Source organism: Actinoplanes sp. NPDC049316 (assembly GCF_040677315.1).
Classification (GTDB): Bacteria; Actinomycetota; Actinomycetes; order Mycobacteriales; family Micromonosporaceae; genus Actinoplanes.
Genome location: NZ_JBFAQM010000010.1, coordinates 167,469 through 224,101, shown reverse-complemented (window position 1 = coordinate 224,101; position 56,633 = coordinate 167,469). Strand labels below are relative to the sequence as shown.

The window sequence follows — 56,633 nt, the reverse complement described above, 5'->3', positions numbered from 1 at the left end:
GCTGACGACCTCCACGACCGTGTGCAGATCCACGTCGGCCCCCTCGCGCGCCACACGCCTGACCAGGACCAACGGTACGGTACGCGGGCTGTGTTCCGGGCACGTGAACGAATGCGGGCCTAGGGTGGGTACGGCACGTGCTTGCCGAAGCGCCCCCCGGTTACAGGACCTAAGTCCCTGACCGGCGGCTCCGAGCGACCATAGGATTCCGATCATGACGACGGTTTCGCAGGACCTGACCAGCCTCGGCCGACTCGACGACACGGAGGTGGCAAGCCTCGACGCCTGGTGGCGCGCCAACAACTACCTGACCATCGGGCAGATCTACCTGCAGGGGAACCCGCTGCTGCGCCGCCCGCTCGCGCCCGAGGACATCAAGCCGCGGCTGCTCGGGCACTGGGGCACGAGCCCCGGGCTCTCGCTGATCTACGCGCACGTCTCGCGACTCATCAAGCACACCGGGCAGCAGGCGATCTACCTCGCCGGCCCCGGACACGGCGGCCCCGCGCTGGTGGCCGCCGGATATCTCGAGGGCACCTACAGCGAGGTGTACCCGGAGGTGACCCAGGACGAGCCGGGCATGCTGCGCCTGTTCCGCCAGTTCTCCGCGCCCGGCGGCATCCCCAGCCACGTGTCCGTGACGACGCCCGGCTCCATCCACGAGGGTGGCGAGCTCGGCTACGTGCTCGTGCACGCGTTCGGGTCTGTGATGGACAACCCGGACCTGCTGACGATCGCGGTGGTGGGTGACGGCGAGGCCGAGACCGGCCCGCTCGAGGGCTCCTGGAAGGGCGTCTCGTTCATCAACCCGGTCCGGGACGGCGCCGTGCTGCCGATCCTGCACCTCAACGGCGCCAAGATCGCCGGACCGACCGTGCTGGCGCGCAAGGACCGCGACGAGGTGCGCTCGCTGCTGCGCGGCCACGGGTACGAGGTCATCGAGGTCGAGGGCGACGACCTGCCCGGCATGCACCACCGGTTCGCCGCGGCCCTCGCCGACGCGTACGCCGAGATCCGCGCGATCCAGCAGTCCGCGCGCGGCGGTGACTGGGACGGCACCCGGCCGCGCTGGCCGTTGATCATCCTGCGCTCGCCGAAGGGCTGGACCGGCCCGGAGAAGGTGGACGGGGTCAAGGTGACCGGCTCGTGGCGCTCGCACCAGGTGCCGCTGTCGGGCGTCAAGGACAACCCGGAGCACCTGGCGATCCTGGAGCGCTGGCTGCGGTCGTACCGTCCGGAGGAGCTGTTCGACGACAACGGCGCGCCCACCGCGATCGTGCGGGAGCTGGCGCCCGAAGGGGCGCTGCGGATGAGCGCCAGCCCGCACGCCAACGGCGGCGTGCTCACCCGCGACCTGGACCTGCCCGACTTCCGCGACTACGCGGTCGACGTGCCGAAGCCGGCCGCCCTGCGCGCCGAGTCGACCCGCAAGCTGGGCGAGTTCATGCGCGACATCTACTCGCGCAACGACGACCGCTTCCGGCTGTTCTGCCCCGACGAGACCAACAGCAACCGGCTGGGTGCGGTCTTCGAGGTCTCCGACCGCGGCTTCATGGAGCACGTCACGCCCGAGGACACCGCGATCTCGCGCGACGGGCGGGTCATGGAGGTGCTCTCCGAGCACAACTGCCACGGCTGGCTGGAGGGCTACAACCTCACCGGCCGGCACGGCATGTTCGCCACGTACGAGGCGTTCGCCATGGTCAGCGCCTCGCAGACGGTCCAGCACGGCAAGTGGCTGCAGGAGGCCAAGCACCTGCCGTGGCGGGCGAAGGTGCCGAGCCTCAACGTCCTGCTCACCTCCACGGCGTGGCGCAACGACCACAACGGCTTCTCGCACCAGGGCCCGGGCCTCATCCAGGTCGTGCTCACCCAGCGCGGCGACGTGTCCCGCATCTACCTGCCGCCGGACGCCAACACGCTGCTCTCGGTCGCCGACCACTGCTTCCGGTCGCGGTCGTACGTCAACCTCATCGTCATCGACAAGCAGCCGCAGCTGCAGTGGCTGACGATGGACGAGGCGGTGGAGCACGCCGCGCGCGGCGCGGGCATCTGGGACTGGGCCGGCACCGACGACGGCACCAGCGACCCGGACATCGTGCTGGCCTGCGCCGGTGACGTGGTGACCATGGAGACCGTGGCGGCGGCGCAGATCCTCAAGGAGAAGCTGCCCGGGTTCAAGGTCCGGGTGGTCAACGTGGTGGACCTGATGACGCTGCCCCGGCCCAAGGACCACCCGCACGGCATGAGCGAGACGATGTTCACCGAGCTGTTCACCGACACGGTGGACGTGGTGTTCTCGTTCCACGGCTACCCGGGCGCGATCCACCAGCTCGTGCACGGCCGCCCGGACGCCGACCGGTTCCGGGTCCGCGGCTTCATCGAGCAGGGCACGACCACGACCCCGTTCGACATGACCGTACGCAACAAGGCGTCGCGCTACCACCTGGTCATGGACGCGATCAACAACGCCAAGCGGCTCCCGCGCGGCGCGTCCGACCTCAAGGCGTGGTGCCAGAGCCAGCTCGACCGGCACGAGCGGTACGTGGTGGAGCACCTCGAGGACATGCCGGAGGTGCGCGACTGGTCGCTGGGCGACTGGGCGCAGCGCGGCTGACCTGCGCTTCGCGGCGGCGGGGACGGCATCGTCCCCGCCGTTTCGCGTACGGGCGGCGCGCCGGCGACTGAACCGAGCGGGGTGTGCGTTCCGTACCAGAGCCCATGAGCGTGCAGCTGGTGACGGGCGGTCCGGTACCCCGGTACGGCCCGATGACGATCGACCCCGGGGACCGGCAGGTGCGGGTGCACGGCATCCCGGTCCCGCTCAGCCCGAAGGAACACGGCCTGCTCCTGCTCCTCGCCGAGGAACCGGGCGCGGTGGTGACCCGGCGCCGCATCCTCGACGAGGTGTGGGGCCCGGACTTCGAGGGGCCGAGCAAGACGCTGGACTTCCACGTGGCGAGCCTGCGGCGCAAGCTGGGCGACCCGGCGTGGATCGAGAACCGCCGCGGCGTGGGCTTCCGGCTGGCCGTGCCGGCGTGACCGCCGGGGGGCACGGGCTTCCGGCCGGTCGTGCCGGCGTAACCGCCGGGGGCACGGGCTTCCGGCCGGTCGTGCCGGCGTGTCCAGCGCGGCCCGGTTGCGGCAGGTCGTGCCCCGTTACCAGGGCAGCACGTCGGCCGTCGCGCCCGTCGTCCAGCCGTCCTCCAAAACGGCGAGGGCGTCGGACAGGCCCGCGCCGGACAGGCTCGCGGGCCGTGACCCGGGCACGACCACCGCGCGGTCCCCGTCGAGCGTCACGGGCACCAGGCGGGTGATGCCCGGCGCGGGCCGGACGTCGCCGTGGACCGGGAGCCGCCACGGGCGGGCCGGCGGGAGCCCGGTGAGGCCCCGCAGCAGCGGCTGCAGCAGCGTCACGCCCGCGACGAGGCCGGCGAACGGGTTGCCCGGCAGGCCGACGAGCCAGCGCCCGCCCGGCAGGGCCGCCAGCAGCTGCGGATGCCCGGGGCGGCAGGCGACCTGGTCCACGAGCGGGCGGCCGCCGATCTTGTCGAGGACGGCGCGCAGGTGGTCGGCGCGGCCCGCCGACGAGGAGCCGCTGACCGCCACGACCTCGGCGTCCGGCGCGAGCAGCGCGTCGGTGAGCGGGCCGGGGTCGTCGCACAGCAGCCGCCGGTCGTGCAGCACGCCGCCCGCCGCGGTGATCAGGGCGGGGGCCATCGGGCCGAACACGTCGCGGACCTGGCCGGGCGCCGGCACGCCGGCGGCGATCACCTCGTCGCCGGTGACCAGCAGACGGACCCGCGGGCGTGCCCGGACCTCGACGACGTCGGCGCCGGCCTGGGCGAGCAGCCCGGCGACCGCGGGGGTCACCAGGCGGCCGGCGGGCAGCATCGGATCGCCGGCCCGGGCGTCCTCCCCGGCGCGGCGGATGTGGGCCCGCGGGCCGAGGGGCCCGGTCACGGTGCCGTCCGCGGCGGCGGTGGTGTGCTCGTACGGCACCACGGCCACCGCGCCGGCCGGCACGGTCGCGCCGGTCATGATCTCGACGGCCTGACCGGGGCCGAGGTGGCCGGGCCAGGGTGCGCCGCCGGCGAGCAACCGGGCGGTCACCGTCCACGGTCCCGGGCCGGCGACCGCGTACCCGTCCATGGCGGCGGTGTCGGTCCCGGGCAGGTCGGCCCGGGCGGCGACGGGCGCGGCGAGGACGCGTCCCGGCGCCCCGGCGAGCGGCACGATCTCGGGTGGCAGCGGTGCGGCCGCGCGGGCGGCGACGGCGACCGCCTCGCGCCAGGGCAGGGCCGTGTGGTGTCCGGGCATCCCGCTGAGTGTCACATCCGCGCCGGCAGCACGCCGGGCGGGGCCGGGGTGTGTCGCGGCGGGCCGGGAGGCGACGTGCAGGCGACGCTCCGCGGAACAGTCGGCGCAGCCGTGGCGGGCGCGCTCCGGGACCGGCGAGAATCCCCCGGTGCACCGGGCCAACGACTACTACGGCCACTCCCACGTCCTGGCGCGCTACTGCGGCGTCGCCGCCGATCCGCCCCCGCGGATGCACGGATACCTGCAGCACGGGTGGAACATCGGCGACGGGATGGCCGGTGATCACGAGTACGTGGCCGGCGTGCCGCTGTTCCTGTGGTCCGAGCGCACCCGGCGCCGGGCCTGGTCGCTGGGCCGCCGCGGCACGTACGTCGTCGGGGCGCCGTGGGCGTACCTGCTGCGGCTGGACCCGGAGCCCGCGGACGCGGGCCCGCGCGAGGGCACGATCTGGTACCCGTTCCACGGCTGGGAGGGCCAGCACGTGACCGGCGATCACGCGCGGCTCATCGCGCAGATCCGCGCCACCGAGCCCGGGCCGGTCACCGTCTGCCTCTACTGGCAGGAATTCCTGACCCCTGCGGTACACCGCCGCTACGAGCGTGCCGGGTTCCGCGTGGTGTGCCACGGCTACCGCGGCGACGCCCGCCGGCCGGGCGATCCCGGCTTCCTCGACCGGCAGCTCACCGAGCTGCGCCGGCACCGCCGGGTCGCCTCCAACCGGCTCAGCAGCGCCGTCTGGTACGGCATCCTCGCCGGCTGCGAACCCGCCGTGTACGGCGACCCGATGACCCTGGCCGGCGAGGACCCCCGGCACGGCGGCCAGGCCCGGATCCGCCGCCAGTGGGCGCAGCTGCACGGCGAACAGGTGGATGCCGGGGTCGCGTACGCGACCGCGGTCGAGGAACTGGGCGCGGACCGGCTCGCACCGGCGGCCGAGCTGCGCCACGTCCTGCGCTGGGACAGAGGAGGGGAGCCGCGATGACGTACCGGCTGATCGGCGGCGAGATGCTCGTCTGGTCGGACCTCGACGGCGCCCACGGCCCGGGGCCCGTCCGAGGAGCGGCGCTCGCACCGTTCCTCGCCGCCGCCCGCGGCCGTACGCTCGTCGCCGGCCCGCACGATTCCGCCCTGCTGACCGGGCTGACCGGTGCGACCGTGCTCGTGCGCGGCGTCCCCGACGCGGAGCGGCTCGCCGGCCGGCCCGGCCGCACCGTGCTCTGCGGCAGCGTCGCGAAGCTCGCGGCCGAGGGGCCGTTCGACACCGTGATCGCCCTGGACGGCCTGGAACGCCTCGGTACCGCCGAGCACGACGAGCTGAGCTGGGCGCAGAAGCTCGACGTGCTGCGCGGGGTCCTGGCGCCGGGCGGCGTCCTGATGCTGGGTCTGGAGAACCCGCTGGGGGTGCACCGGCTCGTCGCGCCGCCCGGGCCGCTGTCCGACTCCGACTGGACCCCGGCCTGGGACGAGACCCGGCCGGCCGGGCCGGGCCCGCTCACCGGCGCCCTCGGCGGGGCGTCGCGGGTGTACGCCCTCTACCCGGATCCCGTCCGCCCGCGTGTCGTCCTGGAGACCACGCGCGACGACGGGGCCGCTGAGGCCGCGGTGGCGGGAGCCTTCGACGAGGACGCGGACGTGCTCACCGATCCGGTGCCGCCGGCGTTGGCGAGCCTGCGGCAGGGCCACGTGCTGGCTCCCGCCTTCATCGTCGTCGCCGCGCGCGCCGAGGCCGACCTGGTGGCGCCGGCCACGGCACCGGCGCTCGCCCCGGGAACCCGTACCCTGCTCAGTCGCATAGCCGGCGCCGCCGCCCGGCGTGACCTGCCCGCCGTGCGCGACCTGCTCCGGGCGTGGCTCGACGGCCCGGCGGCCGGCGTCCCGGCCGGCCAGGTTCTCACCGGCCCGGACGGCACGTCGACCGCCCTGGCGCCGGCGGGGGAGGTCGCCGCGGCCCTGCGCGACCTGGCGGACCGGCTGTTGCGCGCCGGCCACGCCCTGCCGTGGCCGGGTGTCACCGGCGTCGCGGACCTGGCCCGGACGCTGGCGGGCATGGCGGGTCGCGAGCCGGCGGTCGGCGAGGAGCCGGAGCGGCGCGTGTTGCCCTTCGCCGAGCTGCGCGCGGATCGCGACCGGCTCACCCGGGAGCTGGCCGAGGCCCGTGCGCAGGCCGCCTTCCTGGAGGGCGAGCTGACCGCTCGCGAGGCCGACCTGCGCCTGGCCCGGCGCACGGTCGAGCTGCTCAGCGGTACGGGTCCCGCTCGGGCGGGGCAGGCGTTCGTGGGCGGGGTACGCGCGGCCCGCCGGCTGCTGCGGCGCCCCGGATGACGGCGTCGTAGAGGTCCTCGAGGCGCCGGGTCTGCCCGGCCAGGTCGAACCGCTCCCGGACGTGCTCGCGGGCCCGGCGCCCGAGGCGGTCGCGCAGCCCGGCGTCGGTCAGCAGCAGCCGCAGGTGCGCCGCCAGCGCCACCCGGTCGCCCTCCGCGCCGAGCAGCCCGGTCTCACCGTGCACGACGGCCTCGGGGATGCCGCTGTGCCGGGTCGACACGACCGGCACGCCGCGCGCCGCGGCCTCCAGGATCGTGGTGGGCAGGCCTTCGCTGTCGCCGTCGGGCGCGGTCACCGACGGCGAGGCGAACACCTTCGCCGACGCCATGGCCCGTTCGGCGGCGGCGTGACCGAGCGCGCCCGGGAAGGTGGCGTCGACGCCCAGCTCGGCCGCGCGGGAACGGATCGCCGGCAGCAGGGGACCGTCGCCGGCCAGCAGAACCCGCGGCGCGAGGTCGGACAGCGTGCCGAGCGCCGCGACCAGGTCGTCCAGTCCCTTCTTGGCGACGAAGCGGCCGACGAAGACGACGTCCCACTCCTTCGGCCGCTCCGGCGCGTCCGCGGGGACCGGGACGCCGGTGTGGTGCACGCGGACCTTCGCGGGGTCGGCGCCGTGCGCGATCGCAGCGTCCCGGATCGGCTCGGAGACCGCGAGGATCAGCGCCGCGCGCCGGAACACCGTCCGCAGGTTGCGGCGGTAGCGCACGCCCTTGAGCCCGCGGGCCAGCGGCTGGCGGGTCACGTCGTGGCCGTGCACGGTCACCACCAGCGGTACGCCCAGCTCCGCCGCCGCCGCGCTGACCAGCCAGCCGTCCCCGCCGAAGTGCGCGTGCACCAGGTCGGGCCCCAGCCCGGCCAGGATCCGGCGCAGCCGCGGCGAGCGCCCGGTCAGCCGCAGCCGCAGGAACCCCAGCGGGAAGGCGATGACGTCGGACTCCTCGGCCAGCGGCGAGCCGACCTTGACGGCGCCGAGGAACCGGGCCTGCCAGCGGGTCAGCGCGCGGGCCTGGGCCCGGACGAACGTCTCGGAGCCGGACAGCATGGCGCTGCGCCAGACGACGACCCGGCTCACCGGCGCCCCAGCACCTTGTCGCGCAGCACGTGCCGCAGGTGCGGCGGGATCGCCCAGATCTGCAGGTGGGTCAGGTAGTCGATGGCGGCGGGGCGGCCGTGCGTACGGGCCTCACGCAGCAGCTCGCGGAAGACCGTGGCGCTGCGCGTCGGCGCGGCCATCGAGCTGAGCACGCTCATCGTGAAGGCCGCGTACGCGCGGGGGGTGAACAGCTCCCGGCTGCGCCGCAGCCACGCCAGCTGCGACTCCCAGGGCGTCTCGTGGCTGATCCGGTCCCGGTCCTCGTCCTGGTGCCACACCACCAGCGGCTCGTCGGCCATCACCAGCCCGGCGCCCTCGGCCCGGATCGCGCGCAACGTCCAGTCCAGCTCCTGCTGGCGGCGCAGGCCGACCGTGAACGGCACCGCCCGCAGCAGCTCCGTCGGGGCCAGGATCGTCGACGTCTGGATGAAGCCCTCGCCGTGGAACAGCCCTCGCCGCACGGTGAAGTACTCGCTGAGGTGCTCACCCTCGGCGGGCAGCCGCCGCGGCATGACGAACTCCGCCCGGGGCGTACGGTTCAGCAGCCGGCTCGCCACCACCGGCCGGCGGTGGTCCGACCGGCGGGCCAGCTCCAGCTGGACGGCGAGCTTGTGCGGCAGCCACTCGTCGTCGTCGTCCAGCAGCGCGGTCCACGGCGCGCGGGCATCGCGGATCCCGGTGTTGCGGGCGTTCGGGGCGCCGCCCTTGACCGGCAGGGCGATCAGGCGCACCCGGGGGTCGCCGATGTCCGCCAGGGCCTTCGGCGTCGTCTCGTCGGGACCGTCGGCCACGACGACGACCTCGAGCGCGGCGGCGGTCTGTGCCAGCACACTGCGTACCGCGCGGGCCAGCAGCTCGGGACGGTTGCGGGTCGGGATGACCACGCTGACCTCGGGGGTGGTGTCCATGACGCCCGAAGGCTAGGGGCCGTTCACGTCCGCTTCCTGAACGCGAGGTGGCCTCGCGCCGACAGCGGGGGGCCGGGGCGGGGACGGCCGGGATCGACGCCGGTAAGGTCCCGTCCATGCCCGCGCGAATCGTTCTCATGGCGCTGCTCGCCGCCCTGCTCGGCGCGGCGCTGCAGCCGGTGGCCCCGGCGGCGGCCGCCCCGCGGCCCGCGCCCGCCGTTCTCGCCGAGCCCACGGACCCGGTGAAGTGGTACCGGGTGCGCCCCAGCTTCAACGGCCAGGACGAGTACCTGTACGAGATCGCCGAGCGGTTCCTGGGCGACGGCGACCGTAACAACGAGATCTTCGCGCTCAACAAGGGCCGCCTGCAGCCCGGCGGGGAACGGCTCACCGAGCCCGACACGATCTCGCCCGGCTGGATCCTGCAGCTGCCGCCGGACGCGCAGGGGCCGGGCGTCGAGTTCTCCCCGCTGCCGGTGGCCGAGGCGTCCGCCGCCCCCTCGTCCGCCGTGGCCCCGTCGGCCACCAGCGGCAGCTCCTCGGCGGCCGCCCCGGCGGGCGGCGGGCTGTCCTGGCCGGCCGTGGCGCTGGCGCTGGGGGTGCTGCTCGTGGCCGCCGGCGCGGTGCTGCTCGTGCTGCTCCTGCGCCGCCGCCGCAGCGCACCGGCCACGGCGGCCGCCCTGGGCATCCCGCGGCAGCGCACCGGCCCACCGGCCCACCTGTTCGACACCGCCGCATCCTGGACCGTCGACCGCGCGCTGCGGGTGCTCACGACGGCGTGGGGCCCGGACATCCCCGCGATCTACGGGGTGGCGGTCGACGAGGCGTGGCTCAAACTGCGCCTGGTCGTGCCGCACGAGCCGGCGCCGGCGCCCTGGCAGGCCCAGGACGGCGGCCGGCTGTGGGTGGCCTCGCTGCGGGACCTGCAGTTCCTGCCGGTCGACCCGGACGCCGCCGCGCCGTGCCCGCGCCTGGTCACGCTCGGCTCCCTGTACGGCACCCGCGAGCTGTTCGATCTGGGCCAGGCGCCCGGCGTCATCGGGCTGCAGGGCGATGACGCCGCGACCGCCGCGCTCGCGGCGGCCTGGGCGACGGAGCTGACCAGCAGCCCGTGGTCGGGCGGGGTCCGGGTGGTCGCCGGCGGCCTGAGCCGCCACATCGCGCCCGGCGCGCAGGTGACGTCGGCGCAGACCGTCGAGGAGGCGATCGCCGCCGCCGAGGCGCAGCCGCCGGGCGTGGGTGTGCTGCTGCTGGGCGCCGCCCCGCCGGTCCGCGACCTGCACCGGGTCCGGGCGCTGGCGGTCCGCGGGGAGGCGGCGTGGGCGGTGGTGGTGCTCGGCGCGACGACCGAGGACCGGTGGCGCTTCCGGCTGCAGGCCGACGGCCGGCTCGACACCGGCTCGCTGGGCGTCATGGTCTACGCACCGGGTACGCCCGCCCCGGCCTGACGCCGGCGGATCTCGCCGATTCCAGCCGACGATCCGCGACACCATAAGCCGAGCCGCTGCTCACCGAGATGGGGACGGACCTGGCCGAGCTCGACGCCGCGGAGACCGCCGACGCGCACCGCAACTCCGACGCGGCGCGGGACACGTACGCCGTCAGCCGCACGCTGTCGCTGATCGTTCTCGTCATCGGCCTCGTCCTGGCCCTGCGGCTCGGCCTGCTGGCGGCGCGCCGCATCGTCACGTCGCTCGGCCGGGTCAAGGCCGTCTGCGACGCGCTGGCGGCCAACGACCTGGTCGCGGCCTTCCGGGTGTGAGCTGCTCAGGCCCGCAGCGCGTCGTCGAGGCTGGGGTGGATGCTCAGATAGCGGCCCAGGTTGGTGGCCTCCAGCACGTGACGGACCGCATCTCCCGGCGCCGCCAGGTGGAAGGCGCCGTTGCGGGCCTGAGCGCGGCGGTGCGCCTCGACGAAGAGGCTCAGCCCCGCCGAGTCGCAGAACGTGACCAGCGTCAGGTCCACCACCACGTGGTCGCGGCCGTCCGTCCACGCCGCCTCGACGGCGTCGCGCAGCACGAGGACGCTGTCATGGTCCAGTTCGCCGGCCGCCGCCACCACCCGGGCGCCGCCGGCCGTGTCGCGCGTGGTGACGCTGAGGATCTCCGTGCTCATCCCGCCTCTGGGTTCTCTCGTGAGGTCGACGGCACGGTCCGCTGCGCCGCGCTCGCCGACCATTCCACCAGCAGCAGCGTCAGGTCGTCGGCCGCAGGGCCGTCCTGGTGGCCGAGCACCGCGTGGGCCAGCCGGCGCAGTCCCTCCGGCAGCGGCACGCCGGTGGCGGAGTGGCGTTCGGTCAGCTCGGCGAGGCGCCGGGTGCCGAACTGCTCGCCGGCGGCGTCGCGGGCCTCGGTGACGCCGTCGGTGTAGAGCACCAGCCGGTCGCCCGGGCGCAGCGTCACCTCGCCGTACGCCGCCTGCGGGTCCGGTATGCCCAGCGGCATGCGGCGGCCGGCGGTGAGTGTCTCGACGATCCTGCCCTCGCGCATCACCAGCGGCGGCGGGTGCCCGGCGTTGAGGTAGCGCAGGACGCCGGTGTCGAGATCGAGCTCGGCCAGCACGGCCGTGGCGAAGCGCGCATCCGGGAACTGCTGCAGCAGCTCGGCGTCGGCAGCCTCGGCCTGGGCGAGCAGGTCGCCGCCCGAGCGGCGGCTCGCCCGGATGCTCGACAGGACCACCGCGGCTGCCAGGCCGGCCCGTAGCCGGCGCCCGGCCGCGTCGAGCACTGCGGGCGGCGGTCGTCGACCACGTAGTCGTACGCGTCCCCGCCGACGTCGTACGCCGGTTCGAGGACGGCCGCCACGGCGAAGTCACCGACGCTGACGGTCAGCGGCGGCAGCAGCTGCCAGAGCAGCTCGGCACCGGGCGTCATGGGCCGGGAGCGCTGGGCCAGCCGCAGCCGGTCGCCGCGGGGCTGGGTGGTGGTGATCAGATGACCGACGAGGCCGGCGACGAGCTCGCAGCGCCGGACCGACTCCGCGCCGGCCGGGCCGGGCAGCCGGTAGCCGATGACGCCGAGGCGGTCCGTCCCGTTGACCATCGGCGACCACAGCCGGTCGCCGTCCGGGACCGACTCCACGCCGGTGAACGCCGACCCGCCGGGGGTGCCGTCCACGGCCAGCGGCTCCGGCAGCGCCCGGCCGGGCACGTCCAGTGGGCGCAGGAACCGCTGCTCGTGGTCGATCACGTAGACGGTCGCGGCCAGGCCCAGCCGGCCCGCGGCGCGATCGACCACGCCGGCCAGGTCCTCCGGACGCCACAGGTGCGAGCGGTCCAGGATCTCCTGGACGAGCCCGTGCCACGCGGAGTCCTCGGCGCTCATGGGCCCACCCTACGGGGTGCGCTGCCCCGGGATGATCAGGGCTGGAAACAGGGTGAGCTGCTGCGGAGGTAGACGTCCTCGGTCCCGTTGTCGCGGTGGCTGATCAGGTAGCCGATGCGGAAACCGTCGTCCTCCTTCTCGACCACGAGCTCCGGGTGGGTGGTGTCGTCGCGGTCGTCGCGCACGGCCTTGTAGCCGTGGCTGTCCCAGTACGCGCTGATGGTGGCCATGGTCTGGTCGACCGGCCAGCCCTGCGGATAGACGACCTGGTAGGTGGTCTCCACGAACACCGCGCCGTCGCGGTCCTGGTCGTTGCAGGCCAGGTCGGGCGTGTGCAGGGTCTGCTTGAGCGTCGCCCCGGGCGGCAGCTGCTGCAGCGCCTCCTGGGCGCGCGCGGCGACCCGCTGGACGGCTTCCTCTTCGGTCACGGTGGACTCCTGGGTGCTGTCGCAGCCGGCGAGCAGGGCGCCGGCGGCGAGGAGGGCGAGGACGGTACGCCGCGTGGACGACATCAGCTGACCTTGTCTCCCTGTCCGGTGACGACGAGGGCGATGTTCTTCCGGGACGGGTTTGCCTGGTCCCAGTATTGCGAGTGGGTGTCGATCGGATGCCAGAAGGACCCGTCGGCGCTGGTGAACTGCCGGCCGCCGAAGCCGGGGTTGTCGGGGTTCTCGCCGTGGACCATGGTGTCGTCCAGGCCGGCGCCGGAGATGATGTCGTTCTTGGCGGTGCTGGCGTAGACGTGCTGCGAGTCGCCGTCGAAGCGCAGCTCGCTCGCGGAGTCCACGCCGACGCCGGGGCTGCCGACGAAGATGAGGTCGTCGGCGGCCAGGTGACCGTCCTTCGCGGCGTACCCGACGGTGGTGCTGCCGTAGCTGTGCCCGATGATCGTGTTGTGCGACGGCGTGCCGTCGTGGGTGGCGCGCAGCCCTTCCTGGAACGAGCGCAGGGCCGGGGCGCCGTCCTGGGCGTAGTCCTTGGAGACGGCGTTCGGGATCGCGTCGGGCGCGTCGTAGCCGAGCCACACGATGGAGGCGGTGCTGCCGCCGGTGCCGTACATGTCGGCGTCGGCGCGCATGACGTCGGCCCGCTGGAGGTCGGTGCCGAACCCGGGCAGGTCCGCGGTGGTGCCGGGGACGTACGTCACCACGTTGTCCGCGGTGTCGGGGTCGCCGATGGACACGACGGCCCTGCCGTCGCCGGCCGGGTCGAAGCCGAGCAGCAGCGCCGGCGGCTTGCCGGTGTCGCCGAGCCGGTCGTGGATGGCGGCCGGGCCCTTGAGCTGGTTGTCGAGATCCTTGCGCTGCTTCTCGAGCCGGTCCATCTCGGCGAGATAGCTGCCGACCGGGTTCAGCGACTCGGGGTAGACCTCGGCGAGACGGCCCTGCTCGGCCATGGCCTTCAGATAGTCCTCACGGGAGGTCACCGACGTGTGGCGCGAGTTCAGGTCGGCCAGGGTGCGGTCCAGCGTGATCCGGTTGGCCACGTCGCGGTCGGACGACGGTACGCCGTCGAGCCACCCGACCAGCTCCGGGTAGTCCTGAACGGCCTGTTCCTGCTGCTCCGGGGTGAGCGAGTCCCACCAGGCCCGCACGTCCTTCGGCGGGCGGCCCTTCTGCGACTCGAGGTCCTGCTTGCTCACCGGGCCCAGGCTCAGCGAACCGAAGCCGGAGCGCGGGTCGGGCAGGTTGGCCGCGATGACGCCGGCGCAGCGCTCGTCGGACTCCGCCGCCCGGTCGAGCACCCCCTGCAGCTGCCCGACGTACGCGCTGACCTGCTGCGCGACGGTGTGCGGGGCGGTGGTCTCGTCGTACATGCGCTGCGGGGCGGTGACCGTGCCGGTGGCGATGTCCACGTCGAGACCCGCCCGGGCCGCCGAGGTGGTGATGCCGCGCAGCTGCTCCTGCAGGGCCCGTACGGTGTCCGCGTGCTCGCGCAGCGCCTGCCCGATCCGGCGGCAGGGGTGGTACGCGTTGCTCACCTCGGCCCGCAGCTCCGCCGCCCGCTTCCACGCGGCCTCGGCGGCGGGTCCGGACGGCCACACGTCCTCGATGTCGCGGCTGCCGCGGATGACCTCCTCGGCGGCGTCGTCGATGTCCTGCGCCATGTCGGTCCAGGCGGCGGCGCGCGTGGCGATCGCCTCCGGGCTGGTGTCCCACAGCAGCTTGAGGGTGAGGCTCATCGGGGAGCGCCACCGCCGCGGTACACGCCGGCGGCCGCCGCCTCGTCCGCGGCCTGGTAGTCCTTCGCCGACTGGGTGAGGCCGGCGGCGTACGCGTGCAGCTCGTCCTCGAGCCGGGTCATGAACGCCGACCAGCCGTCGTTCGCGGTGGCGAGGGCGGCGCCGGCCGCCCAGCCGGTCAGCGCGTCACCCGGCGGCAGCTGCTCGGCGTGGGTGCTGTGCGCCTTGCCCCAGGTGACCGAGGCGGCCTCGACGGCGCTGCCCACCCGGCTCAGCCCGGGTATGTCGACTTGCGGCACCGGCTCGTACATCCGTTCCCCCGTGGACGCGACGTCGCTGTGTGACCGGCACCGTACCGCATGTCGTCACGTCTCGATGTCCCGTGCCGGCGGGGTTTCGATCTCCGTCCGGCGGGCAAGGGGCCCGCCGTGGATGTTCGTTACCAGCTGCGCGACCGGATCGGCGTGGGCGGCATGTCGGTCGTCTGGCGCGCTCACGACGAGGTGCTCGGCCGCGACGTCGCCGTCAAGGTGCTCTCCGCGACGGCCGCGCCGGACCCTGCCCAGCTCGGCCGGATCCGGCTCGAGGCACGCGCGGCCGCCGGGCTGCGGCACCCCAACATCGTCGAGGTGTACGACTACGGAGAGTCGTCGGGCGGCCCGTACGTCGTCATGGAACTGGTCGAGGGCGAGACGCTGGCGGACGTGCTCGCCCGGGAGGCGCTGCCCTGGCGCACGGCGGTGCTGGTCTGTGCCCAGGTCGCCGCCGCGCTCGCCGCCGCCCATGCGCGCGGGGTGGTGCACCGCGACGTCAAGCCCGGCAACGTGATGGTGACGGCCGCCGGGGTGAAGCTGCTCGACTTCGGCATCTCGGCCGCCGCGGGTGCCGTGGACGAGACCGACGGGGAGGTGCTGGGCACGCCCGCGTACCTCGCGCCGGAGCGGCTCGACGGCGGCCCGGTGCGTCCCGCCAGCGACGTGTACGGCCTCGGCCTGCTGCTGCACCGCGCGCTGGCCGGTCGGATGCCGTGGCGGGCGTCGACCGTGACCGAGATGGTGCGCGCCCACGTGTACACCGAGCCGGCCCCGCTGCCGCGCATCGACGGGCTGCCGCCCGAGGTGGCCGACCTCGCCCGGCGCTGCCTGGCCAAGCGTCCGGAGGACCGGCCGGACGCGGCGGAGGCGGCGCGCGTGCTGGGGACGGCCGCCGGGCTCGCGCCGCTCCTGCCGGCACCCGGCCCGGCTACCGGGGAGGACGTCGCCACGGTGGCGGTACGCCCGCCGTTGACGCGCCGCCGCCGGGCGGCTCTGCTGGCCGCGGCCGTCGTGGTGCCCGCGGTGGCTGCCGCGTCGGCGATGTGGCCGTCGGAGAGCCCCGTTCCGGTACGCGCGGAGGCAGCTGCTCCCGCGACCTCCGCCGCCGGCCCCGTCGCGCCGAAGTGCGCCGTACGCAGCTCGTGCACGTCACAGGCGGCCCCCTCGCCGGCGCCGAAGCGGACTCAGCGAGATGTCCGGGCTGTCACCCCGGTCATCCGGACCGCCGCGGTGGTGAAGCCGGCGAAACCCCCGCAGGCTCACGAACCGGCCAAGAAGCCGAAGAAGCCGAAAGAGCCGAAGAAGCCCAAGAAGCCCAAGAAGGCGGGCGGCGCGAAGAAGCGCTGAGCCGGACTTTCGTACGGTCTCGGGGAAAGTTTCTTCGGCACGCGGAGAAGTTTCTCAATATCGAGGGTTTCCTTTGTCCCGGGCGCTGGGTTAGCGTCGCTTCACGTAACACGGGTGATACATCGTGTTATCGCTGAGCGCGCCTCTGTCCGCACGGGAGGGATGCTGCATGCGTACCGGAATCTGGTTGATGGGCGCACGCGGCTCCGTGGCCGTGACCGCCCTGGTGGGAGCGGCGGCCCTGCGGGCCCGGCTGGCCGGGCCGACCGGCTGCGTCACCGAGCTCCCCGAGCTGCGCAGCCCGGTGCTGCCCGGCTGGCCCGACCTGGTGCTCGGCGGCCACGACGTGGTGACCCTGCCCGTGCTGAAGAAGGCCGAGTCGCTCGCGGCAGCCGGGGTGCTGCCCGGCCGGCTCGTGACGGCGCTCGCCGACGAGCTGGTCCGCGCCGAGAACGACCTGCGCCCGCTGCCCGCGGCGGCCACGCAGGCGGAGACAGCCGGGCGGATCAGCGCCGACCTGCGCGATTTCCGGGACCGGCACGACCTCGAACGCGTCGTGATGGTCAACGTCGCCACCACCGAGCCGGTCACCGCGCCGCACCCCGCCCACGGGTCGCTCGCCGCGCTGGAGGAAGCCCTGCGCACCGGGGACACCGTGCTGCCGCCCAGCGCGGTCGCCGCGTACGCCGCCTTCCGCGCCGGCTGCTCCTTCGTGGACTTCACCCCGTCGACCGGCGCCCGCCTGCCCGCGCTGGCCGAGCTGGCCGCCCGGGAGGGCCTGCCGTACGCCGGCAACGACGGCAAGACCGGCGAGACGCTGGTCAAGTCCGTCCTCGCGCCGATGTTCGCGCTGCGCCATCTGCGGGTCACCAGCTGGTCCGGGCTGAACCTGCTCGGCGGCGGCGACGGCGCCAACCTCGCCGACCCCGCTGCCAACGCCGCCAAGGTCGCCAGCAAGCAGCGGGTCCTCGGCGACGCGCTGGGCTACGAGCCGGAGGGGACCAGCCGCATCGACTACGTCGCCGAGATCGGTGACTTCAAGACCGCCTGGGACCTCATCACGTTCTCCGGTTTCCTCGGGACCGGCATGCGCATGGAGTTCACCTGGCACGGCTGCGACTCGGCGCTGGCCGCGCCGCTCGTGCTGGACCTCGCCCGGCTCACCGCCGCCGCGCACCGCGCCGGGCACGCCGGGCAGCTGCCGCAGCTCGGCTTCTTCTTCAAGGACCCGCTCGGCGACGGCCCGTCCGCCCTGGCCGAGCAGTGGGCGGCCCTCACCGGCTTCGTCGCCGGGCTGGGCCGATGAAGACGCCGCTGCGTACCCTCGCCGAGCTGGTCCGCGCGCCCGCCGCGCTGTCGGTGCCCGGCGACGTCGTGGCCGGTGCGGCCGCGGCCGGCACGCTGGGCGCGCGCAGCGCCGGGCTCGCCGGCGCCTCCGTGTGCCTGTACTGGGCCGGGATGGCCGCCAACGACTGGGCCGACCGGGACCTGGACGCCGTGGAACGCCCCGAACGGCCGATCCCGTCCGGCCGGATCTCCGCCCCGGCCGCGCTCGGCGTCGCCGCCGGGCTCACCGCGGCGGGCCTCGCGCTGGCCGGCCGGGCCGGAGGCGCGCGGGCGATGGCGGTCGCCGTGCCGCTCGCCGCCGCCGTGTGGGCCTACGACCTCAGGCTGAAGAACACGGCGGCCGGTCCCGCCGGCATGGCGGCGTGCCGCGCCCTCGACGTGTTGCTGGGGGCGAGCGCCGGCAACCCGGCCCGCGCCCTGCCGGCCGCCGCCGCGGTCGCCGCGCACACGTGGACGGTCACCGAGCTGTCCCGGCACGAGGTCGCGGGCAGCCCCGGCGCCCGGCTGCCCGCCGCGACGCTGGCCACCACGGCCGCGATCGCCGGCGCCGTCGCCGCCCGGGCCACCGCGCCGGTCACGCTGCTCGCCGGGCAGTACGCGGCCGGCTACGGCCGGGCCCAGGCGAAGCTGCTCACCGAGCCGTCCGCGCCGCACGTCCGCGCCGCCGTCGGGGCGGGCATCACCGTCCTGCCGGCCCTGCAGGGCGCGCTCACCGCCCGCGCCGGACGCACCCTCACCGGCCTCGCCGTCGCGGCTGCCGCCCCGCTCGCCCGCCTCCTCGCCCGCAAGGTGTCGCCGACATGACCACGCTGCGGTACGGCTACGGCACCAACGGCTTCGCCAACCACCGCCTGCACGAGGCGATCGCGGTCATCGCCGACCTCGGTTACTGCGGGGTCGCGCTCACCCTCGACCACGACCACCTCGACCCGTACGCCCCGGGACTGGCCCGGCACGTCGCGGCGGTCGCCGACCAGCTGCGCGACCGCCACCTCGGCGTGGTGATCGAGACCGGCGCCCGCTACCTGCTCGACCCGTGGCGCAAGCACGCGCCGACGCTGCTGCACGACGACCGCAAGACGCGCCTGGACTTCCTGCGCCGGGCCGTGGCGATCGGTGCGGACCTGGGCGCCGAGGCGGTGTCGTTCTGGGCCGGCGTACGCCCGCCGGAGGTCGACGAACGCACCGCCTGGTCCCGGCTGGTCGAGGGCTGCGCCGAGATCACCGAGGCCGCCACCCGCGCCGGGGTGCCCGTCGGCTTCGAGCCGGAACCCGGGATGCTCGTCGAGGACCTCGCGGGCTGGCACCGGCTGCGCGCCGACCTGGGCGCTCCCGCGGGCTTCGGGCTGACCCTCGACATCGGCCACGTGCGCTGCCTCGAGCCGGATCCCGTGCCCGAGACCGTGGCCGCGGCCGTGCCGTACCTGGTCAACGTGCAGATCGACGACATGCGCCGGGGCGTGCACGAGCACCTCGAGTTCGGCCGGGGCGAGATCGGCTTCCCGCCCGTGCTGCGCGCCCTGGTCGACGGCGGCTACCGCGGGCTGGTCGCCGTGGAGCTGCCGCGGCACTCGCACGCGGCGCCCACCGTGGCCCGGGAATCGCTCGCGTTCCTGCGGGCCGCCGAGGCTTCCGGGGAGGGAGCGGAATGACACCCGACGAACTGCGGGCCGTGGTGGCCGCCGTGCCGGGCCGCACCTGGCTGGCCGAGGCGGAGGACCGGGTGCGCGCCGACCCGGACAGCATCGGCCCGCTGTTCGCCCGCGCCGGGCGCAAGCTCGGCCGGGAACCGGTGCCGGACCGTCCGGGATGGACCCCGGGCCTCGCCGGCCGGATCCTGCTCCTGCTGGCGCTGGGCGACGCCGAACGCACGGCCCGGCTGTACTGGCATGGCGACGCCGCCGAGCGGCTCGCGGTGCTGCACGCGCTGCCGCTGTTGCCCATGGGGGACGAGGGCGTGCCACTGGCCGAGGACGCGTTGCGTACCAACGACACCCGGCTGGTCGCCGCCGCGCTCGGGCCGTACGCCGCCCACCTCGACGCCGCCACCTGGCGCCAGGGCGTCGTCAAGTGCGTGTTCATGGGGATCCCGCTGAGCGTCGTCGACCGCCTGGACGACCGCGCCGACGCCGAGCTGACCGCCATGCTCGCCGCCCTCGCCCGCGAGCGCGCCGCCGCCGGGCGCCGCATGCCGGCCGACGCCCTCGCGCTGCTCAACCGCCATCTGCTGCGCAAGGAGGACTGATGCGCGTCTTCGACCCCCACATCCACATGACCTCGCGCACCACCGACGACTACCGGGCGATGGCGGCCCACGGCGTGCAGGCGGTGGTGGAGCCCGCGTTCTGGCTCGGCCAGCCCCGTACCAACCCCGGGTCGTTCGCCGACTACTTCGACTCGCTGCTGGGCTGGGAGCCGTACCGGGCGGCGCAGTTCGGCGTCCGGCACCACGCGACGCTGGCGCTCAACCCCAAGGAGGCCAACGACCCGCGCTGCAAGGGCGTGCTCGACCTGCTGCCGCGCTACCTCGACAAGGACGGCGTCGTCGCGGTCGGCGAGATCGGCTACGACTCCATGACCCCGGCCGAGGACGAGGCCTTCGCCGCGCAGCTGGAGCTGGCCGTCGAGTACGAGCTGCCCGCCCTCGTGCACACCCCGCACCGCGACAAGGCCGCCGGCACCCGGCGCACCCTCGACGTCGTCGCGGCCAGCGGCATCGACCCCGGCCGGGTGGCCGTGGACCACCTGAACGAGGTCACCGTCGGGCTGGTCCGCGACTCCGGCTGCTGGATGGGCTTCAGCATCTACCCCGAGACGAAGATGTCGCCGCCGCGGATGGTCGAGATCCTCAAGGAGTACGGCACCGAGCGGATGCTGGTGAACTCGGCCGCCGACTGGGGCCACTCGGATCCGCTGCTGACCGTGGAGACGGGCCGGGCGATGCTCGCGGCCGGGTTCACCGCCGACGACGTCGACCTCGTGCTGTGGCGCAACCCGGTCGCGTTCTACGCCCAGTCGGGGCGCCTCGACCTCTCCGACCTCGACCGGCCGGAGGCCACGTACGCCGGCAGCTCCATCGCCCGGGGAGGCAGCTGATGCGCCTGCGGCACCCCGGCGGGCAGACCGTGCACCTGTCGTACTGCACCAACGTGCACGCGGCGGAGAACCTCGAAGGGATCCTCGAGCAGCTGGACACGTACGCGGTCCCGATCCGCGAACGCCTCGGCGCCGACGTGCTCGGGCTCGGGCTGTGGCTGGCCGCCCCGGTCGCCGCCGGGCTCGCCTCCGACGTCGCCGACCGGCAGCGGCTGCGCCGGGCCCTGGACGCGCGCGGGCTCGAGGTGGTCACGCTCAACGGGTTCCCGTACCAGGCGTTCCAGGCGCCGGTGGTGAAGCACGCCGTCTACCAGCCGGACTGGACCACGCCGCACCGGCTCGCGTACACGTTGGACCTGGCCCGGATCCTGTGCGACCTGCTGCCCGCCGACGCGGCCCGCGGCTCGATCTCGACCCTGCCGCTGGCCTGGCGCGAGCCGTGGGACGCCGCGCGGGCGAGCGCCTGCCGCCGCGCCCTCGACGAACTCGCGCGCGGGCTGCACCGCCTGCCCCGGCCGATCCGGGTCGCGTTCGAGCCCGAACCCGGGTGCATCATCGAGAACACCACGGAGGCCGTGGCGCTGCTCGGCGAGGCCGACACCTCCGTGCTCGGCGTCTGCCTCGACCTCGCCCACCTGGCCTGCGCCTGGGAGGAACCCGCGCTCGCCCTCGGACGGCTGCGCGAGGCCGGCCTGCCCGTGGTCAAGACCCAGATCTCCGCCGCGCTCGCCAGCACCGATCCCCGGCGCGACGCGGCCGTGCTCGGCGAGTACGTCGAACCCCGCTTCCTGCACCAGACCCGGGGACCGTTCGGGCTGTCCACCGACGACCTCGACGAGGCCCTGGCCACCCCGGGCGGCGACGAGCAGCCGTGGCGCATCCACTACCACGTGCCGCTGCACGCGCCGCCCGTACCGCCGCTGCAGACGACCGTCGGGGTGCTCGTCAGCGCCCTGCGTGAACTGTTGTCCGGCGACAGCCCGGAGTGCGACCACTTCGACGTCGAGACGTACACGTGGCACGTGCTGCCGGCCGCCTCACGCCCGTCGGGTCCGCAGGAACTGGCGTCCGGGATCGCGTCGGAACTCTTCTTCGCCCGCGGCCAGCTGACCGCCCTGGGCCTGTCGTCCTCGCAGGAGGTGTCGCCGTGAACCCCGTGGTCGTCCTCGACGTCGTCGGTCTCACGCCCCGGCTGCTGCGGCACATGCCGCGGCTGTCCCGGCTCGCCGAGACCGGTTTCCGCGCGCCGCTGGGCACCGTGCTGCCCGCGGTCACCTGCTCGGCGCAGTCCACGTTCCTCACCGGCGAGATGCCGTCGGGGCACGGCATCGTCGGGAACGGCTGGTACTTCCGCGACCTCGGCGAGGTGTTCCTCTGGCGGCAGCACAACGGGCTCGTCGGCGGCGAGAAGGTGTGGGACGCCGCCCGTGCCGCCGCTCCCGGCTACACCGTGGCGAACGTGTGCTGGTGGTACGCCATGGGCGCCGACGTCGACTGGACCGTGACGCCACGGCCCGTCTACCACGCCGACGGGCGCAAGGACCCGGACTGCTACACGTACCCGCCGGAGCTGCACGACGAGCTCACCGCGACGCTGGGCACGTTCCCGCTGTTCAGCTACTGGGGCGCGAACGCGGGGATCACCTCGTCGGCTTGGATCTGCCGGGCGGCCGAGCAGATCATGGCCGCGCACGATCCCGACCTGACCCTCGTCTACGTGCCGCACCTCGACTACGACCTGCAGCGGTACGGCCCCTCGTCGGCGCAGGCCGCGGCGGCCGCCGCCGAGCTCGACGTCACCCTGGGCCCGCTGCTGGCGTCCGCGACGGCCCGCGGCGCGACGGTCGTGGCGCTGTCCGAGTACGGCATCACCGACGTCTCCCGCCCGGTGCACGTCAACCGTCTGCTGCGCAGCGAGGGGCTGCTCAACGTCTACACGCAGGCCGGCATGGAATACCTCGACCCGTGGACGTCGCGCGCCTTCGCCGTCGCCGACCACCAGGTCGCCCACGTGTACGTCCGCGACCCCGCCGACGTCGCGCTGGTCGCCAAGCTGTGCTCCGGGCTGAGCGGCGTCGAGCAGGTGCTGGGCCGCGCCGAGCAGGCCGGGTACGGCCTCGACCACGACCGCGCCGGCGAGCTGGTCCTCGTCGCCGGCCCGGACGCCTGGTTCACGTACTACTACTGGCTCGACGACGCGGCCGCCCCCGACTTCGCCCGGCTCGTCGAGATCCACCGCAAACCCGGGTACGACCCCGCCGAGCTCTTCTTCGACCCGGCCGGCCCCGCCGCGGCGAAGGGGCGGGCGGCGCTCGCGCTGCTGCGCAAGAAGATCGGCATGCGGTACACGATGAGCGTGGTCGGCCTGGACGCGGGCGCCCGGGCGGTCCGCGGCTCGCACGGCCGGCTGCCCACCGGCCCCGACGACGCGCCCGTGCTGCTCTGCTCCGATCCCGCCGCCGCGCGGGACCGGATCGCCGCCACCGAGGTGAAGGGTCTCCTGCTGCGCCTCGCCGGGCTCACCTCATGACCGTCGAGGCGGCCACCGGCACCGACGCGGCGGGGATCGCCCGGCGCTGCGAGTCGGCGCTGATCGCGTACCTGGACCGGCAGCGGCCGCACTGGCCGGACGGCACGCCACGCGGGGTGCTGGACGCCGTACGCCGCTTCGTGCTCGCCGACGGCAAGCGGCTGCGCCCGATGTTCTGCTACTGGGGCTGGCGCGGCGCGGGCCAGCCCGACGGCGAGCCGATCGTCGTGGCGGCGGCGGCGCTCGAGCTGTTCCACGCGTTCGCCCTCATCCACGACGACATCATGGACGGCAGCAGCCTGCGCCGCGGCCAGCCGACCGTGCACCGGCACTTCGCCGACGTGCACGCCCGCCACTCCTGGCGCGGCGAGGCCGTCCGGTACGGCCAGAGCGCCGCCCTGCTCTGCGGCGACCTCTGCGCCGCCTGGGCCGACCACATGTTCCACGAGTCGGGCCTGCCGGTCGAGTGGGTCCACCGCGGCTACCGGCTCTTCACCGTGATGCGCACCGAGGTCATCGCCGGGCAGTACCTCGACCTGGTCTCCGGCGTGGGCGACGGCTCGGTCGCGGGCGCGCTCACGGTCATCCGGATGAAGGCGGCCCGCTACACGGTGACCCGGCCGCTGCAGATCGGCGCGGCCCTCGCCGGGGCCGGACCCCGCATGCAGGCGGCGCTGCAGGCCTTCGGCGACCCGCTCGGCGACGCGTTCCAGCTGCGCGACGACGTCCTCGGCGTCTTCGGCGACCCGGCCGTCACCGGCAAGCCGGTCATCGACGACCTGCGCGAGGGCAAACCCACGGTGATGATCGCCATGGCCCGCGACCGCGCCGACCGCGCCCAGGGCGCGCGCATCCGCGACCTGTTCGGCAATCCCGGCCTCGACGACGCGGGCGCGGAGGAGCTGCGGTCCGTCATCGTGGCGACCGGCGCCCGCGACGGCGTCGAGGACCTCATCGACCGCCGGGCCGCGGCGGCGACCGCCGCGCTGGAAAACGCCCCGCTGACGGCCGAGGCGCGTACGGCGCTGAGCTCGCTCGCGTCCTCGGTCGTCGCGCGTCGCCGCTGACGTGCTTGTGCCGGTCCTCCGGGCGGTCCAGAATCGGCTGTGCGAGCCGCCCGACTGATCAACCTCGTGCTGTTGCTGCAGGCCCGGGGCACTCTCACCGCCGCCGAACTCGCCGCGGAGCTCGAGGTGTCGGAGCGCACCGTCTACCGCGACGTCCTCGAGCTGTCCGCCGCCGGTGTGCCCGTGTACGCCGAGCAGGGCCGCTCCGGCGGCTACCGGCTCGTCGGCGGCTACCGCACCCGGCTGACCGGGCTGAGCGAGGCCGAGGCGGAGGCGCTGTTCCTGGCCGGCCTGCCCGGCCCCGCCCGCGACATGGGCCTGGCCGAGCCGGTCCGCGCGGTACGCCGCAAGGTCCTCGCGGCCCTGCCGCCCGGGCTGCGCGAGGCCTCCGAACGGGCCGGGCAGCGCTTCCACCTCGACGCGCCCGGCTGGTTCGCCGACGCCGCGCCGCCGCCGCTGCTGGCCGGGCTCGCGCGGGCGGCCTGGCAGGACGAGGTCCTCACCCTGCGCTACCGGCGCGGCGACGAGGTGACCCGCACGGTCGAGCCGTACGGGCTCGTGCTCAAGAACGGCGTCTGGTACCTAGTCGGCCGGGTCGGCGCCGACCTGCGCTCGTACCGGGTGGACCGCGTCACGGCGGCCGAGCCGACGGGGGAGACCTTCGAGCGGGACCCGGCGTTCGACCTGCCCGCGTTCTGGGCCGCCCGGGCCACCGAGTTCGTCCGGCAGATGCTGCGCGACACCGTCACCGTCCGGCTCAGCCCGCACGGTCTGCGCCTGCTGCGGCACGTCGCCGAGCCGGTCGCCGTGCAGGAGGCCCTCGCGTCGGCCGGCGAGCCGGACCCGGACGGGTGGGTCCGGACCCGGCTGCCGGTCGAGTCGCTCGACGTCGCCTACACCTACATGCTGGGCCTCGGCCCGGACGCCGAGGTCGTCGAGCCGCCCGAGCTGCGGGCCCGGCTCGCCGACGCCGCGCGGCGCACGGCGGCGCTCTACCGGTAACCGGTCACGTCGGCCGGCCTGCCCGGGTCCTGCACCTCCACCAGGTACCGCCACGCGTCCGGTCGGCTGCCGTCGAGGTCGGTGAAGCCGTACACCTGAGCCAGCTCGCCGCTGGACACCGACCGGCCGTTCCACCGGGCTCGGTCCGGGTCGGCGGCCAGCGCGGCGACGGCCCGGCCGACGTACGCGGGCGACTCCGAGATGGCGAAGTGCGGCTCCTTGCTCGTCGCGTCCCGCCACGTCGCCTCGGTGACGCCGAAGTGCTCCAGCATCATCTCCGACCGCAGCCATCCCGGGGTCAGCGCCACAGCGGTCGCGCCGTGCTCCGCCACCTCCTGCGACCAGGCGAACGCCAGCCGGTTCACCGACCACTTCGCCAGGTCGTAGAAGACCGACAACCGGTAGTTGCGCTCGTTGTACGCGGTCGTGCCGTCCCCGATCTCCACCACCAGCCCGCCGGGCCGCCGGATCAGCAGCGGCAGCGCGAAGTGGCTGGTGATGACGTGCGTGTCGACGGCCTGCCGGAGCAGCCGCAACCCCGGCTCCAGGGGCTGCTCCCACACCGGCTTGTGCCACGTGGTCAGCGGGTCGCCGCCCCACACGTCGTTCACGAGCACGTCGAGCCGGCCCTGCTCGGCGTCGATGCGGCCCACGAGGTCTTCGACCTGCCCGGGCACCAGATGGTCGACGGCCGACGCGATGCCCGTCCCGCCGGCCGCGCCGACCAGCTCGGCGGTCTCCTCGATCGTCTCGGGCCGGTCCATCTCGGACCGCCGGGCGCGGGTGCTGCGCCCGGTCGCGTACACGGTGGCGCCCGCGGCGCCGAGCTGCACGGCGATCTGCCGCCCGGCGCCGCGGGTCGCCCCGGCGACCAGCGCGACCTTGCCGGCCAAGGGTTGTGTCGTCATACCGCCGATACTGGCCGCAAAACCTGACAACCCTCGTCCGCCTTTCCGCGCGACCCCCGGACGTGTCGTCAGCGCCCGCGCCGGCCGAGGTGCCGCCGTGCCCGGACCTGACCCCGCGCGACACGCCAGGACAGCGGCGGCTGCCCCGGGAAGCCCCGATGCCGGCGGCGCCGGCCGGGCGCCGTGCGCGGCTGCGGATAGGAGCCCCGGCCGAGATTGCGGCGCGGCGCCAGGCCGCTCCACGGGCGGACCGTGACCTGCGGGACGCCGGACCGCGGCGCCGGGAAGGGCCGCCCGTGCCGGTACGGGCACCACAGGGCGGCGAGCCGGACTGTGTGGCTGTTGCTCATATGAACCTCGTTCTGCTGTGACATACACGTGCGGAGACGACGCTCCGCGGTGAGAAGCGATGTCTGTGCTTCGGGCGATGTCTCAGCTGAGGTACATGCCGGCGACGCTAGCAACGCGGCCCCGGCGGATCCACCGATTACCCGTCGAAGGCCAGCCGGTCGGCTTTGGCTGCTGCCGGCCGCCGCATCCGGTGCCAGACTCGGCTCGTGGAGATCAAGGATGCGCAGGAGCTCTGGAGCCCGCAGCCCGGCTGGCTGAACACCGATGTACCGTGCTGGACGTGCTACTCCGGTACAACTTCCGCGTCTACCCGACTGCCGGTCAGCAGAGCGATCTGGCCAGGGCGTTCGGATGTGCGCGGGTGGTGTTCAACGACGGGTTGCGCCTGCGCGAGCAGGCCCGAGATGCGGGCGAGAAGTACGTCACGGATGCCGAGCTCTCCAAACGGCTCATCGCCGAGGCCAAGACAACCCCGGAGCGGGAGTGGCTTTCCGAGGTTTCGGCCGTGGTTCTGCAACAGGCCCTCGCAGACCTGAACACCGGCTACCGCAACTTCTTCGCCTCAATTTCGGGCAAGCGCAAGGGCAGCAAGGTAGCCCCGCCGCGGTACCGGTCCCGTAAGGACAACCGGCAAGCGATCCGGTTCACCAGGAACAGCAGGTTCAAGGTCCTCAACAATGGCCGCCTGCGCCTGCCGAAGATCGGCGACCTGCCCGTCCGCTGGACCCGGCGCCTGCCCTCGGACCCGTCATCCGTGGCTATCATCAAGGACGCGGCCGGGCGGTACTTCGCCTCGTTCGTGGTGCAGACCAGCGTGCACGAGGCATTTCCGCCGGTCGGCTCCGAGGTCGGTATCGATCTGGGCTTGACTCACTTCGCAGTCATGTCCGACGGTACGAAGATCGCCGCGCCGAAGTTTTTGCGCCGCGCCGCGCGCAAGCTCAAGCGGCTGCAAAAGGCCGTCTCTCGTAAGCAGCTCGGCAGCGCGAACCGCACGAAGGCGGTCGTGAAGGTCGCCAGGGCGCACGCCCGGGTGGCCGACACCCGGCGGGACTGGCAGCACAAGCTCTCGACACGGATCATCCGCGACAACCAAGCGGTGTACGTCGAGGACCTCTGCGTCGTCGGTCTCGCCCGGACCCGGCTCGCCAAGAGCGTCCACGACGCAGGCTGGGCCACCTTTATCGCCATGGTGGCGTACAAGGCCGCCCGATACGGGCGCAGCTTCGCGAAGGTGGGCCGGTTCTTCCCGTCCACCCGGATGTGCTCTGACTGCGGACGTATCAACGAAAGGATGGCGCTGAACGTCCGAGCGTGGGACTGCCTCTGCGGAGCAGCTCACGACCGGGACGTCAACGCCGCCATCAACGTGCTCGCCGCCGGACAGGCGGAGAGTCGAAACGACCGTGGAGCGCACGTAAGACCGGCATTCGTGCCGGCGGTGCGCAGGGAAGCGGTAACCCACCCGGACGCCGCGCGGTCCACGCGCAGCGTGGAGGGAATCTCCGTCCTTCACGGCGGAGAGGATGTCAAAAGTGGCTCATGGCCCCCAGGAGCGCCGACGTCGACCTGGCCGTCAAGGCGCTGACCGTCTGACCGCGGCGGCCGGCCGGGGCATCATGGGTACGTGTCGCCTCGCCGCCGGATGGTGCTGCTCGTGGCCGCCGCGGTCGTCGTGGCGGTCCTCGCCGTCGCCGGGGTGCGGCTGCTGCGCGGTGACGACGACGACGGCGTACGGCCCGACCAGGCCACGCCGGGCACGGTCCTGCTGGTCCCCGGGTACGGCGGCAGCCAGGGCGCGCTGTCCCGGCTGGCCGACCGGCTCGCCGCGGCCGGGCGTACCGCCCAGGTGGTGACGCTGCCCGACGGCGGCACCGGCGACCTGGTGAGGCAGGCGCAGACGCTCGACGACGCGGTCCGCGCCGCCCTCGCCGCCGGGTCGCTCTCCGTCGACGTCGTCGGCTATTCCGCGGGCGGCGTGGTGACCCGGCTCTGGGTGGACCGGCATCGCGGCGCCGAGGTGGCGCGGCGGGTCGTGACGCTGGGATCGCCGCTGCACGGCGCGCGGATCGCCGGGGTGGGTGCCGCGCTGGCGCCGGACGCGTGCCCGCAGGCGTGCCGGCAGCTGGCGCCGGGCAGCGCGCTCCTCGACGAGCTGGGCGATGAGCATCTGCCGCGGGGACTGCCGTGGCTGTCGATCTGGACGCTGAACGACGAGACCGTGCAGCCGCCGGACTCCGCGCGGCTGGACGGCGCGGTCAACGTACCCCTGCAGAGCGTGTGCCCGCGGCGGGAGGTCTCGCACAGCGGGCTGCCCACCGACCCGGCCGTGACCGCCCTGGTGATCGCCGCGCTCGGCACCGCGCCGCTGGCGGCGCCGCAGGCCTGCCCGGTCAGTTGACGACGTCGCGGGTGAGGAAGTTCGCCCACGCCATGCCGAGCAGCACGACGAGGTAGACCAGCTGGATGCCGGCGCCGCGTTCGATGTCACGCCAGAGCACGGGGTCGCGGAAGAAGTCGATCCAGGCCAGCCAGTAGCGCGTCGGCAGGTACGGCCGCACCGCCGCGGCCGCGTCCAGCGTGACCAGCACCTGGCTGGTGACCAGCACCGCGAGCGCGCCCATCGCGGCGCCCAGCGCGGAGTCGGTGACTGTGGACAGGAACAGGGCGATCGCGGCCACGCTGAGCATGCTGATGACGATGTACGCGACCGTGCCCAGCATCCGCAGCGCCAGCCCGGCCGGGGTGATCGTGACCCCGGACAGCGAGGTGACGTCGGCGGGCAGCGCCACCCCGGCCGACGGCTGCGACCCGAACAACGCCAGGCCGGTCACATACGACGTGAGCAGCACCGCCACGATCGCGAACAGCACGAACACGATCAGCGCGATCAGCTTGGCGGCCAGCAGCCGGGTCCGGCCGACCGGGCGGATCAGCAGGTAGCGCAGGGTGCCCGTGGTCGCCTCGCCGGCCACCGCGTCGCCGGCCAGCACCGCCACCGACACCGGCAGGAACACCGGCATGACCAGCGCCATCGCCGCGGCCGGGTACAGGGCGCCGTTGCTCAGCACGGCGGACAGGAACGCGCCGCCCTGCCCGGGCGGCGGCGGCACCCGGGTGGTCGCGAGGAAGATCGCGACGATCAGCGGCAGGGCGCAGAGCAGGCCCGTGATCACGTACGTGCGCGGCCGGCGGAACAGCTTCGCGAGCTCGACCGCGATCATGCCGCCTCCACCCGGTCGGCGCTGGTCGTCGTCATGTCCAGGACCACCTGTTCGAGCGAGCGCCGCTCGGGCGCGAACTCGGTGACCGGTATCCCGGCGGCGACGAGCTCGGCGTTGAGCGCGGCGGGATCGGCGTGCCGCACGGTCAGCGTGTGCCCGTCGCGGCCCTCGACCCGGCCGTCGAGCAGCGCCACCACGCGCTCGGGCTCCGGGCTGCCCACGACCACCCGCCCGGTCGGGCGGCGCAGCGTGGCCAGGTCCTCCTGGAGCACCAGCCGGCCCCGGTCCATCACGCCGACGCGGGTGCAGAACGCGTCGATCTCGGCGAGCAGGTGGCTGGAGAGCAGCACGGTGGTGCCGTTCGCGTTGAGCTCGGTGAGCAGGTCGCGGACCTCGCGGATGCCCCGCGGGTCGAGACCGTTGGTGGGCTCGTCCAGCACCAGCAGCCGCGGGCGGCGCAGCAGCGCCGAGGCCAGGCCCAGCCGCTGGCGCATGCCCAGCGAGTACGCCCGCACGGGCCGCCGGTCCACCCCGGCCAGGCCCACCCGCTCGAGGACCTCGTCGACCCGGCGGCGGCGGTCCCGGCGGCTCCCGCCCGGCCCGGCCGCGTCGAACAGCCGCAGGTTGGCCCGCCCGGACAGGTGCGGGTACGCGCCCGGCCCCTCCACCATGGCCCCGATCTGCGGCAACACCTCGCCGACCCGGCGCGGCACCGGCCGGCCCAGCACCTCGATCTCGCCGCGGGTCGCGAACACCAGCCCGAGCAGCATCCGCACGAGCGTGGTCTTGCCGGAGCCGTTCGGGCCGAGCAGCCCGTACCGGTCGCCCTCGCGCACGTCGAGGTGCACGCCGTCGACCGCGGTGAGGCGCCCGTACCGTTTGGTCAGGTCGCGGGTGACGATCATGCCGGCCCTCCGGCGAGCTCGGTGGCGACCCGCCGCAGCAGCGCGGGCTGGACGAGCCCGGCGACGAGATAGGTCCGGTCGGCGCGGACGGCCAGCACGGTGAGCAGGCCGGTGGACAGGACGGTGGCCTCGCCCGACGGGACGGTCACGGCCTGCCCGTACGTCCGCAGCCGCCCGTACGTGCGGTAGCCGAGCCGGCCGGGCAGCGCCACGACCGCGAACTGCGCGAGCCCGGCGCCGTACGCCCCGGCGGCGGCGACGGGGGTGGCCCGGCGCGGCGACCCGGCCAGCCGATCCGGCAGCCCACCGCCGCCCAGCCGGTCGATCGCGCCGAGGATGTCCGAGGTGTCGGTCACGGTGAAACCCATGCCCTCCACGGGCGCCGGGGGAGCCAGGACCGCCGGGTCCGGGGCGCCCAGGCGCACCTCGAGGAAGCGGGTGACGAACACCGGCCTGCTGCCGCCGCGGGCCGTGACCTCCACCTGCAGCGGCAGCCCGGTGCCCGGATCCGCCCACAGGTCCACGTGCGCCACGGTCGTGTCCACGGCCGCCGGCACGATCCGCAGCCCGGCCGCGGCGATCCCGGCGACCCGCCGCGCGGGCAGCGGCGTGAACCGGTCCCCGGCGGCCAGGCCGAGCAGCCGGGTCCCGAGCGCGGGCGGCGTGACGTCGGCGCCGCGGGGCAGCCGCACCGGCTGGGCGCCGACGATCCGGGTCAGCTGGTTCTGCCCGTAGTCCCAGGCGTACTGCGCCTCGGGGGTCTGGTAGAGGTCCCGTTCCGCGGCCTCGTCGATCACGTCCACCCGCCAGCGGTCCGGGGCGGCGTACCAGGTGCGCAGCTCGGTGGTGCCGGTGACCAGCGACGTCACCTGCTCGAGGTCCGGCAGGGCGGGCAGGGGGAGCAGGCCGCTGCTGAGCGCGTACCCCTCATGGGCCTGCCGCCCGGAGGCGGCGATCCGCTCGCGCAGCGTCGCGAGATCGACGGCGGCGGCCCGGACCGGTCTCAGCCCGGCCAGCGCGGGGATGCTGCACAGCACGGCGACGGCGGCCAGCACGACGGCCCACCGCAGGCGAGCCTGCGCGGCGACGACGGTTCGGAGCACGCCCATGGTCCCGCCAACGTACCCGGCGGACCGCCCGCCCTGCCCCTACGCGGGAAGGCGCTGCGCCCAGTGCACCTGCCCGTCGGGGCCCACGCCGATCAGCACCAGCATCACATCGTCGAGGGCGTGACCGCCGCCCCTACCGCACGCCCGCCGGCCTCACGCGACCGTTTCCATGGTGGGCGAGTCGACGCGTTGCGGCTGCTCCTTGCGGGAGATGCGCAGCCAGACCACGAAGCCCCAGACCACGAAGCCCGCGTACACCGCGTACAGGATCGCGGAGGGGTAGTAGCGGAAGTGCAGGAGCTCCGGGACGCCCACCAGGTCCACCGCGAGCCAGCAGAGCCAGAAGTCGACCCAGCCGCGGGCCATCGCGTACGTGGCCAGGATCGAGCCGACGAAGATCCAGGAGTCCGCGAGGTAGTACCACCAAGGGACCGGGAAGCCCGCCCCGACCGCGCGGAAGACGTAGAAGCACAGGACCACCGCGGCGAGCGCGAGCGGGATGAAGACGGCGCGCTGCGCCCCGGTCGCCCAGCGGGGTGTCACCGCCGCGCCGCCCGCGGTGTGCCTGTTCTGCCGCCAGCGCCACCAGCCGTAGACGCTCGTGGCGATGAAGAAGACCTGGCGGGACGCCTGGCCGTAGAGCGGGGTGCCCTGGTCGTTGCCGAGCGCCTGGCCGAGGAAGACGGTGAACAGCAGCACGTTGCCGACGATGCCGACGGGCCACGCCCAGGCGCTGCGGCGCAGGCCGAACAGCGCCGAGCCCAGGCCGAACGCGTTGCCGACGATCTCGCGCCAGTAGATCGCCTGCGTGTCCGTGACCTGCCATTTGGCGTCGTAGAACGCGGTGAGCAGGGTGTCGAGCCAGTGCATCGGGGCCCACCTCCACAGGTCAGCGAAGGTGCACGCCGGGGGGGCGACCGCGCACGCGGGTGGTCCGGGCGTCCGCGTGCTGCCTCCCATCCGGACTTTCACCGTCGGTCCCGGAATTCCACCGGGTCAACCGGCCGCCGGCTGCGGTCGGGTCGCGGACTGTCACCGCCGGTTCGGACTTTCACCGACCCCGGAGCACGCTGAACGTTTGCTGCTGATTCGGATCGTAGTCCTGCTCGCCGCGGGAGCCGGGACAAGCGACGAACGCCACATCGGCGGCCCGGGATCATCCCTGCCCAACGAGGCGGCGGACCGCCGGTGACGGGCCGGGCGGGATGCTCGCGCTTCATGACAGATCGGGCGTACGCCCATTGCCGGGCACCCGCATCGACGGCCACCATCGTCCGCGCCCCGACGAGGAGACGTGGAAGGACACCACCCGGTTTGAACGGCGACGTCGCGACGATGGATCTCAGCGGACGGTGCGTGGGCAGCTCGTACGTGCTCATCTGCCCCGTGGGGCAGGGCGCCACCGGCGTCGTGTGGCGCGGGCTGGAGAGCACCTCCGGCGACCAGGTGGCGGTGAAGCTGCTGCACGAGGGCCTGCTGCGCCAGCCCAAGCTGGTCACGCGGTTCGTGCAGGAACGCTCGATCCTGAAGATGCTGCGGCACGAGCGGATCGTGGGCGTCCGGGACCTGTTCAGCGTGGGGGAGTCCCTCGGGCTGGCGATGGACTTCGTCGGCGGCGGAAGCCTGCGGCAGCGGCTCCGCTCCGCCGGCACGCTGGAACCCGCCGAGGCGGCCCGGCTGCTCGCGCAGGTGTGCGCCGCGCTCGGGCAGGCGCACGCGCTGGGTGTCGTGCACCGCGACGTCAAACCGGACAACATCCTGCTGCACGGCGACGAGGAGCGGCCGGACGTCAAGCTGACCGACTTCGGCATCGCGCGGATCCTGGACACACCCGGGGTGACGACCCCGCACGCGGTCATCGGGACGCCGTACTACATGGCCCCCGAGGTGATCAGCGGCCGCGATGCCACCCCGGCCGCGGACGTGTACGCGCTCGGTGTCGTCCTGCACGAGCTGGTGACCGGGCGGACCCCGTACACGGGTGAGCCGTTCGCCGTGCTGCGCGGGCACCTGGACGAGGCGCCGCAGCGCCCGGACGGGATGCCGGATCCGGTGTGGACGGTCGTCTCGGCCTGCCTGGACAAGGACCCGGCGCGGCGCCCGGCCGCCGATGAGCTGGAGCGGACGCTCGGCGGCCTCTGCGGCGACCTGCGTGGGGTGCCCGCGATGACCGCCCCGCCCGCGGAGGCGCCGCCGGAGCCGAAATCGCAGGTACGCGCGGTTCCTGCCGCTCCCGCGCGGCAGCAGCGGCCGAAGCGGCGGCCGCCGAACCGGCCGGGCAGCTGGGCGTGGGGACGCCGGGCGGCGCTCGTGGCGCTGGTCGGCGGTGCGCTGACCGCGTCCGGCGTCACCGGCTTCCGGGCCTGGCTGCAGGACCGTGACACGGCCGCCACGGCGGCGGTGCTGCCCGGGCTGCCGGTCACCGGCGCCGGCAGCGCGCCTCGCGCGCCGCGGTCCAGGGCGGCGCTCGGGGTGCCGGGCGCGGCCACCCCCGGCGAAGCGGCCGCGGCCGCACCGTCGCCGGCACCGTCTCAGCAGGAGTCCGGCGACCCGGCGGCGCGGGTGTCGGCGGCCGTACGGCTGCCGGGCGGCGCGGCCGGCGCCGAGGCCGAGGTGCGGTTCGGCCCGTACGAGTGCGGTGCGGCGTTCACCTGGGACATCGGGCATCCCGTCCTCGCCCAGCCCTGCCAGGCGCTGGGCGGCAAGGTGCGGGTCAAGGGCCGGATCGAGGCGACGCCCGGGGTGCAGGCCGACGTGACTCTGACCGTCCAGGACGCGCGCACCGACGAGGTCGTCGCCGGACCGCACACCTGCGCGGCCCTGATGTTCACCGACTCCGCGCTGGAACACACGTGCGGTCCGGTCGACCTCGAGGCGCCGCGCGGCGGCCGGTACGTCGTGGTGGAGACGTGGCGCTACACCGGGCGGTCGCTGCTGCCCGGCGGCACGACCCGGGGCGCCGAGTTCGACTGGTGAGACCGCCGCGCGGCTGTTGCCTTCGCATCGTGTGACATCTATGGTTGGCAACCATCCACTGTATTTCGCCGTTGTTACCGACAACCGTCTCGTCGAAGCGCTTCGACTGATTGTTTAACCACCGCTGACCAGCGGTTTCCATCTGGACGCAACCTTTCTGGTATCGGTGCCGGAAAGGCGATTCAGCGTGTCCTCGACGCAAAGGACCGTGCCATGCGAAAGGCCTTCGTCCGCCGTGGCGTCGCCGCGCTCGCCCTCGCCGTGCTGGCCCTGCCCGGGCTGCCCGGCGCCGCGCTGGCCGCGCCCGCGTACCCCTTCCAGAACCCGCGGCTGAGCCTCGAGCGGCGCGTCGACGACCTCGTCGGCCGGCTCACGCTCGACGAGAAGATCTCCCTGCTGCACCAGTACCAGCCGGCGATCCCGCGGCTCGGCATCAAGCTCTTCAAGGCCGGGACCGAGGCGCTGCACGGCGTCGCCTGGTCCAACGACGCCGACAACGACGGCGCCGTGGTCACCGCGAGCGGCACGTCCTTCCCGCAGCCCGTCGGGCTCGCCAGCACCTGGGACCCCGCGCTGCTGCGGCGGGTGGGCTCGGTCGTGGGCGACGAGGCGCGCGGCTACCACGCGCAGAACGACCGGGTGTGGGGGCTGAACCTGTGGGCGCCCGTGGTCAACCCGCTGCGCGACCCGCGATGGGGACGCAACGAGGAGGGCTACTCCGAGGACCCGCTGCTGACCGGGGCGATCTCCACCGCGTACGGCAAGGGCCTGACCGGCGACGACCCGCGCTACCTCAAGACCGCGCCGACGCTCAAGCACTACCTGGCGTACAACAACGAGGCCGGGCGCGACGTCACCTCCTCGAACGTGCCGCAGCGGGTGCTCAACGAGTACGACCGCGCCGCGTTCAAGCCCGCCCTGCAGGCCGGCGCCGCCACCGGCGTGATGAGCTCGTACAACCTGGTCAACGGCCGGCCCGCCACGGTGGACCCGGACCTCGGCGGGCTGCTGCGCCGGTGGAGCGACCAGCCGCTGTTCAACGTCAGCGACGCGTACGCCCCGTACAACCTGACCGGCTCGCAGCAGTACTTCGCCACCCAGCCCGAGGCGAACGCCGCCGTCGTCAAGGCCGGCAACGACAGCTTCACCGTGGACAACGCGAACGGGCAGCCCACGGTCGACGCGATCAAGACAGCGCTGGCCCAGGGACTGCTCACCGAGCACGACATCGACGAGGCCGCCGGGCACGCGCTGAGCATCCGCTTCCGCCTCGGCGAGTTCGACCCCGACGGCGGCCCGTACGCGAGGATCGGCGCGGACGTCATCAACGCGCCGGCGCACCAGCGGCTGGCCCGGGAGACCGCCGCGAAGGCGATGGTCCTGCTCAAGAACGACCGGCAGGCGTTGCCGCTGCCGACCGGCAAGAAGGTCGCGGTGGTCGGCCCGCTCGCCGACACCCTCTACAGCGACTGGTACGGCGCCAACCTGCCGTACCGGGTCACCGCCGCCGACGGCATCCGGGAGCGCTCCGCCGCCGTCACCACCAGCGAGGCGGCCGACCGCATCGCGCTCAAGGACGTGGCCACCGGCCGCTACGTGACGTCGAACGGCACCACCGACACCACGCCGGTCACCGCGACCGGTGCGAGCGCCGGTACGAACGCCCAGTTCGACGCGGTGGACTGGGGCCAGGGCGTGCAGACGCTGCGCAACGTGGGCACCGGCAAGTACCTCGGCTACAACTGGGGACCGTTCGTGACCCGCGACGACCAGCCCAACGGCTGGTACGTCCAGCAGCAGTTCAAGCTGGAGAAGCAGCCGGACGGCACCTACGTGCTGCACTACGCGGGTTACGAGACGCAGGAGAGCTGGTTCGGCGCCAACACGTACGTGACCGTCGGCGCGGACGGCAGGCTCGCGCTGGGCTCGGCCACCGCCGCGGGCGCCGCGCACTTCACCAAGGAGGTCCTCAGCAGCGGCGTCGACCAGGCCGTGGCCGCGGTCGAGGGCAAGGACGCCGCGGTCGTCGTGGTCGGCAGCATGCCGTTCATCAACGGCCGCGAGGCGCACGACCGCACCACCATGGCGCTCGCCGAGGGCCAGCACGAGCTGGTCGAGGCGGTCCTGAAGGCGAACCCGCGCACGGTCGTCGTGCTGCAGACCAGCTACCCGGACACGATCACTTGGGAGCAGGAGCACGTGCCCGCGATCGTCTGGACCACCCACGCCGGCGCGGAGACCGGGCACGCGGTCGCGGACGTGCTGTTCGGCTCCGCCAACCCGGCCGGGCGCCTCACCCAGACCTGGTACCGCTCCGACGACCAGTTGCCGGCGGACCTCAACCAGTACGACATCATCTCGACGAACCAGACCTACCTCTACACCCGCGAGAAGCCGCTGTACGCGTTCGGCCACGGCCTGTCGTACACGTCCTTCCGGTACGCGAACCTGCGGGTGCACGGCTCCACGGTCACCGTCGACGTCACCAACACGGGCCGCCGCGCCGGTGACGAGGTGGTGCAGCTGTACACGCACCAGCGCACCTCGCGCGACAAGACACCGGTCAAGCAGCTGCGCGCGTTCCAGCGGGTCAGCCTCGCGCCGGCGCAGACCCGTACGGTGACACTCGCCTTCGGAATCTCCGACTTGGCGCATTGGGACGTGACCCGGGGCCGGTGGGTGCTCGAGAGCGCGACCCACGACGTGCTGGTGGGCTCGTCCTCGGCCGACATCCGGCTGCGCGGCGCCCTGCGGGTGCACGGCGAGACGATCCCCGCCCGCGACCTGACCCGCACCACCCGGGCGGAGGCGTTCGACGACTACGCCGGCGTCCGGCTGGTCGACGAGTCCAAGGCCCGCGGCACGGCGGTCGGCGCCACCGCGGCCGGCCAGTGGACCTCCTACGAGGACGCGCGGATCGGCCGCACCTTCACCGCGCGGATCGCCAAGGAGTCCGCCGGCACCGCGACGATCCAGATCCGGCAGGGCTCACCCACTGGACGGCTGCTCGGCACGGCGACCGTCGCGAGCACGGGCAGCCGGTACACGTACGCCACCACGACCGCGCAGCTGCCCCGCATCGCCGCAAGGACCGACGTCTACCTCGTCGTCGGCGAGGGCGTCCGGATCTCCGAGTTCAGGATCGGCTGACATGCGACGGCTTCTCGCGGCGCTGCTGCTGGCAGCGCTCGCGGTGACCGGGCTCGGCGTGCCCGCACAGGCCGCTGAGCCCCAGGTCACCTATGACAAGTACGCCCTGATGATCGGCGGCGAGCGGGTGCTGCTGCGCAGCGCCGAGTTCCACTACTTCCGGCTGCCCAGCCCCGGCCTGTGGCGCGACATCCTCGAGAAGTACAAGGCGGCCGGGTTCAACGCCGTGTCGCTCTACTTCGACTGGGCGTACCACTCGCCGAAGCAGGGCGTGTACGACTTCACCGGCGTCCGCGACGTCGACCGGCTCCTGCGCCTCACCGAGGAGGTGGGCCTGTACGTGGTGGCGCGGCCGGGGCCGTACATCAACGCGGAGACCACCGGCGGCGGCTTCCCGGCCTGGCTCAAGCGGGTGCCGGGCCGGGCCCGCAGCAGCGATCCCGGGTACACCGCCGGGTACCGGGAGTGGCTGGACCGGATCAACCCGATCATCGCCCGGCACCAGGTGACCCGGGGCGGACGCGTGCTGCTCTACAACGTCGAGAACGAGTACCAGGCCGACACCGACGCCCGGTACATGCAGGACCTGCAGGACAAAGCCCGCGCCGACGGCATCACCGTGCCGATCACCACGAACGTCTGCTGCGACGCGGCCTCCTGGGCGTCCACGTGGGGCTCCGGCCCGGGCGCGGTGCAGATCCCGGGCGTCGACGACTACCCGCAGTCCTTCGAGTGCCAGGACGCGGACTCGGTGTGGGGGCCGTGGGGTGAGGGTGTCACCGAGCGGATCCGCGCCGACGCGCCCGGCTTCGCCGCCGAGTACCAGGCCGGCGCGATCGACGTGAACAACGCCGGGTACGACAAGTGCCGCGAGCTGACCGGGCCCGCGTACATGAAGTTCTTCCAGAAGAACAACCTGATCGCGAGCGGTGCGACGGCCTTCAGCTACTACATGGGTTACGGCGGGACGAACTGGGGCTGGCTCGGCCAGCCCAACGACGTCTACACCTCGTACGACTACGGCGCGGCGATCACCGAGGCGCGTCAGCTGACCACGAAGTACGACGAGTTCAAGCGGCAGAACTACTTCCTGCGCGCGGTGACGCCGCTGACCCGTACCGACGCGGCCGCCGGTCCCGCGTCCAGCAACCCGGCGCTGTCCACGGCGGCCCGGGTCAACCCCGGCACGGGTACGCAGATCGTCCTGCTGCGCCACACCGACCGGGCCGCGGCCACGGACGACTCGGCCACGCTGGACTGGTCCACGCCCGACGGCCGGTACGCGGTGCCCGTACGCCTCATCGGCCGCGACGCCAAGCTCCTGGTCGCCGGCTACGACCTGGGCGGCCAAAGGCTGGCCTGGTCCACGTCGGAGATCCTCACGCACGAGGCGATCGGCGGCCGGGACGTCGCGGTGCTGTACGGCACCGACGCGACGCGAGGCGCCACCGTGCTGCGCTACCCGTCCCGCCCGCACGTCACCGTCCTCGACGGCCGGGTGTCCGCGTCCTACGACGGCGGCGACCTGCGGCTGGACTACACCCACTCCGGCCTCGCCCGGGTACTGATCACCGGCGGCGGACGCCGGCCGCTGCTGCTCCTGCTCGGCACGGACGCTACCGCCGCCACGTTCTGGCGCGCGGACACCGCGGCCGGCCCGGTGCTGGTCCGCGGCACTGACCTGGTCCGGTCCGCCGAGGTCCGGAACGGCACGCTCGCTCTGCGCGCCGACACCGCCCGCCGCGGCGCGATCGAGGTGTTCGGCCCGGCCCGGCAGCTGACCGTCACCGGCGTGCCGGTGGCTGTCCACGCCACCGCGAGCGGGTCGTGGAGCGGCGCCGTTCCCGGTCCGGAACCGGTCACGCTGCCCGCACTCACCGGGTGGCGCAGCCACGCCGAGGCGCCCGAGGCCAGACCGGGCTTCGACGACTCCGCCTGGCGGGTGGCCGACGCCGGGCTGGCCTCCGACGACTACGGCTTCCACAGCGGCAGCGTCTGGTACCGCGGCCGGTTCACCGCCAGCGGCGCCGAGACCTCGATCGACCTCAACGCGATCACCGGGCGGCGCGGGAACTACCTGGTCTGGCTCGACGGGCGCTACCTCGGCTCGGCGGCCGGCGGCACCCAGGCCGACTCGGACGCGCCGCAGAACCCCGACCCCGGGCCGGGCAGCTTCGCCGTACCGGCCGGGGCGTTGACGCCGGGGCGGCAGGCGGTCGTGTCGGTCGTCGTGCAGAACATGGGCAACAACGACGACTGGACCGCCGACGACAACCGCTTCCGGCAGCCGCGCGGGCTCGTCCGCGCCGCGCTGGCCGGCAGCGACGCGCCGATCACCTGGCGGATCCAGGGCGCGCGCGGCGGCGAGGACCTGCCCGACCCGGTCCGCGGCCCGCTCAACACCGGCGGACTGTACGGCGAACGCCACGGCTGGACGCTGCCCGCGTACCCGGACCGCGCCTGGCCCCGGGCCGGCTCGTCGGTGCCGGTGGGCGTGACGTGGCTGCGCACGTCGTTCGACCTGGACCTGCCGCGGCGGCAGGACACCTCGGTCGCGCTGCGCTTCGGTGCCCCGCCGCCGGCCGGTCAGCGGGTCACGCTGTTCCTCAACGGCTGGAACCTCGGGCAGTACGGCGCCGCCATCGGCCCGCAGACCGAGTTCGTGCTGCCCGCCGGGCTGCTGCGCGAGCACGGCCGCAACACGCTGGCGCTGAGCGTGATCGCCGACCGGGCCTCGCCCGTGGCGCCCGCGCGGCTGGTGATCGCGGGCACTCGGCGTGGTGGAGTGGAGGTCCACCCGGTCGCCGGTCGTTAGGATGCGGCTGACCACGGCGCCGGACCACGGGAGGGGCGATGCCGACGATCAGTGATGTCGCCCGCGCGGCCGGCGTGTCGATGAGCACGGTGTCGTACGTGCTCAGCGGCCGCCGGCCCATCTCCGCCGAGACCAGCGCCCGGGTCAAGGCCGCCATCGCCGAGCTGGGCTACCACCCGCACGCCGGCGCGCGGGCCCTGGCCAGCAGCCGCACCAACGTGCTCGCGCTGGTCGTGCCGCTGCGGGTGGACGTCAGCGTGCCGGTCATCATGCAGTTCGTGACCGCGGTGGTGACGGCGGCGCGCACGTACAACCACGACGTGCTGCTGCTGACCAAGGACGAGGGCACGGCCGGGCTCGAGCGGGTGGCCGGGGCCACGATGGTCGACGCCCTGATCGTCATGGACGTCGAGCGCGACGACGTGCGGATCCCGGCGCTGGGCCGGCTCAAGCAGCCCTCGGTGCTGATCGGGCTGCCCGACGACGCGGCCGGCATCGACTGCGTCGACCTGGACTTCGCCGCCACCGCGCACGAGTGCCTGGCACACCTGGCCGGGCACGGGCACCGCCGGATCGCGCTGGTCGGGCCCTCCCCGGCGGTCTACGAGCGCGGCACCACGTACGCCGGGCGCTTCCTGGACGGCTTCACCGGCGCGTCCGCCGAGCTGGGCCTGGAGACCGTCGCGCACTCCTGCGAGCCGGGCGCGGCGGGGGTCCGGGCGGCCCTGACCGAGATCGAGGACGAGCTGCCCGGCGTGACGGCGCTGGTGGTGCACAACGAGGAGGCGCTCGTCCCGCTGTTCGAGGAGCTGCGGGCCCGGGGGCGGCGGGTGCCGGAGGACCTGTCGATCGTCGCCGTCTGCCCGCGGGACGTGGCGACGTCGATGCCGGTGAATCTGACCTCCGCCGACATCCCGGCGCACGACGTCGGCACGCTCGCCGTCGAGATCGCGATGGACCTGCTCGACGGGCGGCGCACCGAGGGCGTCCGGCTGCTGCCCCCGACGATCGTCGAGCGGGACAGCTGCGCGGCGCCTGCCTCCTGAGAAATGTTCTCGTCACACCGTTGACATCCGGGGGAGCGGAAACCTAGCGTCCCTCCCAAGCCCTCCGTCGAAGCGCTTCGACTACCCGATTGTCGAAGCGCTTCGACGGAGCCTCCGGACGCCACCCCCTGGGAGGGAACGGCACATGACAAGACCACGACTCCGCCTCGCCGCGGGTGCATTGCTGCTCTTCGCATCCCTCGGCCTGACCGCCTGCAGCGACTCCGGCTCCGGCGACGAGGGCGCCGACGCCAAGACCCTGACCCTCTGGCACTACGAGGGCCCCACCAGCGCGATGGGCGTCGCCTGGAACAAGGCCATCGAGCTGTTCAAGGCCGCCCACCCCGGCGTGGAGGTGAAGTTCGAGCAGAAGGGCTTCGAACAGATCCAGCAGAACGCCGGGATGATCCTCAACTCCGACAGCGCCCCCGACATCCTCGAGTACAACAAGGGCAACGCCACCGCCGGCCTGCTCTCCAAGCAGGGCCTGCTGACCGACCTCACCGAGCAGGTCACCAAGCACGGCTGGGACAAGCAGCTCAGCCCGAGCCTGCAGACCACGGCCCGGTACGACGCCCAGGGCATCATGGGCAGCGGCAACTGGTACGGCGTGCCGAACTACGGCGAGTACGTGATGGTCTACTACAACAAAGACCTGTTCAAGAAGCACAACCTCGCCGTACCGACCACGTTCGACCAGTTCACCGCGGCGATGGACACGTTCGTCAAGGCCGGCGTCACCCCGCTGTCGGTCGGCGGCGCCGAGTATCCCGCGCAGCAGATCTTCTACGAGCTCGCGCTCTCCAAGGCGAACCGCGCCTTCGTGGACAGCTACCAGCTCTACAAGGGCAAGGTGGACTTCCACGGGCCGGAGCTGACGTACGGCGCGCAGACCTTCGCCGACTGGGTGTCCAAGGGCTACATCGCCAAGAACTCCGCCGGCATCAAGGCCGAGGACATGGGCGTCGCGTTCGAGCAGGGCAAGTTCCCGATCCTCATCTCCGGCAGCTGGTGGTACGGCCGCTTCGCCGAGGAGATCAAGAACTTCGACTGGGGCACGTTCCTGTTCCCCGGCAACACGCTGCACCCCGGCTCCAGCGGCAACCTGTGGGTCGTGCCCGCCAAGAGCAAGGCCAAGTCCCTCGCGTACGACTTCATCGACATCACCATGAAGCCCGAGGTGCAGAACCTGCTCGGCAACAACGGCGGCGTGCCGGTGGCCGCGGACCCGGCGCAGATCACCGACCCGAAGAACAAGGAGTTGATCGCCGGCTTCGACACCGTGTCGAAGGCCGACGGCCTGGCGTTCTACCCGGACTGGCCGGCGCCCGGCTACTACGACGTGCTCGTCGGCGGGGTGCAAGGGCTGATCAACGGCTCGAAGGCGCCGCAGCAGATGCTCGACGAGATCGCGAAACCGTACAACGACAACCTCGCCGATCTCGGCAAATGAGCGGGCGCGGGGGAGGCCGGGGCTCCGGCTACGGGCTGTTCCTGATCCCGGGGGTGCTGGCCTCCCTCGCGGTCATCGTCGTGCCGCTGGTCATGACCGTCGGCATCAGCTTCACCCGGTGGACCGGCATCGGCACGCCGCAGTGGACCGGCCTGGACAACTACACGCGGCTGATCCACGACGCGAACTTCTGGGCGTCGTTCGGCCACATCCTGCTGCTGATCGTGGCGATGGCGGTGATCCCGACGCTGGTCGGGCTGCTGCTGGCGGCGGTGCTGTTCGACTACGTCGCCAAGGTCTTCGGCAACCGGTGGGCGAGCGTGTTCCGCTCGGGGTTCTACCTGCCGCAGGTGCTGCCGGTCGCGGTGACCGGCATCGTCTGGGGCTGGATCCTGCACCCCAGCTACGGCGCGCTCAACCGCATCCTCGACTCGGCCGGGCTCGGGTCGCTGGCCCGCAACTGGCTCGGCGACCCGAAGTACGCGCTGCTCAGCGTCATGGCCGTGATGGTCTGGTTCCAGCTCGGCTACCCGGTCGTCATGTTCATGTCCGGCCTGCAGCGCATCGACCCCGAGCTGTACGAGGCCGCCGACCTCGACGGCGCCACGTGGTGGCAGCGCTTCCGCCGGATCACCGTGTACCTGATCCGGCCCGAGTTCTACGTCGTGCTGGTCACCACCACGATCGCCGCGCTCAAGATCTTCGGGCAGATCTTCGTGCTGACCCGGGGCGGGCCCAGCAACGCGACGCTGGTGCCGTCGTACTTCGCGTACAAGAACTTCTTCCAGACCGCCCAGGTCGGGTACGGCTCGGCGATCTCGACGGTGCTCACCGTGATCATCATCGTGCTCGCGTTCGTCTTCCTGCGCCTGCAGAACCGCGCCGAGCGGGGAGGCACCCGATGACCGTGCTGAGCGCACCGGCCCGGCAGGACCGGGCCGAAGGCGCCGAACCGCTGCGCCCGCTGAAACGGCGGCGCCCGGCGCGCTGGGTCGTGCTGGCCGTGCTGCTGGTGCTGGCCCTGCTCGTGGTGGCGCCCATGCTCGTCGTCGCGATCAACGCGGTGAAGACCCCGGCGGACTACGCGAGCAACGGACCGCTGTCCCTCCCGGAGCGGCTGTCCTTCCAGGGCATCGCCGACTTCTGGGTGCGGGTGGACTTCACCCGCAAGCTGCTCAACAGCTTCGTCACCAGCCTCGCGGTCGCCGTGCTCGCGGTGCTGCTGTCGGTGCTCAACGCGTACGCTCTGGGCATCGGCCGGGTGAAGGGCCGGATCTGGTTCCTGGTCTTCTTCCTGGTCGCCAACGTGCTGCCGCAGGAGGTGCTGGCGTACCCGCTCTACTACCTGTCGAAGAACCTGCACCTGTACGACAGCCTGACCTCGATCGTCATCATCTTCACGGTCATCCAAAGCGCCTTCGGCACCTACCTGCTCTCCTCGGTGTACACCGAGTTCCCCACCGAGCTGCTCGACGCCGCCGCGGTCGACGGCGCCGGCAAGTGGCGCACGCTCTGGCGCGTCGTCGTCCCGGTCAGCCGCCCGACGCTCGCCGTGCTGTTCACGTTCTTCTTCATCTGGACGTGGAACGAGTTCTTCCTGCCGCTGATCTTCCTGGTCTCCAACGAGAACCAGACCGTGCCGGTGGCCCTCGGCGTGCTGCAGGGCGACCGCCTCATGGACGCCACCACCACCAGCGCCTCGGCCCTGGTCGGCATCCTGCCCGCGATGCTCTTCTTCCTGATCTTCCAGCGCACCCTGACCCGCGGCATCACCGCCGGCGCCATCAAGTAAAGGACGGCCATGAAGTTCACCGACGGTTACTGGCGCAAGCGCGACGGCCTGACCGTCCTGCACCCGGCCCAGCTGCAGGACACCACGGCCACCGCCACGTCGCTGACCGCGTACGCCACGGCGAAACGGGTCCAGGGGCGCGGCGACACCCTCGACGCTCCCATCATCACCGTCACCTGCACCGCCCCGGCGCCCGACGTCATCCGCGTGACGCTGGCCCACTTCCTCGGCGAGCGCCCGCGGCTGCCGCAGTTCGAGATCGCCGCGGACCCCGCGTACGTGCCGGTGGTCGACGACACCTCGATCACGGCCGGGAACCTGACCGCCCGCTTCCGCGACGGCGACTCCTGGGGACTCGACTTCCTCGCCGAGGGCCGGCGGCTCACCGGCTCCGGCTGGAAGGGCATGGGCGTCGTCGACACCGCCGGCGGCGAGCACTACGTGCACGAGCAGCTCGACCTCGGCGTCGGCGAGGCGGTGTACGGCCTCGGCGAACGCTTCGGCCCCCTGGTCAAGAACGGCCAGAGCGTCGACATCTGGAACGAGGACGGCGGCACCAGCAGCGAGCAGGCGTACAAGAACGTGCCGTTCTACCTCACGAACCGCGGGTACGGCGTGCTCGTCGACCACCCCGGCCGGGTGTCGTTCGAGGTCGGCTCCGAGGTGGTGTCGCGGACCCAGTTCAGCGTCGCCGGCCAGTCGCTGTCGTACCTGGTGATCTACGGCCCCACCCCGGCCGACGTGCTGCGCAAGTACACCGCGCTGACCGGGCGGCCCGCGCTGCCGCCGGCCTGGTCCTTCGGGCTGTGGCTGACCACCTCGTTCACCACCAGCTACGACGAGGAGACGGTCACCAGCTTCGTGGACGGCATGGCGGAGCGGGACCTGCCGCTGAGCGTCTTCCACTTCGACACGTTCTGGATGCGCGAGTTCAGCTGGTGCGACTTCGAGTGGGACGCGCGGATCTTCCCCGACCCACCGGGCATGCTCAAGCGGCTGTCCGACCGGGGGCTGCGGACCTGCGTGTGGATCAACCCGTACATCGCGCAGCGCTCCTCGCTGTTCGCCGAGGGGATGGCGAAGGGCTACCTGGTCCGCAAGCCGGACGGCGACGTCTGGCAGTGGGACCGCTGGCAGGCCGGCATGGCCCTGGTCGACTTCACCGACCCCGAGGCCGCCGCCTGGTACGCCGCCAAGCTCAAGGCGCTGCTCGAGATGGGCGTCGACGCGTTCAAGTCCGACTTCGGCGAGCGCATCCCCACCGAACTGGTCTGGCACGACGGCTCCGACCCGGAGCGGATGCACAACTACTACACCCAGATCTACAACAAGACCGTCTTCGACGTGTTGCGCGAGCACCGCGGCGAGGGCGAGGCCGTCGTGTACGCCCGCTCCGCCACCGTCGGCGGCCAGCAGTTCCCCGTGCACTGGGGCGGCGACAACTCGTCCACGTTCGAGTCGATGGCCGAGAGCCTGCGCGGCGGGCTGTCGCTGTCGGCCTCCGGTTTCGGCTTCTGGAGCCACGACATCGGCGGGTTCGAGGGGATGCCCGACCCGGCCGTGTTCAAGCGCTGGATCCCGTTCGGACTGCTCTCCTCGCACAGCCGGCTGCACGGCAACCAGACGTACCGGGTGCCGTGGCTGTTCGACGAGGAGGCCGTCGACGTGCTGCGCGCCTTCACCCGGCTCAAGCACCGGCTGATGCCGTACCTGTTCGGCGCGGCCGTGCGGGCGCACACCGACGGCCTGCCGGTGATGCGGCCGATGGTGCTCGGCTTCCCGGACGACCCGGCGGCGACCCACCTGGACCGGCAGTACCTGCTCGGCGACGACCTGCTCGTCGCGCCGGTGTTCAGCGCGGACGGCGACACCACGTACTACGTGCCCGCGGGACGCTGGACGAACTACCTGACCGGCGAGGTGGCCGAGGGTCCCGGCTGGGTGCGGGAGACGCACGGCTTCGCCAGCGTGCCGCTGCTGGTGCGCCCCGGTGCGGTGATCGCCGTGGGGGGCCGGGAGGACCGGCCCGACTACGACTTCCGCGACGGCGTGACGCTGCACGTGTTCGAGCCGCGCGACGGCTTCCGTACCGTCACCGTCCCCGGCCCCGCGCCGACCACGTTCACCGTCACCGTCTCCGGTGGGACCGTCCGCGCCGAGCGGGACGGCGAAGCTCTGCCGTGGCGGCTGCGGGTCGGCACCGCACCCGCGATCGAGGCCGCCGCCGGCGACACCGGCCTAGTGTGGGAGGCATGACGGAGCCGCTCTGGCGCGGGCCCGCGGTCGCGCTGATCACCCTGTTCCACCCCGACGGGAGCGTCGACCCCGCCGCGACCGCCGCGCACGCCGCCCGGCTGGTCGCGGCCGGGATCCACGGCGTTCTCGTCAACGGCAGCACCGGCGAGGCCGCGGCGCTCACGGACGACGAGCGCCCGGCGCTGATCGCCGCGGTCCGCGACGCCTGCCCCGGCGTGCCGCTGCTCGCGGGCACGTCGGGGGAGTGGCACGGCCAGGCGAGGGCCCGCACCCGAGCGGCGGTGAAGGCCGGCGCGGACGCGGTGCTCGTCGCGCCGCCGCGGCTCGGTGGTGACCTCGCCGAGTACTACGCGCGGGTCGCCGAGGCCGCCGGAGACGTGCCGGTGCTGGCGTACCACTACCCGGCGAAGGCCGGCGGACCGGTGCCGGTCGACGCGCTCGCCGCGCTGCCGGTCCGCGGGATCAAGGACTCCAGCGGCGACGCGGCCCGGCTCGGCCACGAGCTCGCCCTCGGCACCGTCGAGGTCCACGTCGGAGCGTCCGCGCTGCTCGGGTACGCGAGCTGGCTCGGCGCCGCCGGTGCGATCGTCGCCGCGGCGAACCTCGTACCCGAGGACTGCCTGGCGGCCTGGGACCGCGACGCCGCCGCGCAGCACCGGGTCCTGCGCGCCGAACGGGAGGCCAAGGCCGGGACCGGCGGGCTGAAAGCGGCCGTGGCCGCCCGCTTCGGGACGTCGCCCATCCGACGTATCGGCTGACCGGGCGCCACCGTCCCCTATGGTCGGCGGTGGTCCCCGCAACCGAACCGGAGGTCCCGCCGTGCGACGCTTCCTCGCCTTCCTCCTCGTCCCGGTCGTCGCCGCCGTCGTCTCGCTGACGGCGGCCGGCGCGGCGCACGCGATCGCCAACGGCGAGGAGGTCCCCGACGGCCGGTACCGCTTCTCCGTCAAGCTGACGATGACCGGCATCCCGACCGCGAGCGGCGGCAAACGCAACAGCGCCTGCTCCGGCGCCCTCATCGCGCCGCGCTGGGTGATCACCGCCGGGCACTGCTTCCGCGACGCGAACAACGTCCGCGTCGAATACCCGGTCGCCGACCTCACCACGGCCACCGTCGGCCGCACCGACCTGACGGGTACGGGCGGCCATGTGCTCACGGTGGTCGCGGTTCGCCAGTCGCCCACGGCCGACGTGTCCCTGGCGAAGCTCGAGTCGCCGGTGTACGACGTCCGCCCGCTGCGGGTGGGCAGTCGCGCGCCCGAGATCGGCGACATCGTGCGCGTCACCGGCTACGGCTCCACCACCAGCACGAACCCCGCGCCGGTCACGCATCTGCGCACCGGTCAGATGAAGGTGGTCTCGCTCACGGATTCGGTCACCGGCCTCACCGGGTACGCCCCCGAGCCGTCGACCACGCCGTGCCCGTACGACTCGGGCGGCCCGTTCTTCCTCGAGAACCGCCGCGGCGGGCCGGTGCTGGTGTCGGTGGTCAGCAACGGGCCGAGCTGCCCGCACACCCAGGTGGAGAGCAGCGCCCGTACCGATGACATCGCGGGCTGGATCTACCGCAGTGTCCTCGACGGCCGCGGCTGACTGCTAGCTTGCTGGGATGTCCGAGGACGACCGTGAGCGCAGCGGCGGCGGGTCACCCGGCGCGCTCGCCGGTGGCGGACTCTCCGCCGAGGACGATCACGAGCGGCTCCTCGCCCGGTACGAGACGCTGCGGGCCGAGATCGCCGGGCGGGCCGTCGCGCGAGACCGCGCGACCTCGGAGGCGCTCGCCGCCCAGCGTGCCGCACACCGCGGCGAGACGCTGGCCTGGCAACACCTGTCGGAGCTGCGCGAGGCGCGCCGCGCGGCTCCCGGGGACCTGAGCCTCGTGGCCGCGGCCGACCAGGCGGAAGCCGCGTGGGAGACGGCCCGCTCCCAGGCCGAGCAGGTCAACCGGAAGGCGGCCGACGTCGCGCGGCGGGCGCTCGAGGACTCCGAGGCCGACGGCAGGATGCTGCACGAGCTGGGGCTGCGCGTCCGCGCCGCCCGGCTCGCGTCCCGCCGGCCCCGCCCCCAATAGCCCGCGCCCGCGCCGGGCCCCCGCGCCGGGCCGCGCCCGCGCCGCGCCCGCGCCGCGCCCGCGCCGCGCCCGCGCCGCGCCCGCGCCGGGCCCGTCCTCGCGCCCGCGTTGCGCCGGCGGCCGTCCGGGGTGTTCCGATTCGCCACGTCCCGCGTCATCCGCCGGAAGTGACCGGTGAACATCGACTTCCGTCATTGATGCGATTGCCTAGGCTCGGTTCGGTCCGCTGTCGCACCCGAGCCGAGGTGGTCGCCCGTGTCCCGCTTTCGATCGTTCGTCGCCGGCGCGGCCGTCGCGGTGCTCGCGGCGCTCGCCCCGGCCGTGCCGCAGCCCGCGGCCGCCTCCGCCAGACCTGCGGCCCCGCCGGCCGCGGCGGTGTGGGAGTCGTCGCTGCAGGGAGTGCACGGCGTCGCCCCCGACATCACGGTCCGGCAGATCGCCCGGGTCTCGACGGGCGGCTGGGGGATACGGGTACGCCTGGGCAACCCGTTCGGCACGGCGCCGGTCACGGTCCGGAACGCGTGGCTGGGGCGTACGCTCGCGCCCGGCGTGGCCGCCCTGGTGCCCGGCTCCAACCACCGGCTGCGTTTCCACGGCGCGGCGACCGTCAGCATCCCGCCCGGCCGGGAGGTGGTCAGCGACGCGGTGCCGATCGGCGTGGAGGCCGGCCAGGACGTGGCCGTCAGCCTGTACGCCCCCGCCGCCCCGATCAACGACCACACGTTCCCGCCGTTCGCCTACGACCCGCCGGCCTCGTACGTCAACACCGGCGGCGACACGGCCGCCGACGAGTCGAACGCGTCGTTCCCGTCCTCGCCGGTCGTCCCGGGTGGCACGCCCGGCACCGGCACCGGCTACCACCCCGGTCAGATCTGGTGGCTCGACCTGGTGACCGCGGACCGGCCGGCGGCGCGGGGCGCGGTGGTGGCGCTCGGCGACTCCATCACCGACGGCTATCAGGCGGTCGGCCCGCCCGGGCAGCGCTGGACCGACGTGCTGGCCGACCGGATGGCCGCGGTGCCGCCCGCGCAGCGTCTCGCCGTCGCCAACGCCGGCATCTCCGGCAACACGGTGAGCGTGCAGCCCAACCCGTACGACCCCACCGGCCAGTGCTGCGGCCCGCCGGCGCCGCAACGCCTCGAGCGCGACGTGCTGTCGGTGCCGGGCGTGCGTACGGTCCTCCTCCTCGAGGGCACCAACGACCTGGGCGGCGGCCAGAACGCCCCGCCCGCGCCGGCCCAGCAGGTCATCGACGCCATGCGCGGCATCGCCGACCGGGTGCACACCCGCGGCCTGCGCATCGTCGGCGCCACGGTCCTGCCGATGTGCCTGACCGCGGGAAGCGCGGGGGAGCAGAACCGGCAGGCGGTCAACACCTGGATCCGTACGGGCGGGGTGTTCGACGCGGTGGTCGACTTCGACGCGGTGTTGCGCAACCCGGCGAACCCGACGGAGATGATGCCCGACCTGCGCGCCGACTGCTACCACCCCAACGCGGCCGGCGACGCGCTGCTGGGCACGTCGATCCCGCTGTCGGTGCTCGGGCCGGTCTCGTAGCCCCTACCTCCTCGAAAGGCCTGACCGTTTGTCGGTCTTGTCAGTTTCTCTTGTGGACCTGCGCCGTCGGTCGTAGCGTTGCCGCGAAGTGCGCAAGCGAAGGCAGCGCCTGCCGCTGCCGGTGACGACGGGGCCGCGATACGCATGCTGGTGCATTCGACGGACACGACGGCGGCGACCTGGATCGAGCGGTCGCCGACACCGCCGGAGCAGCTCATCACCTTCGGCCCGGCCGGCTTCGAGGCGTACGGGCGCCTGCGGTTCATTCCGGACCCGGAGCTGGCCGGTCAGGCCGAGACCGACGCCGACGTGCCGGAGGGCCGCGAGTTGTGGGCGCCGCAGGCACGCCGGGCGCTGGCGGTCCTGGCCGACTTCACCGCCACCGCCGCACAGTGCTACTTCTGCGTCTGGGACGGCGTCGCCGGCGACGTGCTGTCGGTCGCGGAGCGGCAGGGCCCGCTGGTGACCCTCCCGGACCGCCGGTACGTGCTGTTCACCGGTCGCCTCGAGGACTACGTCGAGGGTCGCGACGAACGATTCGGCGACGATGCCGCACCGGTGCCGGCCTTCGTGTGGCCGGCGGACCGCCGCTGGTGTTTCACGAGTGATGTCGACCCGCACTGGGCGGGGATAGGCGCCGCCCGGGCCGCGGTGCAGCGGTTGCTGGCCACGCCGGGCCTCGACGTGGTCGAGGCGGCGCCCGCGGAGAGGCCGCCCGCCTATCGGTAGGTCATGGGACACGGGGAGGAACGATGACGCGCAGCAGAGCAAGGATCCTCGCGGTGGCGACCGCGGCCGGGATGGTCGCCGGCCTGAGCCACACCGGCTCGCCGGCCATGGCGGGACAGGCGGGAGCGGCAGAAGCCGTCACGTACGAGAACGCGGTTCCCGGCCTGGCGCCCGCGGGGGCGGGAGATCGCGCCCGGTACGTCGACGAGCACGGCCGCACGATCGGTCCGGCGGTGACCGGGAGCACCGGCGGCAGCGCCTCCACGGCGGCGTCCTCCTGCCAGCCCATCAGCCTGCCCGACAATCCGCACTGGTCCTCGCCGGACGTCTCGGCACACGGCCAATGGGAGAAGGGCACCTGCACCTCGAACACGGCGCACGTCTGGAACTGCCTCTACGAGTACTACACGGACGCCACGTGGCGCCGCAAAGCGTGCTCGGCGAAGGTGCAGCTCAAGCCGAAGTCGCAGAGCAACAACAGGACGACGGCCCGCCGGCAGTGCGACTCCCGGGCCCGGTTCATCTCCTGGCGCAACCACGTGGACGTCGACGTCGACGGCCAGAGCGATCCGCCGGACGAGCCGTACAAGCAGGCGGACGTGGATTGCGTCGTCACCGGGCCGGACCAGTAGACCGGCCGGCCCCGAGCGGGTCCTGCGGCGCTACCCGCTTCCTGCGGCGCTCGTGAGCCGCGCGGGGTCGAAGAGGCCGATCGGGTGCCGGGTCGTTCCGGTCAGGGCGAGGTCCGCGAGGATCTCGCCGACGACCGGGACGAACTTGAAGCCGTGCCCGGAGAAGCCGCAGGCCACCGTCACCGCGGCGGATCCCGGGTGCCCGGCGATGACGAAGTGCTCGTCCGGGGTGGTGCTGTAGAGGCACGTCGCCGCGCTCACCAGATGGCCGGGCAGGTCCGGCAGGTGGGCGCGGGCCCGGACGGCCATCGTGTCGATCTCGTCCGGATGGATCTCGCGGTCGACGGTCTCCGGGGTGGTGGGCAGGCCGCGGCGGAAGAAGGCGATCTTCGCGCCGCCGGCCGGGCCGTCGACGGCGGGGAAGCCGTACACCTGGCTGCCGTGCCGGTCCTCCCAGATGTAGACCGGGAAGCGCTCCGGCAGCAACGGTCCCACGCCGGCGGTGGGCTGGAACCAGTACATCACCTGGCGTTCGATGACCAGCGGGAGCCCGAGGTCGGCGAGCACCTGCGGCGCCCACGGGCCGGGTGTGACGACGAGCCGGCCCGCGGTGTACGTGCCCGCCTCGGTGTCGACCCGGACGCCGCCGTCCGCGGTCGGCTCCCAGCGGGTCACGGGCTCGTGGAAATGCAGGTCGGCGCCGTGCCGGGCGGCCAGGCCCAGGTGGGCGGTGACGGTCAGCTCGGGGCGGACGAAACCGGCGCGGGACTCGTAGAGCGCCACCTCGTCGTCGCGCGGGTTCATCGCGGGGAAGCGCCGGCGCAGCTCGGCGGCGTCGAGTATCTCGTGCTCCAGGCCCCACTGCTCGGCGCTGCGGCGGCTGCCGGCCACCGTACGGCTGTCCGGGCGCCCGACCATGACGCCGCCGGTCAGCCGGATCACGTCGCGGCCGGAGTCGCGGGCCAGGGCGTCCCACAGCTCGTACGCGCGCAGCAGCAGCGGCACGTATTCCGGGCTCTCGAAGTACGACTGGCGGGTGAGGCGGGAGCCGCCGTGGCTGGCGCCGCGGTCGTGGGCGGCGCCGAAGCGTTCCAGGCCCAGCACCCGTTGCCCGCGCGCGGCCAGGTGGTACGCCGCCGCGCTGCCCATCCCGCCGAGCCCGGCGACGATGACGTCGTAGCCCGCCACGATGGTTCCTCCTGCCGCTGTGCCGTCCAGCATCCCGGGCCCATCGGGGACGGTCAATGCGCGGGGGCGGATTTCCCGGGCAGCGCGGCGAGCCCGGCGCCGGACGGCTCGGCCGGCGGCGGCTGCCCGGGCAGCGTGAACCAGAACCGGCTGCCGCCGCCGTCGTTGCCGTCGACGCCGACCCGGCCGCCGTGGCGCTCCACGATGCGGTGCACGATGGCCAGGCCCAGGCCCGTGCCGGGATACCCCTCGCTGCCGCCCGCCCGGGTGAACGCGGTGAAGACCGTCTCGCGTTGCTCCGGCGGGATGCCGATGCCGCGGTCGGCGACCTCGATGCGCCAGTCGTCGCCGTCCGGCCGGCAGGTGATCTCCACGAACGGGTCGTCGCCGTACGCGGTGTACTTGAGCGCGTTGCCGATGAGGTTGTCCAGCACCTGGCGCAGCAGCACCGGGTCGCCCGCGACGGTCGGCAGCGGCTCGACCGTGACCGCCGCGGGCCGGTCGCCGAGCCCCGTGACGCGTTCCCGGACGATGTCGTCCACGAGGCGGCCCAGGTCCACCTGGGCGGTGGTGAGGTGCCGGTTGTCGGCCATGGCGTAGTCGAGCAGGTCGTCGATCAGCGACTGCATGCGCTGCGCGCCGGCGTACAGGCGCTCGAGGAAGTCGCGGTGCACCGGGTCGAGGCGCCCGGCGGCCTCCTCGCGCAGGAAGTCCGCGTACCCGGTGATGCGCGACAGCGGGCTGCGCAGGTCGTGCGCGACCACCCCGGCGAAGCCGACCAGTTCGCTCTCGCGCCGGCGCAGCTGCTGCTCGACGGCCTCGCGCCGGGCGATGTCGTCGCGCAGCGCCGCGGTGGCCTCGTCGACGCGGCGCAGCGCCCGGTTGCGGGAGGTGATCACGGAGCTGGTCAGGGCGGCGAGCAGCCCGGTGATGACCAGGCCGACGACCCAGGCGAGCACGTCGCGGTGCAGGTCGGTGTCCGGCAGCAGCCGCCGGGTCGGCGCCACGGTCAGCCCCCAGGTGCGCTGCGGGACGCCGATGGTGACCGCGCGGGGCGGCAGCGTGGTGTCGACGGCCACGCCCGGGGCCCAGCGCGCCACCGGTTTGAGGACGCCGCCGGTGGCGTCGGAGAGCGTGACCGTGACGGTGTCGCGGGCCACCACGCTGATCGCCTGGTGCAGGAAGTCGGTCGCGCGCAGCGCCATCATCAGCCAGCCGCGGAAGCGCCCCGCGTCGCGGGCCACCGGGGAGGTCGAGTACACCGGCGCGGCCAGGGTGAAGGACAGCTGCTGCGCGTCGGCCGGCACGTTCTCGTCGCGCAGCAGGCGGTAGGTCCGGCTGGTCGCGACCTTGTGGCTGTCGCGCGACGTGCGCAGCACCTCGGCGGCCTCCGGGGAGTCGGCGGCGTCGCGGCCGATCACGACGCCGGTGGTCGGGTCGGTCGGACGGTCGAGGACGACGAAGAAGTGCTCGGCCGCCCCCGGGTCGGACGGGCGCAGCACCAGATCCGTGGTGCCGCGGGCCCGCCAGTAGCGCTGCACCTGCGGGATCTGCTCGGTGGTGGCGGGCACGACGTACACCACGCCGGTGACGCCGGGCAGCCGCTGCCGGTCGACCGGGGCGGTGATCGCCGTGAACTCGGCCGCCTCCAGCTGCGACTGGGCGCCGATGGCGGCCGCGAGGTCGGTGAGCGAGGTGCTGTAGCGGCGCATCTCGGCCTGCACGACCTGCGAGATGATCATCGTCTGCTGGCTCAGCGCCCGCTCGCGGCGGTCCTCGTCGGCGCGGCGCAACGCGACGGCGGCCATGGCCGTGCCGGCCACGCCCAGCACGACGACCAGCGCCAGGATCCGTCCGGACCACCGGCCGGGACGCCTGATCCACGACCGCCGGTTCACCGGCACGACCCTACCGGTACGACCCCGGCTCTTGCGGACGAATGCGGGTGTTCCCGGCTCTCGTAGGATGCTCGCATGCTGGCTGTGTTCTGGCGCGACATCGTCCTGGCGGTGCTGCCCACGGCGGAGGTCGCCGAGGGCGCGGACGAGCGGGTCGTCGCGGCCGCGCAGGAGCGGCTCGGCCAGACGTTTCCCGAGGACCTCGCCGGGCTGCTGCGCGAGACCGACGGGGTACGCGGCGAGCACGGCCTGGACGTGGTGTGGCCGGTGGAGCGCATCGTCCGGGACAACGTCGAGTTCCGCACGTTCCCGGACTTCAAGGACCTGTACGCGCCCTTCGACGACCTGTTGTTCTTCGGCGACAACGGCGGTGGCGACCAGTTCGCGTACCGGCCGGGGGACCCCTCGGGGGCGGTGCTGGTCTGGGACCACGAGACCGACGAGCGCCGGCCGGTGGCCACGAACCTCGCCGACTACCTCACCCGCATCCTGATCGCCGAGGGTGACACCTGGTACGACGGCACTCAGCACACCCCCTGACCGGACCACACCATGTCGAGCTGGCGCTCGACGACCTCGTAGCCGGCCCGGGCGAACGCCCGGGCCATCGGGACGTTGCCCACGTCGGTGGCGGCCCGGATGCGGGGCACGCCCTCGGCCGCGAGCACCCCGGTGCCCTCCGCCAGGATCTCGTCGATGTAGCCGTGCCCGCGGTGCGAGGGCACCACCCCGATGTACGCGATGATCGGGTTGTAGCCGTTGTGCGCGGGGACGACGAACCCGGCCGGCCGCCCGTCCGGCAGGCACCCGATCCGCCACCATTCCCGCGGGCTGGTGTAGCGGGACAGCTCCTCGTCGTACTGGCGGCGCGCGGCCTGCGCGGCGCTCATCCGGGTCAGGTCGGCGCGGCCGTGCGCGTCGAGCGTGCCGTCCATGACGTCGGTCATCAGCGCGACGAGCTCCTCCGGATCGGCCACCGGCCGGAAGGTCAGCCGCCCGGATCGCGGCGGCAGCGGCGTCCCGGCCTGCCACTGCAGCCGCAGGCGCTCGACGAACAGCTTCGCCCCGGTGCGTTCCAGCGCGGCGATCAGGTTTTCGACCTCGCGCCGCACGTGCGGGTCGTCGCGCCAGCCGGCCGGCACGAAACGGGTGTACTCCTCCGGGCGCGGCACGGTGGCCAGGGCCTCGGTCAGTAGGCGGACGCCCGCGTCGAGGTGGCCGGGCGCCACGTCGAAGACGTCCAGGAACATCGGTACGGCGTCGCCCGGCGGCGCCCAGAACCCGGCGCGGGCGACGACGCGGCCGGAGTCCAACGCGACCCACAGCCATCCCAGGCGGCGGCGGCCGGCGTCGAGATCGGTGGCGATCTCGCGGTTGAGCACGTACGGCAGACGGTTGAACAGGTCGATCTCGTCGCGCCCGGTCAGCGGGCGCAGGTGCAGCGGCACGGTGGTCTCTCTTCCGAGAAGGCGGTGAACATGCGGAACATGGCTCAGCCCTCCTTTCCGTGTCGGAGTCGCCCGTAGGTCTATCGCCGTCGGTCTGCCCGGGCAACCGGATTACCGCCGCCGGTAGCGTCGGGCGGCATGGACGATCTTCTGGACGCCGCCGTACGGCTCGTCGCGATCCCGTCGACCGCCGACCGTCCCGAGTGCCTCCAGAAGGCCCTGGATCTGGTCGTCGACCGCGCCGGGCCGGGGTTCACGGTCGAGCGGTTCCGCTC

Annotated in this window: 52 protein-coding genes and 1 riboswitch (2 of these 53 cut by a window edge); of the genes, 34 read left to right on the top strand and 18 right to left on the bottom strand. The window is 73.7% G+C overall.

Annotation, left to right across the window (positions count from 1 at the left end):
• On the bottom strand, positions 1-33 hold the start of the coding sequence (locus AB0K03_RS18440; RefSeq protein ID WP_364686102.1) for an FAD binding domain-containing protein. The gene continues 771 nt to the left of window position 1, outside the view; 33 of the gene's 804 nt are visible here — the first part of the coding sequence; its start codon is at positions 31-33; its stop codon lies off the left edge, out of view.
• A 181-nt stretch (positions 34-214) separates the two neighbouring features.
• On the opposite strand from AB0K03_RS18440, the gene AB0K03_RS18435 reads away from it, so the two are divergent.
• Both AB0K03_RS18435 and AB0K03_RS18430 read left to right on the top strand, forming a co-directional pair.
• Positions 215-2,617 carry a phosphoketolase family protein gene (locus AB0K03_RS18435; protein WP_364686099.1) on the top strand — a complete coding sequence of 801 codons (2,403 nt, stop codon included), beginning with the start codon at positions 215-217 and terminating at the stop codon, positions 2,615-2,617.
• A gap of 104 nt (positions 2,618-2,721) precedes the next feature.
• Positions 2,722-3,042, top strand: coding sequence for a winged helix-turn-helix domain-containing protein (locus AB0K03_RS18430; RefSeq protein WP_364686096.1), 321 nt, complete (start codon positions 2,722-2,724; stop codon positions 3,040-3,042).
• Positions 3,043-3,159: 117 nt separating this feature from the next.
• Here the strand turns inward: AB0K03_RS18430 and AB0K03_RS18425 are convergent, their stop codons facing one another.
• Positions 3,160-4,320, bottom strand: coding sequence for a molybdopterin molybdotransferase MoeA (locus tag AB0K03_RS18425; protein ID WP_364686093.1), 1,161 nt, complete (start codon positions 4,318-4,320; stop codon positions 3,160-3,162).
• A gap of 148 nt (positions 4,321-4,468) precedes the next feature.
• Here AB0K03_RS18425 and AB0K03_RS18420 point away from each other — a divergent pair, with 148 nt between their 5' ends.
• Positions 4,469-5,302 (top strand): hypothetical protein, encoded by an 834-nt coding sequence (locus AB0K03_RS18420; RefSeq protein WP_364686090.1) that lies wholly within the window; start codon positions 4,469-4,471, stop codon positions 5,300-5,302.
• A complete protein-coding gene (locus tag AB0K03_RS18415) occupies positions 5,299-6,642 on the top strand; it encodes a hypothetical protein (RefSeq protein ID WP_364686087.1) in 1,344 nt (447 codons plus the stop codon). Before AB0K03_RS18420 ends, AB0K03_RS18415 begins: the two co-directional genes overlap by 4 nt.
• Here the strand turns inward: AB0K03_RS18415 and AB0K03_RS18410 are convergent.
• Both AB0K03_RS18410 and AB0K03_RS18405 read right to left on the bottom strand, forming a co-directional pair.
• Positions 6,557-7,714: a glycosyltransferase gene (locus AB0K03_RS18410; RefSeq protein WP_364686084.1), complete on the bottom strand. Its 1,158-nt coding sequence runs from the start codon at positions 7,712-7,714 to the stop codon at positions 6,557-6,559. The two genes, AB0K03_RS18415 and AB0K03_RS18410, sit on opposite strands and share 86 nt — an antisense overlap.
• Positions 7,711-8,643 carry a glycosyltransferase gene (locus tag AB0K03_RS18405; protein ID WP_364686081.1) on the bottom strand — a complete coding sequence of 311 codons (933 nt, stop codon included), beginning with the start codon at positions 8,641-8,643 and terminating at the stop codon, positions 7,711-7,713. The genes AB0K03_RS18410 and AB0K03_RS18405 overlap by 4 nt, the downstream gene beginning before the upstream one ends.
• Before the next feature lie 116 nt (positions 8,644-8,759).
• On the opposite strand from AB0K03_RS18405, the gene AB0K03_RS18400 reads away from it, so the two are divergent.
• Complete coding sequence (locus AB0K03_RS18400) at positions 8,760-10,091, top strand: hypothetical protein (RefSeq protein WP_364686078.1); 1,332 nt, start codon at positions 8,760-8,762, stop codon at positions 10,089-10,091.
• Between the two features lie 68 nt (positions 10,092-10,159).
• A complete protein-coding gene (locus tag AB0K03_RS18395; protein ID WP_364686075.1) occupies positions 10,160-10,405 on the top strand; it encodes a hypothetical protein in 246 nt (81 codons plus the stop codon).
• 5 nt (positions 10,406-10,410) lie between these two features.
• Here AB0K03_RS18395 and AB0K03_RS18390 read toward each other — a convergent pair whose 3' ends face one another.
• The 5 genes from AB0K03_RS18390 to AB0K03_RS18370 all read right to left on the bottom strand — a co-directional run bounded on the left by AB0K03_RS18390 (position 10,411) and on the right by AB0K03_RS18370 (position 14,458).
• Entirely contained in the window at positions 10,411-10,758 is a 348-nt protein-coding gene (locus AB0K03_RS18390) for an STAS domain-containing protein (RefSeq protein WP_364686072.1), read from the bottom strand.
• Complete coding sequence (locus AB0K03_RS18385; RefSeq protein WP_364686069.1) at positions 10,755-11,321, bottom strand: PP2C family protein-serine/threonine phosphatase; 567 nt, start codon at positions 11,319-11,321, stop codon at positions 10,755-10,757. The genes AB0K03_RS18390 and AB0K03_RS18385 overlap by 4 nt, the downstream gene beginning before the upstream one ends.
• 679 nt (positions 11,322-12,000) lie before the next feature.
• On the bottom strand, positions 12,001-12,477 hold the full coding sequence (locus AB0K03_RS18380; protein ID WP_364686066.1) for a hypothetical protein: 477 nt from the start codon (positions 12,475-12,477) through the stop codon (positions 12,001-12,003).
• Positions 12,477-14,147, bottom strand: coding sequence for an alpha/beta hydrolase (locus tag AB0K03_RS18375; RefSeq protein ID WP_364686063.1), 1,671 nt, complete (start codon positions 14,145-14,147; stop codon positions 12,477-12,479). The genes AB0K03_RS18380 and AB0K03_RS18375 overlap by 1 nt, the downstream gene beginning before the upstream one ends.
• Entirely contained in the window at positions 14,144-14,458 is a 315-nt protein-coding gene (locus tag AB0K03_RS18370) for a hypothetical protein (RefSeq protein ID WP_364686060.1), read from the bottom strand. The genes AB0K03_RS18375 and AB0K03_RS18370 overlap by 4 nt, the downstream gene beginning before the upstream one ends.
• A gap of 117 nt (positions 14,459-14,575) precedes the next feature.
• On the opposite strand from AB0K03_RS18370, the gene AB0K03_RS18365 reads away from it, so the two are divergent.
• The 10 genes from AB0K03_RS18365 (at position 14,576) to AB0K03_RS18320 (ending at position 24,850) form a co-directional block, all read left to right on the top strand.
• The gene (locus AB0K03_RS18365) at positions 14,576-15,808 is read left to right on the top strand and encodes a serine/threonine-protein kinase (protein ID WP_364686057.1); all 1,233 of its coding nucleotides are present in this window, start codon (positions 14,576-14,578) and stop codon (positions 15,806-15,808) included.
• A gap of 169 nt (positions 15,809-15,977) precedes the next feature.
• Positions 15,978-17,114 carry an inositol-3-phosphate synthase gene (locus tag AB0K03_RS18360; RefSeq protein ID WP_364686054.1) on the top strand — a complete coding sequence of 379 codons (1,137 nt, stop codon included), beginning with the start codon at positions 15,978-15,980 and terminating at the stop codon, positions 17,112-17,114.
• On the top strand, positions 17,111-17,959 hold the full coding sequence (locus AB0K03_RS18355; protein ID WP_364686051.1) for an SCO3242 family prenyltransferase: 849 nt from the start codon (positions 17,111-17,113) through the stop codon (positions 17,957-17,959). Before AB0K03_RS18360 ends, AB0K03_RS18355 begins: the two co-directional genes overlap by 4 nt.
• Positions 17,956-18,807 carry a sugar phosphate isomerase/epimerase family protein gene (locus tag AB0K03_RS18350; RefSeq protein WP_364686048.1) on the top strand — a complete coding sequence of 284 codons (852 nt, stop codon included), beginning with the start codon at positions 17,956-17,958 and terminating at the stop codon, positions 18,805-18,807. Before AB0K03_RS18355 ends, AB0K03_RS18350 begins: the two co-directional genes overlap by 4 nt.
• Positions 18,804-19,400: an EboA domain-containing protein gene (locus AB0K03_RS18345; RefSeq protein ID WP_364686045.1), complete on the top strand. Its 597-nt coding sequence runs from the start codon at positions 18,804-18,806 to the stop codon at positions 19,398-19,400. Before AB0K03_RS18350 ends, AB0K03_RS18345 begins: the two co-directional genes overlap by 4 nt.
• Positions 19,400-20,251: a TatD family hydrolase gene (locus AB0K03_RS18340; RefSeq protein ID WP_364686043.1), complete on the top strand. Its 852-nt coding sequence runs from the start codon at positions 19,400-19,402 to the stop codon at positions 20,249-20,251. Before AB0K03_RS18345 ends, AB0K03_RS18340 begins: the two co-directional genes overlap by 1 nt.
• A complete protein-coding gene (gene eboE, locus AB0K03_RS18335) occupies positions 20,251-21,402 on the top strand; it encodes a metabolite traffic protein EboE (RefSeq protein WP_364686040.1) in 1,152 nt (383 codons plus the stop codon). Before AB0K03_RS18340 ends, eboE begins: the two co-directional genes overlap by 1 nt.
• Positions 21,399-22,781: a nucleotide pyrophosphatase/phosphodiesterase family protein gene (locus AB0K03_RS18330; RefSeq protein ID WP_364686037.1), complete on the top strand. Its 1,383-nt coding sequence runs from the start codon at positions 21,399-21,401 to the stop codon at positions 22,779-22,781. The genes eboE and AB0K03_RS18330 overlap by 4 nt, the downstream gene beginning before the upstream one ends.
• Positions 22,778-23,848: a polyprenyl synthetase family protein gene (locus AB0K03_RS18325; protein ID WP_364686034.1), complete on the top strand. Its 1,071-nt coding sequence runs from the start codon at positions 22,778-22,780 to the stop codon at positions 23,846-23,848. The genes AB0K03_RS18330 and AB0K03_RS18325 overlap by 4 nt, the downstream gene beginning before the upstream one ends.
• A gap of 39 nt (positions 23,849-23,887) precedes the next feature.
• The gene (locus AB0K03_RS18320; protein ID WP_364686032.1) at positions 23,888-24,850 is read left to right on the top strand and encodes a YafY family protein; all 963 of its coding nucleotides are present in this window, start codon (positions 23,888-23,890) and stop codon (positions 24,848-24,850) included.
• Here AB0K03_RS18320 and AB0K03_RS18315 read toward each other — a convergent pair.
• Positions 24,841-25,758, bottom strand: coding sequence for an SDR family oxidoreductase (locus AB0K03_RS18315; protein WP_364686029.1), 918 nt, complete (start codon positions 25,756-25,758; stop codon positions 24,841-24,843). The two genes, AB0K03_RS18320 and AB0K03_RS18315, sit on opposite strands and share 10 nt — an antisense overlap.
• Before the next feature lie 68 nt (positions 25,759-25,826).
• Positions 25,827-26,108 (bottom strand): hypothetical protein, encoded by a 282-nt coding sequence (locus AB0K03_RS18310; protein WP_364686026.1) that lies wholly within the window; start codon positions 26,106-26,108, stop codon positions 25,827-25,829.
• Between the two features lie 272 nt (positions 26,109-26,380).
• On the opposite strand from AB0K03_RS18310, the gene AB0K03_RS18305 reads away from it, so the two are divergent.
• Both AB0K03_RS18305 and AB0K03_RS18300 read left to right on the top strand, forming a co-directional pair.
• Positions 26,381-27,697 (top strand): transposase, encoded by a 1,317-nt coding sequence (locus AB0K03_RS18305; protein ID WP_364686023.1) that lies wholly within the window; start codon positions 26,381-26,383, stop codon positions 27,695-27,697.
• A 39-nt stretch (positions 27,698-27,736) separates the two neighbouring features.
• Positions 27,737-28,510: a lipase gene (locus AB0K03_RS18300; RefSeq protein ID WP_364686020.1), complete on the top strand. Its 774-nt coding sequence runs from the start codon at positions 27,737-27,739 to the stop codon at positions 28,508-28,510.
• Here AB0K03_RS18300 and AB0K03_RS18295 read toward each other — a convergent pair.
• The 4 genes from AB0K03_RS18295 to AB0K03_RS18280 all read right to left on the bottom strand — a co-directional run bounded on the left by AB0K03_RS18295 (position 28,503) and on the right by AB0K03_RS18280 (position 32,217).
• Positions 28,503-29,333: an ABC transporter permease gene (locus tag AB0K03_RS18295; RefSeq protein WP_364686017.1), complete on the bottom strand. Its 831-nt coding sequence runs from the start codon at positions 29,331-29,333 to the stop codon at positions 28,503-28,505. The genes AB0K03_RS18300 and AB0K03_RS18295 overlap by 8 nt on opposite strands.
• Positions 29,330-30,238 (bottom strand): ABC transporter ATP-binding protein, encoded by a 909-nt coding sequence (locus AB0K03_RS18290; RefSeq protein ID WP_364686014.1) that lies wholly within the window; start codon positions 30,236-30,238, stop codon positions 29,330-29,332. Before AB0K03_RS18290 ends, AB0K03_RS18295 begins: the two co-directional genes overlap by 4 nt.
• Positions 30,235-31,347, bottom strand: a complete 1,113-nt coding sequence (locus tag AB0K03_RS18285) for a hypothetical protein (RefSeq protein WP_364686011.1) — start codon at positions 31,345-31,347, stop codon at positions 30,235-30,237. The genes AB0K03_RS18290 and AB0K03_RS18285 overlap by 4 nt, the downstream gene beginning before the upstream one ends.
• A 153-nt stretch (positions 31,348-31,500) precedes the next feature.
• Positions 31,501-32,217, bottom strand: coding sequence for a nicotinamide mononucleotide transporter family protein (locus tag AB0K03_RS18280; protein ID WP_364686008.1), 717 nt, complete (start codon positions 32,215-32,217; stop codon positions 31,501-31,503).
• Positions 32,218-32,289: 72 nt separating this feature from the next.
• A riboswitch (FMN riboswitch) is annotated at positions 32,290-32,420 on the bottom strand.
• Between the two features lie 241 nt (positions 32,421-32,661).
• On the opposite strand from AB0K03_RS18280, the gene AB0K03_RS18275 reads away from it, so the two are divergent.
• From AB0K03_RS18275 to AB0K03_RS18210, 14 genes are all read left to right on the top strand, one after another.
• Complete coding sequence (locus tag AB0K03_RS18275; protein WP_364686005.1) at positions 32,662-34,323, top strand: serine/threonine-protein kinase; 1,662 nt, start codon at positions 32,662-32,664, stop codon at positions 34,321-34,323.
• A gap of 213 nt (positions 34,324-34,536) precedes the next feature.
• The gene (locus AB0K03_RS18270) at positions 34,537-37,473 is read left to right on the top strand and encodes a glycoside hydrolase family 3 C-terminal domain-containing protein (RefSeq protein ID WP_364686002.1); all 2,937 of its coding nucleotides are present in this window, start codon (positions 34,537-34,539) and stop codon (positions 37,471-37,473) included.
• Between the two features lies 1 nt (position 37,474).
• Entirely contained in the window at positions 37,475-40,288 is a 2,814-nt protein-coding gene (locus AB0K03_RS18265; protein WP_364686000.1) for a beta-galactosidase, read from the top strand.
• Between the two features lie 38 nt (positions 40,289-40,326).
• Positions 40,327-41,334: a LacI family DNA-binding transcriptional regulator gene (locus AB0K03_RS18260; protein WP_364685997.1), complete on the top strand. Its 1,008-nt coding sequence runs from the start codon at positions 40,327-40,329 to the stop codon at positions 41,332-41,334.
• A gap of 145 nt (positions 41,335-41,479) precedes the next feature.
• Positions 41,480-42,787, top strand: a complete 1,308-nt coding sequence (locus tag AB0K03_RS18255; protein WP_364685993.1) for an extracellular solute-binding protein — start codon at positions 41,480-41,482, stop codon at positions 42,785-42,787.
• Positions 42,784-43,692, top strand: coding sequence for a sugar ABC transporter permease (locus tag AB0K03_RS18250; RefSeq protein WP_364685990.1), 909 nt, complete (start codon positions 42,784-42,786; stop codon positions 43,690-43,692). Before AB0K03_RS18255 ends, AB0K03_RS18250 begins: the two co-directional genes overlap by 4 nt.
• A complete protein-coding gene (locus AB0K03_RS18245) occupies positions 43,689-44,579 on the top strand; it encodes a carbohydrate ABC transporter permease (protein ID WP_364685988.1) in 891 nt (296 codons plus the stop codon). Before AB0K03_RS18250 ends, AB0K03_RS18245 begins: the two co-directional genes overlap by 4 nt.
• A 9-nt stretch (positions 44,580-44,588) precedes the next feature.
• On the top strand, positions 44,589-46,835 hold the full coding sequence (yicI, locus tag AB0K03_RS18240) for an alpha-xylosidase (protein ID WP_364685985.1): 2,247 nt from the start codon (positions 44,589-44,591) through the stop codon (positions 46,833-46,835).
• Positions 46,832-47,593, top strand: coding sequence for a dihydrodipicolinate synthase family protein (locus AB0K03_RS18235; RefSeq protein ID WP_364685982.1), 762 nt, complete (start codon positions 46,832-46,834; stop codon positions 47,591-47,593). Before yicI ends, AB0K03_RS18235 begins: the two co-directional genes overlap by 4 nt.
• Positions 47,594-47,654: 61 nt before the next feature.
• The gene (locus tag AB0K03_RS18230; RefSeq protein WP_364685979.1) at positions 47,655-48,428 is read left to right on the top strand and encodes a trypsin-like serine protease; all 774 of its coding nucleotides are present in this window, start codon (positions 47,655-47,657) and stop codon (positions 48,426-48,428) included.
• A gap of 16 nt (positions 48,429-48,444) precedes the next feature.
• Positions 48,445-48,906: a hypothetical protein gene (locus tag AB0K03_RS18225; RefSeq protein WP_364685976.1), complete on the top strand. Its 462-nt coding sequence runs from the start codon at positions 48,445-48,447 to the stop codon at positions 48,904-48,906.
• A 255-nt stretch (positions 48,907-49,161) separates the two neighbouring features.
• The gene (locus AB0K03_RS18220; RefSeq protein ID WP_364685973.1) at positions 49,162-50,463 is read left to right on the top strand and encodes a GDSL-type esterase/lipase family protein; all 1,302 of its coding nucleotides are present in this window, start codon (positions 49,162-49,164) and stop codon (positions 50,461-50,463) included.
• A gap of 144 nt (positions 50,464-50,607) precedes the next feature.
• Positions 50,608-51,192 carry a hypothetical protein gene (locus AB0K03_RS18215; RefSeq protein ID WP_364685970.1) on the top strand — a complete coding sequence of 195 codons (585 nt, stop codon included), beginning with the start codon at positions 50,608-50,610 and terminating at the stop codon, positions 51,190-51,192.
• Between the two features lie 23 nt (positions 51,193-51,215).
• Positions 51,216-51,824, top strand: a complete 609-nt coding sequence (locus tag AB0K03_RS18210) for a hypothetical protein (RefSeq protein WP_364685967.1) — start codon at positions 51,216-51,218, stop codon at positions 51,822-51,824.
• Between the two features lie 30 nt (positions 51,825-51,854).
• Here AB0K03_RS18210 and solA read toward each other — a convergent pair whose 3' ends face one another.
• Together solA and AB0K03_RS18200 are read right to left on the bottom strand one after the other, a co-directional pair.
• Positions 51,855-53,012, bottom strand: coding sequence for an N-methyl-L-tryptophan oxidase (gene solA / locus AB0K03_RS18205; protein WP_364685964.1), 1,158 nt, complete (start codon positions 53,010-53,012; stop codon positions 51,855-51,857).
• A gap of 53 nt (positions 53,013-53,065) precedes the next feature.
• Positions 53,066-54,910, bottom strand: coding sequence for an ATP-binding protein (locus AB0K03_RS18200; protein WP_364685961.1), 1,845 nt, complete (start codon positions 54,908-54,910; stop codon positions 53,066-53,068).
• 75 nt (positions 54,911-54,985) lie between these two features.
• On the opposite strand from AB0K03_RS18200, the gene AB0K03_RS18195 reads away from it, so the two are divergent.
• Positions 54,986-55,450 (top strand): SMI1/KNR4 family protein, encoded by a 465-nt coding sequence (locus AB0K03_RS18195; protein WP_364685958.1) that lies wholly within the window; start codon positions 54,986-54,988, stop codon positions 55,448-55,450.
• On the opposite strand, the gene AB0K03_RS18190 is transcribed toward AB0K03_RS18195, so the two are convergent.
• On the bottom strand, positions 55,435-56,358 hold the full coding sequence (locus AB0K03_RS18190) for a GNAT family N-acetyltransferase (protein WP_364685955.1): 924 nt from the start codon (positions 56,356-56,358) through the stop codon (positions 55,435-55,437). The two genes, AB0K03_RS18195 and AB0K03_RS18190, sit on opposite strands and share 16 nt — an antisense overlap.
• A gap of 138 nt (positions 56,359-56,496) precedes the next feature.
• Here AB0K03_RS18190 and AB0K03_RS18185 point away from each other — a divergent pair, with 138 nt between their 5' ends.
• A protein-coding gene (locus AB0K03_RS18185) for a M20/M25/M40 family metallo-hydrolase (protein ID WP_364685952.1) crosses the window boundary here: on the top strand, positions 56,497-56,633 show its beginning. It continues 946 nt past the right edge of the window; 137 of the gene's 1,083 nt are visible here — the first part of the coding sequence; the start codon lies at positions 56,497-56,499; its stop codon lies beyond the right edge, outside the window.

Coding starts and splice junctions, on each gene's coding strand:
- AB0K03_RS18390 (WP_364686072.1), bottom strand. CDS start 10,758: ATGAGCACGGAGATCCTCAGCGTCACCACGCGCGACACGGCCGGCGGC.
- AB0K03_RS18265 (WP_364686000.1), top strand. CDS start 37,475: ATGCGACGGCTTCTCGCGGCGCTGCTGCTGGCAGCGCTCGCGGTGACC.
- AB0K03_RS18270 (WP_364686002.1), top strand. CDS start 34,537: ATGCGAAAGGCCTTCGTCCGCCGTGGCGTCGCCGCGCTCGCCCTCGCC.
- AB0K03_RS18325 (WP_364686034.1), top strand. CDS start 22,778: ATGACCGTCGAGGCGGCCACCGGCACCGACGCGGCGGGGATCGCCCGG.
- AB0K03_RS18360 (WP_364686054.1), top strand. CDS start 15,978: ATGCGTACCGGAATCTGGTTGATGGGCGCACGCGGCTCCGTGGCCGTG.
- AB0K03_RS18260 (WP_364685997.1), top strand. CDS start 40,327: ATGCCGACGATCAGTGATGTCGCCCGCGCGGCCGGCGTGTCGATGAGC.
- AB0K03_RS18375 (WP_364686063.1), bottom strand. CDS start 14,147: ATGAGCCTCACCCTCAAGCTGCTGTGGGACACCAGCCCGGAGGCGATC.
- AB0K03_RS18415 (WP_364686087.1), top strand. CDS start 5,299: ATGACGTACCGGCTGATCGGCGGCGAGATGCTCGTCTGGTCGGACCTC.
- AB0K03_RS18245 (WP_364685988.1), top strand. CDS start 43,689: ATGACCGTGCTGAGCGCACCGGCCCGGCAGGACCGGGCCGAAGGCGCC.
- AB0K03_RS18340 (WP_364686043.1), top strand. CDS start 19,400: ATGCGCGTCTTCGACCCCCACATCCACATGACCTCGCGCACCACCGAC.
- AB0K03_RS18345 (WP_364686045.1), top strand. CDS start 18,804: ATGACACCCGACGAACTGCGGGCCGTGGTGGCCGCCGTGCCGGGCCGC.
- AB0K03_RS18430 (WP_364686096.1), top strand. CDS start 2,722: ATGAGCGTGCAGCTGGTGACGGGCGGTCCGGTACCCCGGTACGGCCCG.
- AB0K03_RS18310 (WP_364686026.1), bottom strand. CDS start 26,108: ATGAGCAACAGCCACACAGTCCGGCTCGCCGCCCTGTGGTGCCCGTAC.
- AB0K03_RS18355 (WP_364686051.1), top strand. CDS start 17,111: ATGAAGACGCCGCTGCGTACCCTCGCCGAGCTGGTCCGCGCGCCCGCC.
- AB0K03_RS18395 (WP_364686075.1), top strand. CDS start 10,160: ATGGGGACGGACCTGGCCGAGCTCGACGCCGCGGAGACCGCCGACGCG.
- AB0K03_RS18225 (WP_364685976.1), top strand. CDS start 48,445: ATGTCCGAGGACGACCGTGAGCGCAGCGGCGGCGGGTCACCCGGCGCG.
- AB0K03_RS18195 (WP_364685958.1), top strand. CDS start 54,986: ATGCTGGCTGTGTTCTGGCGCGACATCGTCCTGGCGGTGCTGCCCACG.
- AB0K03_RS18255 (WP_364685993.1), top strand. CDS start 41,480: ATGACAAGACCACGACTCCGCCTCGCCGCGGGTGCATTGCTGCTCTTC.
- AB0K03_RS18350 (WP_364686048.1), top strand. CDS start 17,956: ATGACCACGCTGCGGTACGGCTACGGCACCAACGGCTTCGCCAACCAC.
- AB0K03_RS18290 (WP_364686014.1), bottom strand. CDS start 30,238: ATGATCGTCACCCGCGACCTGACCAAACGGTACGGGCGCCTCACCGCG.
- AB0K03_RS18380 (WP_364686066.1), bottom strand. CDS start 12,477: ATGTCGTCCACGCGGCGTACCGTCCTCGCCCTCCTCGCCGCCGGCGCC.
- AB0K03_RS18315 (WP_364686029.1), bottom strand. CDS start 25,758: ATGACGACACAACCCTTGGCCGGCAAGGTCGCGCTGGTCGCCGGGGCG.
- eboE (WP_364686040.1), top strand. CDS start 20,251: ATGCGCCTGCGGCACCCCGGCGGGCAGACCGTGCACCTGTCGTACTGC.
- yicI (WP_364685985.1), top strand. CDS start 44,589: ATGAAGTTCACCGACGGTTACTGGCGCAAGCGCGACGGCCTGACCGTC.
- AB0K03_RS18285 (WP_364686011.1), bottom strand. CDS start 31,347: ATGGGCGTGCTCCGAACCGTCGTCGCCGCGCAGGCTCGCCTGCGGTGG.
- AB0K03_RS18400 (WP_364686078.1), top strand. CDS start 8,760: ATGCCCGCGCGAATCGTTCTCATGGCGCTGCTCGCCGCCCTGCTCGGC.
- AB0K03_RS18295 (WP_364686017.1), bottom strand. CDS start 29,333: ATGATCGCGGTCGAGCTCGCGAAGCTGTTCCGCCGGCCGCGCACGTAC.
- AB0K03_RS18235 (WP_364685982.1), top strand. CDS start 46,832: ATGACGGAGCCGCTCTGGCGCGGGCCCGCGGTCGCGCTGATCACCCTG.
- AB0K03_RS18280 (WP_364686008.1), bottom strand. CDS start 32,217: ATGCACTGGCTCGACACCCTGCTCACCGCGTTCTACGACGCCAAATGG.
- AB0K03_RS18370 (WP_364686060.1), bottom strand. CDS start 14,458: ATGTACGAGCCGGTGCCGCAAGTCGACATACCCGGGCTGAGCCGGGTG.
- AB0K03_RS18435 (WP_364686099.1), top strand. CDS start 215: ATGACGACGGTTTCGCAGGACCTGACCAGCCTCGGCCGACTCGACGAC.
- AB0K03_RS18425 (WP_364686093.1), bottom strand. CDS start 4,320: ATGCCCGGACACCACACGGCCCTGCCCTGGCGCGAGGCGGTCGCCGTC.
- AB0K03_RS18405 (WP_364686081.1), bottom strand. CDS start 8,643: ATGGACACCACCCCCGAGGTCAGCGTGGTCATCCCGACCCGCAACCGT.
- AB0K03_RS18210 (WP_364685967.1), top strand. CDS start 51,216: ATGACGCGCAGCAGAGCAAGGATCCTCGCGGTGGCGACCGCGGCCGGG.
- AB0K03_RS18250 (WP_364685990.1), top strand. CDS start 42,784: ATGAGCGGGCGCGGGGGAGGCCGGGGCTCCGGCTACGGGCTGTTCCTG.
- AB0K03_RS18215 (WP_364685970.1), top strand. CDS start 50,608: ATGCTGGTGCATTCGACGGACACGACGGCGGCGACCTGGATCGAGCGG.